Annotated in this window: 54 protein-coding genes (2 of these 54 cut by a window edge); 30 read left to right on the forward strand and 24 right to left on the reverse strand. The window is 67.2% G+C overall.

Annotated elements, in window-relative coordinates; translation table 11 throughout:
• Positions 1-7, forward strand: partial view of a DHA2 family efflux MFS transporter permease subunit gene (locus AC1DMS_RS20720; RefSeq protein ID WP_307595866.1) — the 3' end only. The gene continues 1,487 nt to the left of window position 1, outside the view; 7 of the gene's 1,494 nt are visible here — the last part of the coding sequence; the start codon falls outside the window, past its left edge; its stop codon occupies positions 5-7.
• Between the two features lie 64 nt (positions 8-71).
• Positions 72-431, forward strand: coding sequence for a DUF1428 domain-containing protein (locus AC1DMS_RS20725; protein ID WP_307595865.1), 360 nt, complete (start codon positions 72-74; stop codon positions 429-431).
• A gap of 21 nt (positions 432-452) precedes the next feature.
• Here AC1DMS_RS20725 and AC1DMS_RS20730 read toward each other — a convergent pair whose 3' ends face one another.
• Complete coding sequence (locus tag AC1DMS_RS20730; protein ID WP_478181708.1) at positions 453-1,211, reverse strand: sulfite exporter TauE/SafE family protein; 759 nt, start codon at positions 1,209-1,211, stop codon at positions 453-455.
• 200 nt (positions 1,212-1,411) lie between these two features.
• On the opposite strand from AC1DMS_RS20730, the gene AC1DMS_RS20735 reads away from it, so the two are divergent.
• Positions 1,412-1,885, forward strand: coding sequence for a DoxX family protein (locus tag AC1DMS_RS20735; protein WP_478181709.1), 474 nt, complete (start codon positions 1,412-1,414; stop codon positions 1,883-1,885).
• Positions 1,886-1,897: 12 nt separating this feature from the next.
• Here AC1DMS_RS20735 and AC1DMS_RS20740 read toward each other — a convergent pair whose 3' ends face one another.
• Complete coding sequence (locus tag AC1DMS_RS20740) at positions 1,898-2,644, reverse strand: Crp/Fnr family transcriptional regulator (protein WP_478181710.1); 747 nt, start codon at positions 2,642-2,644, stop codon at positions 1,898-1,900.
• 28 nt (positions 2,645-2,672) lie between these two features.
• On the opposite strand from AC1DMS_RS20740, the gene AC1DMS_RS20745 reads away from it, so the two are divergent.
• Positions 2,673-4,316, forward strand: coding sequence for an adenylate/guanylate cyclase domain-containing protein (locus AC1DMS_RS20745; RefSeq protein ID WP_478181711.1), 1,644 nt, complete (start codon positions 2,673-2,675; stop codon positions 4,314-4,316).
• A 25-nt stretch (positions 4,317-4,341) separates the two neighbouring features.
• Here AC1DMS_RS20745 and rtcA read toward each other — a convergent pair whose 3' ends face one another.
• From rtcA to AC1DMS_RS20760, 3 genes are read right to left on the reverse strand one after another with little or no spacing between them, the layout of a single operon-like run.
• Positions 4,342-5,379: an RNA 3'-terminal phosphate cyclase gene (gene rtcA, locus AC1DMS_RS20750; RefSeq protein ID WP_418146038.1), complete on the reverse strand. Its 1,038-nt coding sequence runs from the start codon at positions 5,377-5,379 to the stop codon at positions 4,342-4,344.
• Positions 5,376-5,759, reverse strand: coding sequence for a zinc-ribbon domain containing protein (locus AC1DMS_RS20755; protein ID WP_436036889.1), 384 nt, complete (start codon positions 5,757-5,759; stop codon positions 5,376-5,378). Before AC1DMS_RS20755 ends, rtcA begins: the two co-directional genes overlap by 4 nt.
• A gap of 3 nt (positions 5,760-5,762) precedes the next feature.
• The gene (locus AC1DMS_RS20760) at positions 5,763-6,986 is read right to left on the reverse strand and encodes an RtcB family protein (protein ID WP_478181712.1); all 1,224 of its coding nucleotides are present in this window, start codon (positions 6,984-6,986) and stop codon (positions 5,763-5,765) included.
• A gap of 239 nt (positions 6,987-7,225) precedes the next feature.
• Here AC1DMS_RS20760 and rtcR point away from each other — a divergent pair, with 239 nt between their 5' ends.
• The 3 genes from rtcR to AC1DMS_RS20775 all read left to right on the forward strand — a co-directional run bounded on the left by rtcR (position 7,226) and on the right by AC1DMS_RS20775 (position 10,204).
• Positions 7,226-8,836, forward strand: a complete 1,611-nt coding sequence (gene rtcR, locus AC1DMS_RS20765; protein ID WP_478181713.1) for an RNA repair transcriptional activator RtcR — start codon at positions 7,226-7,228, stop codon at positions 8,834-8,836.
• Between the two features lie 36 nt (positions 8,837-8,872).
• Positions 8,873-9,820: a bifunctional Delta(1)-pyrroline-2-carboxylate/Delta(1)-piperideine-2-carboxylate reductase gene (gene lhpI, locus AC1DMS_RS20770; RefSeq protein WP_478181714.1), complete on the forward strand. Its 948-nt coding sequence runs from the start codon at positions 8,873-8,875 to the stop codon at positions 9,818-9,820.
• 141 nt (positions 9,821-9,961) lie between these two features.
• Positions 9,962-10,204, forward strand: coding sequence for a hypothetical protein (locus tag AC1DMS_RS20775; RefSeq protein WP_015867195.1), 243 nt, complete (start codon positions 9,962-9,964; stop codon positions 10,202-10,204).
• 45 nt (positions 10,205-10,249) lie between these two features.
• Here the strand turns inward: AC1DMS_RS20775 and AC1DMS_RS20780 are convergent, their stop codons facing one another.
• From AC1DMS_RS20780 to AC1DMS_RS20790, 3 genes are read right to left on the reverse strand one after another with little or no spacing between them, the layout of a single operon-like run.
• Positions 10,250-12,040 (reverse strand): cytochrome c biogenesis protein DipZ, encoded by a 1,791-nt coding sequence (locus AC1DMS_RS20780; RefSeq protein WP_478181715.1) that lies wholly within the window; start codon positions 12,038-12,040, stop codon positions 10,250-10,252.
• Between the two features lie 3 nt (positions 12,041-12,043).
• On the reverse strand, positions 12,044-13,417 hold the full coding sequence (locus tag AC1DMS_RS20785) for an ATP-binding protein (RefSeq protein WP_062365507.1): 1,374 nt from the start codon (positions 13,415-13,417) through the stop codon (positions 12,044-12,046).
• A gap of 51 nt (positions 13,418-13,468) precedes the next feature.
• A complete protein-coding gene (locus AC1DMS_RS20790; RefSeq protein WP_062365506.1) occupies positions 13,469-13,888 on the reverse strand; it encodes an organic hydroperoxide resistance protein in 420 nt (139 codons plus the stop codon).
• A 202-nt stretch (positions 13,889-14,090) separates the two neighbouring features.
• Between AC1DMS_RS20790 and AC1DMS_RS20795 the strand changes: the two genes are divergently transcribed.
• Both AC1DMS_RS20795 and AC1DMS_RS20800 read left to right on the forward strand, forming a co-directional pair.
• The gene (locus tag AC1DMS_RS20795; protein WP_062366004.1) at positions 14,091-14,831 is read left to right on the forward strand and encodes a response regulator; all 741 of its coding nucleotides are present in this window, start codon (positions 14,091-14,093) and stop codon (positions 14,829-14,831) included.
• 59 nt (positions 14,832-14,890) lie between these two features.
• Positions 14,891-15,142 (forward strand): hypothetical protein, encoded by a 252-nt coding sequence (locus tag AC1DMS_RS20800; RefSeq protein ID WP_062365505.1) that lies wholly within the window; start codon positions 14,891-14,893, stop codon positions 15,140-15,142.
• Here AC1DMS_RS20800 and soxR read toward each other — a convergent pair.
• Genes soxR through AC1DMS_RS20825 form a run of 5 tightly spaced genes read right to left on the reverse strand, consistent with a single transcriptional unit; the run spans position 15,123 to position 19,216 of the window.
• A complete protein-coding gene (soxR, locus tag AC1DMS_RS20805; protein WP_015867201.1) occupies positions 15,123-15,605 on the reverse strand; it encodes a redox-sensitive transcriptional activator SoxR in 483 nt (160 codons plus the stop codon). The two genes, AC1DMS_RS20800 and soxR, sit on opposite strands and share 20 nt — an antisense overlap.
• Before the next feature lie 48 nt (positions 15,606-15,653).
• Complete coding sequence (locus tag AC1DMS_RS20810) at positions 15,654-16,628, reverse strand: Bug family tripartite tricarboxylate transporter substrate binding protein (protein WP_062365503.1); 975 nt, start codon at positions 16,626-16,628, stop codon at positions 15,654-15,656.
• A complete protein-coding gene (gene pcaF / locus AC1DMS_RS20815; protein ID WP_015867203.1) occupies positions 16,628-17,833 on the reverse strand; it encodes a 3-oxoadipyl-CoA thiolase in 1,206 nt (401 codons plus the stop codon). The genes AC1DMS_RS20810 and pcaF overlap by 1 nt, the downstream gene beginning before the upstream one ends.
• A 31-nt stretch (positions 17,834-17,864) precedes the next feature.
• The gene (locus AC1DMS_RS20820; RefSeq protein WP_015867204.1) at positions 17,865-18,518 is read right to left on the reverse strand and encodes a 3-oxoacid CoA-transferase subunit B; all 654 of its coding nucleotides are present in this window, start codon (positions 18,516-18,518) and stop codon (positions 17,865-17,867) included.
• Positions 18,515-19,216 carry a 3-oxoacid CoA-transferase subunit A gene (locus tag AC1DMS_RS20825; protein ID WP_015867205.1) on the reverse strand — a complete coding sequence of 234 codons (702 nt, stop codon included), beginning with the start codon at positions 19,214-19,216 and terminating at the stop codon, positions 18,515-18,517. The genes AC1DMS_RS20820 and AC1DMS_RS20825 overlap by 4 nt, the downstream gene beginning before the upstream one ends.
• Positions 19,217-19,381: 165 nt before the next feature.
• Between AC1DMS_RS20825 and AC1DMS_RS20830 the strand changes: the two genes are divergently transcribed.
• Positions 19,382-20,167: an IclR family transcriptional regulator domain-containing protein gene (locus AC1DMS_RS20830; protein WP_062365502.1), complete on the forward strand. Its 786-nt coding sequence runs from the start codon at positions 19,382-19,384 to the stop codon at positions 20,165-20,167.
• Positions 20,168-20,191: 24 nt separating this feature from the next.
• Here AC1DMS_RS20830 and AC1DMS_RS20835 read toward each other — a convergent pair whose 3' ends face one another.
• Positions 20,192-21,208, reverse strand: coding sequence for a Bug family tripartite tricarboxylate transporter substrate binding protein (locus AC1DMS_RS20835; RefSeq protein WP_062365501.1), 1,017 nt, complete (start codon positions 21,206-21,208; stop codon positions 20,192-20,194).
• Positions 21,209-21,351: 143 nt separating this feature from the next.
• Positions 21,352-22,065, reverse strand: a complete 714-nt coding sequence (locus AC1DMS_RS20840) for a helix-turn-helix transcriptional regulator (RefSeq protein ID WP_278880153.1) — start codon at positions 22,063-22,065, stop codon at positions 21,352-21,354.
• Positions 22,066-22,425: 360 nt separating this feature from the next.
• On the opposite strand from AC1DMS_RS20840, the gene AC1DMS_RS20845 reads away from it, so the two are divergent.
• The 16 genes from AC1DMS_RS20845 to AC1DMS_RS20920 all read left to right on the forward strand — a co-directional run bounded on the left by AC1DMS_RS20845 (position 22,426) and on the right by AC1DMS_RS20920 (position 39,132).
• Positions 22,426-23,604 carry a YybH family protein gene (locus tag AC1DMS_RS20845; protein WP_478181716.1) on the forward strand — a complete coding sequence of 393 codons (1,179 nt, stop codon included), beginning with the start codon at positions 22,426-22,428 and terminating at the stop codon, positions 23,602-23,604.
• A complete protein-coding gene (locus AC1DMS_RS20850) occupies positions 23,604-25,052 on the forward strand; it encodes a L,D-transpeptidase family protein (RefSeq protein WP_478181717.1) in 1,449 nt (482 codons plus the stop codon). Before AC1DMS_RS20845 ends, AC1DMS_RS20850 begins: the two co-directional genes overlap by 1 nt.
• 414 nt (positions 25,053-25,466) lie before the next feature.
• Complete coding sequence (locus AC1DMS_RS20855) at positions 25,467-25,655, forward strand: Flp family type IVb pilin (RefSeq protein ID WP_478181718.1); 189 nt, start codon at positions 25,467-25,469, stop codon at positions 25,653-25,655.
• A 7-nt stretch (positions 25,656-25,662) separates the two neighbouring features.
• Positions 25,663-26,178, forward strand: coding sequence for an A24 family peptidase (locus AC1DMS_RS20860; RefSeq protein WP_478181719.1), 516 nt, complete (start codon positions 25,663-25,665; stop codon positions 26,176-26,178).
• A gap of 66 nt (positions 26,179-26,244) precedes the next feature.
• Positions 26,245-27,228 (forward strand): Flp pilus assembly protein CpaB, encoded by a 984-nt coding sequence (cpaB, locus tag AC1DMS_RS20865; protein ID WP_478181720.1) that lies wholly within the window; start codon positions 26,245-26,247, stop codon positions 27,226-27,228.
• 111 nt (positions 27,229-27,339) lie between these two features.
• Positions 27,340-28,644 (forward strand): type II and III secretion system protein family protein, encoded by a 1,305-nt coding sequence (locus AC1DMS_RS20870; protein ID WP_478181770.1) that lies wholly within the window; start codon positions 27,340-27,342, stop codon positions 28,642-28,644.
• A gap of 35 nt (positions 28,645-28,679) precedes the next feature.
• Positions 28,680-29,963, forward strand: a complete 1,284-nt coding sequence (locus AC1DMS_RS20875) for a CpaE/TadZ family protein (protein WP_478181721.1) — start codon at positions 28,680-28,682, stop codon at positions 29,961-29,963.
• A 9-nt stretch (positions 29,964-29,972) separates the two neighbouring features.
• Positions 29,973-31,289: a TadA family conjugal transfer-associated ATPase gene (locus AC1DMS_RS20880; protein ID WP_018906831.1), complete on the forward strand. Its 1,317-nt coding sequence runs from the start codon at positions 29,973-29,975 to the stop codon at positions 31,287-31,289.
• A complete protein-coding gene (locus AC1DMS_RS20885) occupies positions 31,282-32,262 on the forward strand; it encodes a type II secretion system F family protein (RefSeq protein ID WP_028256490.1) in 981 nt (326 codons plus the stop codon). The genes AC1DMS_RS20880 and AC1DMS_RS20885 overlap by 8 nt, the downstream gene beginning before the upstream one ends.
• On the forward strand, positions 32,259-33,224 hold the full coding sequence (locus AC1DMS_RS20890) for a type II secretion system F family protein (RefSeq protein WP_028256491.1): 966 nt from the start codon (positions 32,259-32,261) through the stop codon (positions 33,222-33,224). The genes AC1DMS_RS20885 and AC1DMS_RS20890 overlap by 4 nt, the downstream gene beginning before the upstream one ends.
• Positions 33,221-34,156: a tetratricopeptide repeat protein gene (locus AC1DMS_RS20895; RefSeq protein WP_028256492.1), complete on the forward strand. Its 936-nt coding sequence runs from the start codon at positions 33,221-33,223 to the stop codon at positions 34,154-34,156. Before AC1DMS_RS20890 ends, AC1DMS_RS20895 begins: the two co-directional genes overlap by 4 nt.
• Positions 34,153-34,623 carry a DUF3613 domain-containing protein gene (locus tag AC1DMS_RS20900; RefSeq protein ID WP_478181722.1) on the forward strand — a complete coding sequence of 157 codons (471 nt, stop codon included), beginning with the start codon at positions 34,153-34,155 and terminating at the stop codon, positions 34,621-34,623. Before AC1DMS_RS20895 ends, AC1DMS_RS20900 begins: the two co-directional genes overlap by 4 nt.
• A gap of 37 nt (positions 34,624-34,660) precedes the next feature.
• Positions 34,661-35,146 carry a TadE/TadG family type IV pilus assembly protein gene (locus AC1DMS_RS20905; protein WP_028256493.1) on the forward strand — a complete coding sequence of 162 codons (486 nt, stop codon included), beginning with the start codon at positions 34,661-34,663 and terminating at the stop codon, positions 35,144-35,146.
• The gene (locus AC1DMS_RS20910) at positions 35,143-35,637 is read left to right on the forward strand and encodes a TadE/TadG family type IV pilus assembly protein (RefSeq protein WP_049809434.1); all 495 of its coding nucleotides are present in this window, start codon (positions 35,143-35,145) and stop codon (positions 35,635-35,637) included. Before AC1DMS_RS20905 ends, AC1DMS_RS20910 begins: the two co-directional genes overlap by 4 nt.
• 53 nt (positions 35,638-35,690) lie before the next feature.
• Positions 35,691-37,688, forward strand: coding sequence for a TadG family pilus assembly protein (locus AC1DMS_RS20915; protein WP_478181723.1), 1,998 nt, complete (start codon positions 35,691-35,693; stop codon positions 37,686-37,688).
• A gap of 10 nt (positions 37,689-37,698) precedes the next feature.
• Positions 37,699-39,132, forward strand: coding sequence for a sigma 54-interacting transcriptional regulator (locus AC1DMS_RS20920; RefSeq protein WP_478181724.1), 1,434 nt, complete (start codon positions 37,699-37,701; stop codon positions 39,130-39,132).
• A 16-nt stretch (positions 39,133-39,148) separates the two neighbouring features.
• Here AC1DMS_RS20920 and AC1DMS_RS20925 read toward each other — a convergent pair whose 3' ends face one another.
• From AC1DMS_RS20925 to AC1DMS_RS20955, 7 genes are all read right to left on the reverse strand, one after another.
• The gene (locus AC1DMS_RS20925; protein WP_478181725.1) at positions 39,149-40,705 is read right to left on the reverse strand and encodes a TolC family protein; all 1,557 of its coding nucleotides are present in this window, start codon (positions 40,703-40,705) and stop codon (positions 39,149-39,151) included.
• Positions 40,702-42,018, reverse strand: a complete 1,317-nt coding sequence (locus AC1DMS_RS20930) for an HlyD family type I secretion periplasmic adaptor subunit (RefSeq protein WP_015867226.1) — start codon at positions 42,016-42,018, stop codon at positions 40,702-40,704. The genes AC1DMS_RS20925 and AC1DMS_RS20930 overlap by 4 nt, the downstream gene beginning before the upstream one ends.
• 37 nt (positions 42,019-42,055) lie before the next feature.
• The gene (locus tag AC1DMS_RS20935; RefSeq protein ID WP_307595833.1) at positions 42,056-43,897 is read right to left on the reverse strand and encodes a peptidase domain-containing ABC transporter; all 1,842 of its coding nucleotides are present in this window, start codon (positions 43,895-43,897) and stop codon (positions 42,056-42,058) included.
• A 79-nt stretch (positions 43,898-43,976) separates the two neighbouring features.
• On the reverse strand, positions 43,977-44,273 hold the full coding sequence (locus AC1DMS_RS20940) for a hypothetical protein (protein ID WP_018906842.1): 297 nt from the start codon (positions 44,271-44,273) through the stop codon (positions 43,977-43,979).
• Positions 44,270-47,344, reverse strand: a complete 3,075-nt coding sequence (locus tag AC1DMS_RS20945; RefSeq protein ID WP_478181726.1) for a glutamate ligase domain-containing protein — start codon at positions 47,342-47,344, stop codon at positions 44,270-44,272. Before AC1DMS_RS20945 ends, AC1DMS_RS20940 begins: the two co-directional genes overlap by 4 nt.
• A 78-nt stretch (positions 47,345-47,422) precedes the next feature.
• Positions 47,423-47,932 carry an OmpA family protein gene (locus AC1DMS_RS20950; protein WP_478181727.1) on the reverse strand — a complete coding sequence of 170 codons (510 nt, stop codon included), beginning with the start codon at positions 47,930-47,932 and terminating at the stop codon, positions 47,423-47,425.
• Positions 47,933-48,015: 83 nt separating this feature from the next.
• The gene (locus AC1DMS_RS20955; RefSeq protein WP_478181728.1) at positions 48,016-51,258 is read right to left on the reverse strand and encodes a hypothetical protein; all 3,243 of its coding nucleotides are present in this window, start codon (positions 51,256-51,258) and stop codon (positions 48,016-48,018) included.
• Between the two features lie 286 nt (positions 51,259-51,544).
• Here AC1DMS_RS20955 and AC1DMS_RS20960 point away from each other — a divergent pair, with 286 nt between their 5' ends.
• Complete coding sequence (locus AC1DMS_RS20960) at positions 51,545-51,979, forward strand: DUF1841 family protein (protein ID WP_018906845.1); 435 nt, start codon at positions 51,545-51,547, stop codon at positions 51,977-51,979.
• Here the strand turns inward: AC1DMS_RS20960 and AC1DMS_RS20965 are convergent.
• Positions 51,976-52,962 carry a LysR substrate-binding domain-containing protein gene (locus tag AC1DMS_RS20965; protein ID WP_027730516.1) on the reverse strand — a complete coding sequence of 329 codons (987 nt, stop codon included), beginning with the start codon at positions 52,960-52,962 and terminating at the stop codon, positions 51,976-51,978. The two genes, AC1DMS_RS20960 and AC1DMS_RS20965, sit on opposite strands and share 4 nt — an antisense overlap.
• A 107-nt stretch (positions 52,963-53,069) precedes the next feature.
• Between AC1DMS_RS20965 and pcaH the strand changes: the two genes are divergently transcribed.
• Both pcaH and pcaG read left to right on the forward strand, forming a co-directional pair.
• A complete protein-coding gene (gene pcaH / locus AC1DMS_RS20970; protein ID WP_018906847.1) occupies positions 53,070-53,786 on the forward strand; it encodes a protocatechuate 3,4-dioxygenase subunit beta in 717 nt (238 codons plus the stop codon).
• Positions 53,787-53,806: 20 nt separating this feature from the next.
• Positions 53,807-54,415 (forward strand): protocatechuate 3,4-dioxygenase subunit alpha, encoded by a 609-nt coding sequence (gene pcaG, locus AC1DMS_RS20975; protein WP_027730515.1) that lies wholly within the window; start codon positions 53,807-53,809, stop codon positions 54,413-54,415.
• A 73-nt stretch (positions 54,416-54,488) separates the two neighbouring features.
• On the opposite strand, the gene AC1DMS_RS20980 is transcribed toward pcaG, so the two are convergent.
• Positions 54,489-55,181, reverse strand: a complete 693-nt coding sequence (locus AC1DMS_RS20980) for a c-type cytochrome (RefSeq protein WP_412511852.1) — start codon at positions 55,179-55,181, stop codon at positions 54,489-54,491.
• Positions 55,182-55,343: 162 nt separating this feature from the next.
• On the opposite strand from AC1DMS_RS20980, the gene AC1DMS_RS20985 reads away from it, so the two are divergent.
• Positions 55,344-55,440: the 5' portion of an AAA family ATPase gene (locus AC1DMS_RS20985; protein ID WP_015867237.1), read on the forward strand. The gene runs 758 nt beyond the window's last position; the window shows 97 of its 855 coding nt (coding positions 1-97); it begins with the start codon at positions 55,344-55,346; the stop codon falls past the right edge of the window.

The following is a 55,440-nucleotide window of genomic DNA, read 5'->3' on the forward strand; positions in this document are numbered from 1 at the left end:
GTCCTGAGGGTCCGCCCGCCGGGCGGCCCCTTTTTCTTTCCTTTCTTCCGTTTATCTCAAGGAGACTTCCAATGGCTCGCTATGTCGATGGCTTCATCGTTCCCATTCCCTCGAACAACGTCGAGGCCTACCGCAAGCTGGCGCGCAAGGCCGGCAAGATCTGGATGGAGTACGGCGCGCTCGAATACGTGGAATGCGTGGCGGACGATGTGAAGCCCGGCAAGTTCACGTCTTTTCCGCAGAGCGTGAAGCAGAAGGCCGACGAGACCGTGGCGTTCTCGTGGATCGTCTACAAGTCGCGCAAGCACCGCGACGCGGTCAATGCCAAGGTGATGGCCGACCCGCGCCTTGCCGCGATGGACCCCAAGACCTTGCCGTTCGATGGCAAGCGGATGATCTTCGGCGGGTTCAAGTCGATCGTCGAGTTCTGACCCGAGACCCCGAGACCGGCCTCAGGCGAAGAATCCGTCGTAGACGAGCTTGAGGCCGGTCAGCAGCATGCCCAGATACACGAAGCGATAGAACCACGCCGCGTCGATGCGCCGGGCAATGCGGATGCCCACCCACACGCCGAGCGGCGCCAGCGGCATCAGCGCCGCCGAAGTGGCCAGCGTGCGCAGGTCGATCAGGCCGAGCCATGCGTAGGGAATCCACTTGCTCAAGTTCACCACGAAGAAGAAGTACGCCATGGTGGCGGTGAACACCACCGGCTTGAGCCGCAGCGGAATCACATAGGCATTGATCGGCGGCCCGCCGGCATGCGCGATGAAGCTGGTGAACCCCGAGACCGCGGTGAGCGCTGCACCCACCGCGCGCGAGGGCAGCGGATCGTCCGGCTTGGGCGGAAACACCAGCCGCTGCGCCAGGAACAAGAGCGTGAACACGCCGACGATGCCGGCCACCGTGTGGGCCGAGAGCGTGCGGAAAAGCAGCGTGCCGATCACCGTGCCGAGCAGCCCGAAGGGAATCAGGAACTTGAGCAGCGCGCGGTCGAAGTCGTTGCGGAAGGCGGCCAGGCCGAGCAGGTCCATCAAGAGCAGCAGCGGCATCAGGATGGCCGCGGCCTGCGGCACGGTGACCGCCAGCGCCATCAGCGGCACCGCCAGCGAACCGAAGCCGGCGCCGAAGCCGCTCTTGCTGATGCCCAGCAGCAGCACGGCGGGAACGGCCACCGCATAGAAATGCGGATCGGTGATGAGGGGAAAGACCATGGGGAAGGAAGCGGCGCAGAAAAAAGCCCGCTGAGTACCGGGTAGCGGGCCGCCCGAGCGTAGCAGGATGGCGCCGGCCATGGGTTGCCCTCGGAAATTGTGCGTAAACGCACATACCGGGGTGCGGCAGCTGCGCACACTGGAAGCGCAACCGCCGCACTGCGCGGCGACTCCCTCCCATTTTTTCTCAAGGATTCGCCATGAACACCCGGGCTGCCTCCATCGCCTCCGCCGCTTCGGCGTCTTCTTCCTCGTCGTTCCTTGCCACGCCCGCCGCCCGCGACGACTCCGGCAAGCTGCTGCTGCGCCTGGCGATCGGCGTGCTCGTGCTGCTGCACGGCATCTTCAAGATCTCGGCCGGCGTGGGCTTCGTGAACGCGATGCTGATGAAAGCCGGGCTGCCGGGCGGGCTGGCCTACCTGGTGTACGTGGGCGAGATCGTGGCGCCGCTCCTCATGATCGCCGGCTTCTGGACCCGCGCCGCCGCCGGCGTGGTGGTCATCAACATGCTTGCGGCCTTCGGCCTGGTGCACATGGCCGACCTGTTCGCGCTGACCAAGCAAGGCGGCTGGGCGCTCGAGCTGCAGGGCCTGTACCTGTTCGGCGCGCTCGCCGTGGTGCTGCTGGGCGCGGGCCGCTTCAGCCTGGGCGGGCTGCGCGGCCGCTGGAACTGAGCCTCGGCCGGCTCAGCCGGCGTCGCCCCTGACCTGCGAAACCATCGCCTCGAGCCGGGCGACGTCGGCCACCCGCAAAGCCTTGCCGTCCTTCTGAAGCACGCCGCTGCGCGCCAGCACGTTGAGCTCGCGGGTCACCTGCTCGCGGTTGGTGCTGATCTGGCTCGCCAGCGCCGCGTGCCTGGGCGCCGGCTCCAGCCGGGCCTGGTTGTGCGCCACGCCCGCGGCCCGCGCAAGGCGCAGCAGCTCGGCATGCAGCCGGTTCTGGACCCCCAGCGTGCTCAGGTCGATCACGCGCTCCGACAGCTGGCGCACCAATGACGCCAGCCGCTGCATCACGCGCTCGGCCACCAGCGGCTCCTCGCGCAGCAGGCTCAGGAAGGCGGCGCGGTCGAGGCTGGCCAGCACGCTCGGCAGCAGCGTGACCACGTCGGCCGAACGCGGCCCGCCGTCGATGGCGGCAATGTCGCCGAAATGCTCGCCGGCCTCCGAATCCCTGAAAGTCACCTGCCGACCGTTGGCCGCATAGGTGGTCACGCGGACCCGGCCCGAGACCAGCAGGAACACCTCGCCCTGCTGCTGTTCGGCCCGCAGCAGCAGGGGTTTGCCGGCCTCGACGCTGTGCCACAGGCATTGCTGCGCAAGCAGGTCGAGCCGCTGGTCTGGCAAGCCTTCGAACAGCGCGATGCGGCGCAGCGCGAGGCTGGAACGGGGAATGTCTGGAGTGAGGGCCATGCCGGTGAAGAGGGGCGCGCGCATTATGCTCGGGTGCCCTTCGAAGCCATTCATGGACAGACGCTCCCCACCCATCGCCCGGCTGCCGAAACCGCCAACCCGGCGCAACCTCCGATGGACGAGCGGACTGGTGCTGATGGCCTATGTCACGGCGCACCTGCTGAACCATTCGCTGGGCATCGCGTCCTTTGCGGCGGCCGAGGCGGTGCTGCGCAATGTGCAGCTCTTCTGGCACAGCCTGCCGGGCACGCTGCTGCTGTACGGCGCGGCCGGCGCGCACCTGGCGCTGGCGGTGGCCGCGCTGTGGGAGCGCCGCACGCTGCGCATGCCGCCGCTCGAGGGCCTGCGCGTGCTGTTGGGTTTTGCGCTGCCGCTGCTGCTGGCCACCCACCTGACCGCCATGCGCGGCGCCTACCTGGCCTACGGCATCGAGGGCTCCTATGTGCGCGTGGTCGCCGGCCTGTGGAGCCTGCCGGGTGCCGGCGCGCAGTTCACGATGCTGCTTGCGGCCTGGGCCCATGGCTGCCTCGGCATCCACTTCGCGCTGCGGGCGCGGCCGGCCTACCGCCGTCTTTCCTATCTGCTGCTGGCCATTGCCGTGGTGCTGCCGCTCACGGCAATGATGGGCTTCATCTCGATGGGGCGCGAGTTCCAGTGGACCGGCGTGCCGCCTGCGGTGCTGCCAACTCCGGCCGAGGGCCGTGCGCTCGACACGGCGGAGGGCCGCATCAAGTTCTTCTATGCGCTCGGCCTCGCTGCCCTGCTGGCGGCCTATGCGGCGCGCAACTGGTTTGCGCGCCGCGCGCGGGGGGCGTCGATCGCGCTGCGCTATCCCGGCCGCACGGTGCACGTGCCGCGCGGCTGGAGCGTGCTGGAAGCGAGCCGCTCGCATGGCATCGCCCATCTCTCGGTGTGCGGCGGGCGGGCGCGCTGCTCGACCTGCCGCGTGCGCGTGCTCGGCCCCGCACAGCACACGGACCCGCCCGACCGCGACGAGCAGCGAACGCTCGACCGCGTGCGCGCCCCGGGCGGCGTGCGGCTGGCCTGCCAGCTGCGCCCGCGAGGCGACATCGAGGTCATCCCGCTGTTCGCACCGGCAAGCCACGGAAGGCAGCCGGCGCCGGCCAGCAGCTTCGGCCGCGAGCGCGACGTGGCCATCCTGTTCGTGGACCTGCGGCGCTGGTCGGGGTTGGCGGAGGGGCAATGGCCCTTCGACCTGGCCTATGTGCTCGACCGCTACTTCGCCACCGTGGGCGCCGCGGTGCGCGAATGCGGCGGCGTGCCGAACCAATTCATCGGCGACAGCGTGATGGCGATCTTCGGGCTCGACACCGACCTGCCCACCGCATGCCGGCAGGCGCTGCGCGCGACCGAACTCATCGGCCAACGCATGGACGCGTGGAGCGAGGGCTTCGAAGCCCAGTTCGGCCACCAGCTGGACTTTGGCATGGGCCTGCACGCCGGACGCGCGGCCGTGGGCGAAGTGGGCTACCTCGACACCACCACCTTCACCGCGATCGGCGAGGTGGTCAACACCGCGAGCCGGCTGCAGGACCACGCCAAGACGGCCGCATCGCGCCTGGTGGTCTCGGTGTTTGCCGCGCAGCAGGCCGGCTTCGCGCATGCGGGAGGGCAGGTCGAAATGCTGGCCGTGCGCGGCCGCTCCGAGCCGATTGCGGTGATCTGCTGCGACTAGCAGCCGCTGATTAACGCGGTGCGCTTCAGGCCGGCGCCACCGTCACGGTGGCCGCGCCCGGCGCTTGCGCGATGGCATAGCGCACCGGCAGGAAGCGCTCGATCACCGCGCAGTTGGTGCGCGTGTGCTCGGTCACTTCGCTGCAGGTGAAGGCGCCGCCGCGGCCGCTCTGCCATGCCGCCAGGCCCAGCAGCAGGGCCAGCTGATCGGCCAGGTGCGGGCCCACGGCCGCCTGGCTTTTCTGGAATTCGCGCAGCTCCTTCACCAGGCCGTGCGCCACCTGCTCGGCGCTCAGCGACTTTTCGCCGAAAGCCGTGAAGACCTCGGTGACATGCTCGTGCGCCAGCGTGGCAAGCAGCGCGTTGCCGGGGCCTTCGTTCTGGCGCGCCGCTGCGGTGCGCAGCTGCTCGCCGGACCAGCCCATGGCCTTGCCCAGCGTCTCCAGTTCGCGCACGGCAATGTGGCGCGCAAGCCCCGGCGCCAGGCACTCCGCATGGCTCGACAGCAGCGCGCCGCGGCCCATCAAATCGAAGGGCCGCAGCCCATCGGCCGCCGGCACGATGGCCGCTTCGACCTCCCCGCCGCCGGCCGGATAGAAGCCGCAGCGGCGCAGCACCAGCTGCAGGTCCGCGCCCAGGCGGCGCACCAGCGGTGCGAATGCGCGCTCCAGGAAGTGGAAAGGCGGCGCCATCGGGTTGTGCGTGCCGCCGCTCAGATGCAGATGGCTCGGCGCACCGGCCAGCAGCAGCGGCGGCAGCACCGTCTGCAACACCAGCATGCAGCTGCCCGCGCTGGCAATCGCGAAGCGGTAGTCGCCCGCGCGCACCGGCCCCGGCACGAAGCGCAGCGACTGCGATCCGAGCTCGGCCCCTTCGACCTGCGCGCCACTGATCTGTGCCGCTGCATTCACGCAGGCCAGGTGCTGGCGCATCAGGCCCGGCTTGGCGCGGCCTGCGCGAATCTTCTCGATGGCCACTGGCTGGCCCGTGGCCACCGAAAGCGCCAGGCTGGTGCGCAGGATCTGCCCGCCGCCCTCGCCTTGCGAACCGTCGAGTTCGATCATGGGCGGCCTCCTTGCTGCGCGGCGACCACGGCCGCGCCGGAGCGCGAAAGCGCGCGCCTTGCGAGCCGGCAGGCACGGCAGCGCACCGCCGTGCTGTTGATGTTGCCCAGCGCCACCTCGTACCACCACTTCTGCTGCTTGGCCGTCCACACTTCGTCGGCGCCGCAGTCGCGGCAGGTGAAGGCCTTGTCCACGTAGAACGTGGGCAAGGGTCCGTAGGTATTGTTGTGCGCGGCCAGCAGCGCCGTATCGGCGACCACCAGGCCGGCACCGCTCACGGGCCGCGCGCCGGCGGGCAGCCGCTGCTCGGCCAACCTGCGCGCGGCGCGTTCGAGCCGATGTGCCTTGATTTCGGAGCGGCGTTGCTTGTTGCTTTTCATGGGTTATCCCTTCACGCACACCACCTGCTTGAGCGTGTAGACCACCTCCACCAGGTCCTTCTGCGCCTCCATCACCGCGTCGATGTCCTTGTAGGCCATCGGGATCTCGTCGATCACGTCGGCGTCCTTGCGGCATTCCACGCCTTCGGTCGCGGCGATCTGGTCGGCGATGGTGAAGAGCTTCTTCGCCTTGGTGCGGCTCATCTTTCGACCGGCGCCGTGGCTGCAGCTCATGAAGCTCTCGGGGTTGCCCTTGCCGCGCACGATGTAGCTCTTGGCGCCCATGCTGCCGGGAATGATCCCGAGCTCGCCGGCCTTGGCGCTCACCGCGCCCTTGCGCGTGACGAGCACCTCTTCGCCGAAGTGCGTCTCGCGGCTCACGTAGTTGTGGTGGCAGTTCACCGCTTCCACGTGCGCCTCGAAAGGCTTGGCAATCACCTTGCGCGCGGCCGCGACCACGCGCTGCATCATCACCTCGCGGTTGGCGCGCGCGAACTTCTGGGCCCAGCCCACCGCGCGCACATAGTCGCCGAAGTACTTGGCGCCTTCCTCGAAGTACGCCAGGTCCTGGTCGGGCAGGTTGCGCTGGTGCAGTTCGGCGTCCTTCTTCGCAAGCTCGATGAAGTGCGTACCGATGGCATTGCCCACGCCGCGCGAACCCGAGTGCAGCATGAACCACACGGCGCCCGCCTCGTCGAGGCAGACCTCGATGAAGTGGTTGCCGGTACCCAGCGTTCCCAGGTGCTTGTGGTTGTTGGTGTTCCTGATGCGCGGGTAGTCCTCGCAGATCAGGTCGAACTCATCCACCAGCTGGGCCCAGGCGGCGTCGGTTTCGTCGGGCGGCGTTTCCCACGACCCCTTGTCGCGGCCCATGCGCTTGGGGTTGCTTCCGTGCGGCACGGCCTTTTCGATGGCCGAGCGCAGCGGACCCAGGTTGTCGGGCAGGTCGCGCGCGTTGAGCGTGGTCTTGCACGCCATCATTCCGCAGCCGATGTCCACGCCCACCGCGGCCGGGATGATGGCCTTGAAGGTCGGGATCACCGAACCCACGGTGGCGCCGATGCCGTAGTGCACGTCGGGCATGGCCGCGATGTGCTTGAACACGATGGGCAGGCGCGCCGCGTTCTCGAGCTGCTTCTGCGCCTCGTCTTCCACGGGCACGCCGTTCGTCCACATCTTTACGGGGACGCCGTTGGCTACTTCGTGCTGTTTGTAGTTGTTTGCCATCTTTTTGCCCTCTGATCATCAAATTGTCCGGCGGGGAGGATGCCGATGCACCCTCCCCCGACTCACGCCACAACGGCGCTTGGGACCTCTCCTTGCGAAGAGCGTGCCAATATGGTCCGCGTGCCGCGACTTTCTTCAAGTCGTTGATGTCATTGGATTTTTTCGATATTTCGCGTGAAAAATGATTCTGCTGTCTCTTCATGAAACTAGAATATTGGCTAGTAATTTAGCTTCATCGAATGAAACCCATCGTCGTCATCGGCTTCCTCGGCACCCAGCTCGACGCCGGCCAGGGCGCGGGCCGCTGGAACAAGTGGCGCCCGACGGTCTCGCTCGCGCAGCACGAGGACATGGTCGTCTCGCGCATGGAGCTGCTCTACACGCTCAAGCACAAGGCGCTGGCCGAGGTGGTGAAGGCTGACATCGAGGCCGTGTCGCCCGAGACCGCGGTCAACCTCGTGCCCTTCGACCTCGCGGACCCCTGGGACTTCGGCGAGGTCTACACGCGGCTGTACGACTGGGCGCGCGCCTACACCTTCGACACCGAGCGCGAGCAGTACTGGACGCACATCACCACCGGCACGCATGTGGCGCAGATCTGCATGTTCCTGCTGTCGGAATCGCGCGTGGTGCCGGGCGTGCTCGCGCAGACTTCGCCGCCCCGGAAGCAGCGCGAAGGCGAGGCCGGCAAGTGCACGCTGATCGACCTCGACCTGTCGCGCTACGACGTGATCGCGCGGCGCTTCGACGCGGAGCAGCGCGACGCGGTCGCGTTCCTCAAGAGCGGCATTGCCACGCGCAATGCGCGCTTCAACGCGCTGATCGACGAGATCGAGCGCGTGGCCGTGCGTTCGCGCGCGCCGATCCTGCTGGTGGGGCCGACGGGTGCGGGCAAGTCCTTCCTCGCGCGGCGCATGTTCGAGCTGAAGCAGGCGCGCCACCAGATGAGCGGGCCGTTCGTCGAAGTGAACTGCGCCACGCTGCGCGGCGACGGCGCGGCCTCCACGCTGTTCGGCCACAGGAAGGGCTCCTTCACCGGCGCGGCAAGCGACCGGGCCGGGCTGCTGCGCACGGCGAACCAGGGCGCGCTGTTCCTCGACGAGATCGGCGAACTCGGGCTCGATGAGCAGGCGATGCTGCTCAAGGCCATCGAGGAGAAGCGCTTCTTCCCGGTGGGCGCCGACAAGGAAGTGGAGAGCGATTTCCAGCTGATCGCCGGCACCAACCGCGACCTGCGCAGCGACGTGGCCGAGGGGCGTTTCCGCGAAGACCTGTTCGCGCGCATCAACCTCTGGACCTACGACCTGCCCGGCCTCGCGCAGCGGCCCGAGGACATCGAGCCCAACATCGACCACCTGCTGGCCATCCACGCGGCCGAGAACCACCGCGTGGTGCGCTTCAACGCCGAGGCGCGCGCGGCCTACCTGCGCTTCGCGCAGAGCGGCGAGGCGCTGTGGTGCGGCAACTTCCGCGACCTCTCGGCCAGCGTGACGCGGCTGGCCACGCTGGCGGACGGCGGGCGCATTCCGGTGGCGCTGGTCGAAGCGGAGATCGAGCGGCTGCGCTGGCTCTGGAACCGCGAGGGCCCGGCCAGGCGAAATGCAGGCGCTGCCGACATCGACCTCGGCAGCCTGCTCGGCGATGACCGCGCGGCCGCGCTCGACCTGTTCGACCGGCTGCAGCTCGAAGCGGTGGTGCGTGTGTGCCGCGACTCGCGCAGCCTGTCGGATGCGGGGCGGCAGCTCTTCCAGGCCTCGCGCGCGCAGCGCAGCGTGGTGAACGATGCCGACCGGCTGCGCAAGTACCTGGCCAAGCACGGGCTCGAATGGAGCCGCATCGCGGCGGGCTGAGCTATCCTCCCGGCGCCCCGCAGCCTCCACGCCGACATGAAACATTTCGACCCCACCGCCACCCGCGAGCCGCTGGACTTTGCGCGGCTCGTGCCTGCGCTGCGCGCAGCCTTCGCGGCCGAGGCGCAGGTGCCGCCGCGCCATGTGCACGCCATCGAGACCGCCGGCGCCGACAAGGGCACCGTGCTCATCATGCCGGCGTGGAGCGACGCGGGCTTTCTGGGCATCAAGACCATCAACATCTTTCCGGGCAACAGCGCGCGCGGCCTGCCCGGCCTGCATGCGACCTATGTGCTGTACGACGCGCGCACCGGCGTGCCGCTGGCCATGATGGACGGCAACGAGCTCACCGCGCGCCGCACGGCCGCGGCGTCGGCGCTGGGCGCCTCGTTCCTGGCGCGCACCGATGCACGCCGCCTGCTGGTGCTGGGCACCGGCCGCGTCGCGCGGCTGCTGCCCGCCGCGCATGCGAGCGTGCGGCCCATCGACGGGGTGCTCGTGTGGAACCACCGGCCCGAAGGCGCCCAGGCCCTGGCCGCGCAATGGCGCGCCGAAGGGTTCAACGCCCGGGCCGCCACCGGGCTCGAAGCGGCCGTGCGCCAGGCCGACATCGTGAGCTGCGCCACGCTGGCCACCGCGCCGCTGGTGCGCGGCGAATGGCTGGCGCCGGGTTCGCACCTCGACCTGATCGGCAGCTTCACGCCCGCCATGCGCGAGGCCGACGTGCGCTGCTTCGAGGGTGCGCGCACCTTCGTCGACACCACCGAGGCGCTGCAGAAGGCCGGCGAGCTGCTCGACGCGATCGCGGCCGGCACGCTGCGCGCCGATGAGGTGCAAGGCACGCTGGCCGCACTCTGCCGGGGCGAATGCGCGGGCCGCACGGGCCGCGAAGAGCGCACGGTCTTCAAGGCCGTGGGCAGCGCGCTCGAAGACCTGGCGGCCGCCACGCTGGTCTGGCAGCACGCCGAATCGAAGCCGGCCTAAGGCTTAAGGCCTAGAAAACCGCGGCCGCGGCGCAGCGGGAAGCTCGCTTACCGACAGTCACATACGTCATGCAGCGGATGGCACGCCTCTTGCGCCAACGCTAACCTGATGCCCATACCCAAAGGCCAGGAGGCCCGCCCCATGCTCACCATCTTCCAGAAAGCCACCATCCTCAGCAAAGCCGGTTTCGAGGTGCCCGCCTGTCCGGCCGAGGATGCCTCGGCCGGTGCGGTGTCCCAGAAGATGCACGACTGGGCCAAGGCCATCGAGACGCTGTACGTCAGCTACGTGGCGGCCCGCGCGGCCAAGAGCCTGCGGGATGCCGAGGAATCGCGCCAGACCGACATGCTGCGGCGGCTCTCGCTGAGCGCCTGGGCCGCCTGACACGCAGGCTCGGCCGCCCGGTCCACGCCCGAGCCGCGTCAGCGCTCAACCGAAAGTGAACGCGTAGGCCTGCGCGCCGGCGTCGAAAAACTCGATCTCGAACAGCCGCTCCCGGCTGCCCTCCGCCTGCCGCACCAGCTGGTACAGCTTCTGTGCATCGATCACGCCGTAGCCCTGTGCGTCGGTGTCAAAGCCGTGGTCCGCGAGCGGCGGCTTTCCATCCACCAGCACCCTGAAGCGCACCGGCTTGCCATTGGCCGCCGGGCCCAGCACCAGGTGCAGGTCGCGCGCCTGGAAGCGATAGGCGATCCGGCCGTTGGCGCTGTTCAGCATGGCGCGCTCGGCCTCCACCGTCCAGTCGCCGGCCAGCGACCACTGGTTGGTGCGCAGCGCCGGGCCTGCGGCCTGGTAGACCTTCGCATGGTCCCGCACGATGCCCCCGGGCGAGGCAAAGCCGTGCGCACGCTCGTGGCCCAGGTAGGTTTCGCCGGAGAGCGCCGGCTCGGCGCCGGGCGCGGCCTGGGTACCCTGCCCGAGCGGCGCCACCAGCCCGGCGGCGATGCGGGTCTGGCCCGCCTCGGCCAGCAGCTGCTGGATCACCTGCTCGGCCTTGTCGTAGCGGTTCTCGCCGAACTGGTGGTGGCGGATGCGGCCCTCGGCATCGATGAAATAGAACGCGGGCCAGGCCTGGTTGTCGAAGCCGCGCCAGATCGCGAAGTCGTTGTCCAGCGCCACCGGAAAGCCGATGCCCAGGTCCTTGACGGCCTTGCGCACGTTGGCCGGCTGCTTCTCGAACGCGAACTCCGGCGAATGCACGCCGATGACCACCAGCCCCGCGTCCTTGTACTTCTCGGCCCATGCACGAAGGTAGGGCAGCGTGCGCAGGCAATTGATGCACGAGTAGGTCCAGAAGTCGACCAGCACCACCTTGCCGCGCAGGGCCTCGGGCGCGAGCGGCGCGGAGTTGATCCATTCGGTGGCGCCGGCCAAGGAGGGAAAGCGGCCTTCGACCCTGAGCTCGCGCGCGGGCGGCGGGGCCGTGCGATCGTCCGACACGCGCACGAGGCCCGCGTCTTCGCGCAGCGCGACCGGTTCCGGCTGCGGCTTGCCTGGCTTGATCCTGTCCACCAGCGCCTGCTCCAGCGCCGACGTGGTGCCCACCGACAGGCGGGCGAGCAAGCCGGTGTCCAGCCCGAGCGCAATGGCGCCCACGCCCACCAGCACGGCCGCGCCGGCGGCGCGCCGCACCCATTCGCCGGTATGCAGCGAACGCTTCATGACAGAGAGAAGCCGCCCGCCGAACAGCAGCGCGGCCGCGAGCGAGGTGCAGGCGCCGGCCGCATAGGCCAGCAGCAGCAGCGAGGTGCCGACGCTCGCGCCATTGAGCGCCGCGCCCGTCAGGATCAGGCCGAGGATCGGCCCCGCGCACGGCGCCCAGAGCAGGCCCGTGCCCACGCCCAGCAGCAGCGGCGAGAACCCGGATGCAGGTGCCGCGCCATCGCCGCCGCGCGGCTCGGACATGCGGACGCCCAGCGCCACCAGCGGCCGGCCGAGGCGCTCGGCCACGCCGGGGAACAGCAAAGTCAGGCCGAACAGCGCGAGCAGCGCGATGGCGGCATGGCGGCCGTATTCGTTGAGCGTGACGATCCACCCGCCGCCCACCGCCGCCAGCGTGGCCACGGCGGCAAAGGCCAGCGCCATGCCCAGCAGCATCGGCAGGCCGTGCGAGCGGAACGGTCGGTCGGCGCGCGCAAACACGAAGGGCAGCACCGGCAGGATGCAGGGGCTCAGGATGGTGAGCACCCCGCCCAGGTAGGCAATGAAGAGGATGAGCATGATTCAGTCCTGGAGATTGGTGCGCGCCGGAGCGGCCAGCGCGAGCCGGGCCTCGAGCCCGCCTTCGGTGCGGTTCTTCAGCGTGAGCTCGGCGCCCATGGCCATGGCCAGCTGGTGCGCAATGGCCAGGCCCAGCCCGGTGCCGCCGGTGCTGCGGTTGCGCGAGCTCTCGACGCGGTAGAAAGGCTTGAGCACGGCGTCGAGCTCGTCCGGCGGAATGCCGGGGCCGTTGTCGAGCACGCTCAGCACCAGCCGGCCGTCTTCTTCGGCATGCACGCGCAGGCGCACCTCGCTGCCGAACTTGAGCGCGTTGTCGATCAGGTTCATCAGGATGCGGCGCAGCGCATGCGGGCGGCTCACGATCGGCGCGCCGGCCTTGCCTTCGAGCCGCACCTGCTGGCCCACGTCTTCGTAGTCGGCCACCATGCTCTCGAGCAGCGCGTCGGCATCGATGCGCAGCGGCGGCTCCGCGGCGCCATGGAGCGTGCGCGCGTAGGTCACGCCTTCGCGCACCAGCGAGTGCATGGCGTCGAGGTCCTGGCGGAATTTCTCGCGGTCGTGCTCGTCGTCCATCAGGTCGGTGCGCAGCCGCATCCGCGTGATGGGCGTCTGCAGGTCGTGCGAGATGGCCGCGAGGATCTCGACGCGCTCGGACATGTAGCCCGCAATGCGCTGCTGCATGGCGTTGAAGGCGCGCGCCGCATGCGCCACTTCGGTGGGGCCCTCTTCCGCGAGCGTGCGGCCCTTGAGGTCGGGCCCGAGCCGGTCGGCCGCCTCGGAAAGCTGCGCGAGCGGCCGCGTCACCAGCCGCACCGCATACCAGGCGCACACGGCCAGCACCACCAGTTGGGCCGCAAGCAGCCACATCACCCAGCCCGACACCGGCATGCCCACGCGCACTGCATGGACGACCACGGAAGACCCGTCGCCCAGGCGCACCTGGATCTGCAGGCCCTCCGGCGGCCAGGCCACCTCGCCGACCTTGACGACCTGGAACGGGCGCATTGCATCGACGATGGCCGCGGCAAACTGCCGCGACTGCAGCGAGCCGGGCTCGGTGCCCTCTGCACTGCCGCCCAGCACGAAGCGGTAGTTGCGCCGCTCCAGCCGGTCGAGCCAGCCGGCGCGCTCGGCGGCGGGCAGGCGGTCGAGGATGGCGACCGAGCTCGCGATGTCGCGCTCGATGCCGATCATCATCAGCTCGCGCAGCGCCATGTTCCGCTCGTAGCGGATCGCCGCGAAGGTGAGCAGCTGCGCAATCGCCAGGCCCACCACGATGATCAGCGTCACGCGGGAGAACAGCGAGCCGGGCAGCAGCCGGCGCCAGCCGCGCACAGTGCCGGCCGGGTTCGCGGGAGGATTCGCGGGAGTGGACATGGACACCTTCTTCTTCGTTCATGCGGCGCGGCTCTGCACGCCGCCGCTGGCTCACACCAGGTGGATGGAAACGTCGATATTGCCCCGGGTGGCCTTCGAATAGGGGCAGGTCTGGTGCGCCGCGTCCGTCAGGGCCTGCGCCACTTCGCGGTCCAGGCCCGGCAGGCTCACGTTCAGGCGTGCCTGCAGGAAGTACTCGCCGCCCGCCGTGCCCAGGTCGACCTCGGCATCGACGGCCAGGTCGGGCGGCAATGCGACCTTCATCCTGCCCGCCGCCTTGCCCATGGCGCCGATGAAGCAGGCCGACCAGCCGGCCGCGAACAGCTGCTCCGGGTTGGTGCCGCTGCCGGCGCTGCCGGGCGACGAGAGCTTGATGTCCAGGCGGCCGTCGGAGCTGCGTGCCTCGCCGTCGCGGCCACCCGATGAGGTGTGGGTCTTGCCGGTGTAGAGAACTTTTTCGATGCGGGTCATGGTGGTTTCCTTGGGTGGGTTGGTTCGGGAACGCACGGATTGTTGAGCCGCCTTCCCCCTGCCCGCGCGGATTGCGTATGCCTGTGTACGGCGCCCGCCGCGCCAGATACTTGCGAATACAAAACCGCCGGCCCAGAGCGGGCGGGCGGCTACATTGCGGCTGCGGGGCGCTTTCCGCACCCACCCTTTTTTGCTCACCGCCATGACGCCAAAGACCTCCGACCACATCCTCATCGTCGACGACGACCGGGAAATCCGCGAACTGCTCACCACCTACCTGGTGAAGAACGGCTTGCGCGTGGTCGCGGTGCCCACCGGCCGCCACATGCGCGCCGCGCTCGAAGAGTCGGGTCCGTTCGACCTGATCATCCTCGACCTGATGCTGCCCGGCGAAGACGGGCTCACGCTGTGCCGCGACCTGCGCACCGGCAAGTACAAGGCCACGCCCATCCTGATGCTGACCGCGCGCAGCGAGGAGGCCGACCGCATCCTGGGCCTGGAGATGGGCGCCGACGACTACCTGGCCAAACCTTTTTCCGCACGCGAGCTGCTCGCGCGCCTGCGCGCCGTGATGCGGCGCACGCGCATGCTGCCGCCGAACATGGGTGCGGTCGAACCCTCCCAGAAACTGGCCTTCGGCGAATGGCAGGTCGACACGGTGGCGCGCCACCTGATCGACGACAGCGGCGTCATGGTGGCGCTGAGCGGCGCCGAATACCGGCTGCTGCGCGTGTTCCTGGACCATCCGCAGAAGGTGCTGAGCCGCGACCAATTGCTCAGCCTCACCCAGGGCCGCGAGGCCGAGCTCTTCGAGCGCTCCATCGACCTGCTCGTGAGCCGGCTGCGCCAGCGGCTGCGCGACGATGCGCGCGAGCCCCGCTACATCAAGACCGTGCGCAGCGAAGGCTATGTGCTCGCTTCGGCCGTCGAAGCCATGAACTGACCGGCTCGGTATTCATTCCGCTTGACCTCAAGTTAGGTTGAGGCTGCACATTGCGCAGCATGAACCATGACCCGCAAACCTCCGCCCGCGTCGCAGAGGCGCTCCAGATCCATCGAAGCATTGCCGCATGCCATGCGTACCTTGCGCGCAGTGACGATGCCCACGCGCTGACGGCCACGCTGATGCTGCCCTGCTACCGCGCCGAGTTCGAGCGGCTGGTGCTCGCGATGTCTGCCGCCGAGACGAACGAACTGATGTCGCGGCTTCCCATCGGCGAGGAGCGGCAATCCCTCAGTCTTCCGCGCGCCTGATCACGAGCCGGCGGGCGCCGGGCCCTTCCGACGACAGCTTGTCGGCCGGGTTGCGCAGGCGGCAGCGGTCGATCGACAGGCAGCCGCAGCCGATGCAGTCGTCCAGCGTGTCGCGCAGCTTCTTGAGCTGGGCCATGCGTTCGTCCAGCTCGGCGCGCCAGCCGGCCGAAAGCCGCGCCCAGTCTGCGCGGCTGGGCGCGGCCGAGGTGGGCAGCGTGGCCAGCGCATCGGCGATGTCGGCCAGCGCAATGCCCACGCGCTGCGCGACGCGGATGAACGCCACGCGCCGGAGCACGTCTCGCCCATAGCGGCGATGGTTGCTGGGCGCCCGGTGGCTCGCGATGAGCCCCTTGGATTCGTAGAAATGAAGGGTGGACACCGGCACCCCGCTGCGGTGCGCGACCTCGCCCACAGACAGCGTGGCGGGAAAATCGTGCGGTGGTTCTGCTGGCTTGGATTTCATCGAGACCTCTGGACCTCGACTTTAGTTGAGGTTCCAGAGGCCGCGTGCTCACTCCACAGTAGCGCCCGAAGCCTTGACGATGCCGGCCCAGAGCGCGCTTTCCTTCGCGATGAGGGCGGCGTATTCGGCCGGGCCGCCGAGCAGCGGCACGGCGCCTTCCACGCCCAGGCGCGACTGGAACTCGGCGCTGCCCGCCACCTGGAGCATCTGCGCCGAAAGCTCCTTCACGAAAGCGTCGGGCGTGCCGCGCGGCGCGAGGACGCCGTAGGTCAGCGTGCTCTCGAAGCCCGCGAGTTCGCGCAGGCCCGACTCGGCCACGGTGGGCACCTCGGGCAGCGAAGGCAGGCGCTTGGCGCCCGTGACCGCAACGGCGCGCAGCCGCCCGCCCTTGACCAGCGCGAGCGCGGGCGGAACGACGCTGAACATCATCTGCACCTGCCCGCCCGCCAGGTCGGTGAGGCCGGGGTTGGTGCCCTTGTAGGGAATGTGATTGATCCGCGTGCCGGTGCGCTCTGCGAAGAGCTCGCCGGTCAGGTGGCCGCCGGTGCCGCTGCCGCTCGAGGCGTAGTCGAGCAGGCCCGGCCGGGCCTTGGCCTCGGCGACCAGATCGGCCACGGTGCGGATCTTCGATGCCGCGGGCACCACCAGCACCAGCGCGGACGAAGCGAACATGGCCACCGGCAGCAGGTCCTTGCGCGCGTCGAACTTCAGGTCCTTGTAGAGCGCCGGGTTGATCGACACGGTGCCGGTGTGGCCCAGCAGCAGCGTGCTGCCGTCGGGCGCGCTGCGCACCACCTGCTCAGTGCCGAGGTTGCCGCCCGCGCCGGGCTTGTTGTCGACGATGACGCCCTGCTTGCGCAGCTCGCCCAGGCCCTTGGCCATCTGGCGCGCGAACACGTCGTTGCCGCCGCCGGCCGCAAAGGGCACGACGATGCGGATCGGCCGGGCCTCGCTCTGCGCGTGCGCAGGCAGCCCCGCCGCCGCCAGCAGCCCCAGCAGCAGGCCGCGACGGGCGCGGTCCATCAGACGCGTTCCAGGATCACGGCAATGCCCTGGCCCACGCCGATGCACATGGTGCACAGCGCGTAGCGGCCGCCGCCCTTGTGCAGCTGGTTGACCGCGGTGGTGGCCAGGCGCGCGCCGCTGGCACCCAGCGGGTGGCCGAGCGCAATGGCGCCGCCGTTGATGTTGACGCGCGGGTCGTTGTCCTGCAGGCCCAGCAGGCGCAGCACGGCAAGGCCTTGCGCCGCGAAGGCTTCGTTGAGCTCGATCACGTCGAGCTGGTCGAGCGTGAGGCCGGTGAGCGCCAGCACCTTCTGCGTGGCGGGCGCGGGGCCGATGCCCATCACGCGCGGCGCGACACCGGCGGTGGCCATGCCGACCACGCGGGCGCGCGGCGTGAGGCCATGCTTGGCGGCGCTGGCTTCGTCGGCCAGCAGCAGCGCGCAGGCGCCGTCGTTCACGCCACTGGCATTGCCGGCCGTCACGGTGCCGTCGGGGCGCACCACGCCCTTGAGCTTGGCGAGCGATTCGAGGCTGGTTTCGCGCGGATGCTCGTCCTTGTTGACGATGATGGCGTCGCCCTTTTTCTGCGGCACGGTCACGGGCACGATTTCGGCGTCGAAGAAGCCGGACTTCTGCGAGGCCACGGCGCGCAGCTGCGAGTTGAGCGCCATCAGGTCCTGCGCCTCGCGCTCGATCTTGTAGTCGGTGGCCACGTTCTCGGCCGTCTCGGGCATGGAGTCGACGCCGTACTGCGCCTTCATGAGCTTGTTGACGAAGCGCCAGCCGATGGTGGTGTCGTACACCGCGTTGTTGCGGCTGAAGGCGCTCTCGGCCTTGGGCATGACAAAGGGGGCGCGGCTCATGCTTTCGACGCCGCCGGCAATCATGAGGCCGGCTTCACCGGCGCGGATGGCGCGCGCTGCGGTGCCCAGCGCATCGAGGCCCGAACCGCACAGGCGGTTGATGGTGCCGCCGCCGATTTCGAGCGGCAGGCCCGCGAGCAGCGCCGACATGCGCGCGACGTTGCGGTTGTCTTCGCCGGCCTGGTTGGCGCAGCCGTAGAGCACGTCGCTCACGGCCTGCCAGTCGACGTTCTTGTTGCGTTCCATCAGCGCCTTGAGCGGCACGGCGCCCAGGTCGTCGGTGCGCACGCTGCTGAGCGAACCGCCGTAGCGGCCGAAGGGGGTGCGAACGGCGTCGCAGATGAAGGCTTGGTTGGTCATGTGAGTTGTCTCCGTAATGGAAGTGAACGGGTCAGGCAGCGATCGGCAGGCCGACCAGCTTTTCGAGCTCTTCGCGGCTGAGGCCCTCGACCAGGTCGACGAGCTTCAGGCCCTCGGGCGTGCATTCGAGCGTGGCGAGGTCGGAGTACACGCGCTTGACGCAGGCGATGCCGGTCAGCGGATAGCTGCATTCCTGCACCAGCTTGCTCGCGCCCTGCTTGGTCAGCAGGTCCATCATGACCCAGGTCTGCTTGGCGCCGATGGCCAGGTCCATGGCACCGCCGACTGCGGGAATCGCGTCTTTCTCTCCCGTGTGCCAGTTGGCCAGGTCGCCCGTGGCCGACACCTGGAATGCGCCGAGCACGCAGATGTCGAGGTGGCCGCCGCGCATCATCGCGAAGCTGTCGGCATGGTGGAAGAACGAGCCGCCCGGCAGCAGCGTGACGGGCTGCTTGCCGGCGTTGATGAGGTCGTAGTCCTCTTCGCCGGCCTCGGGCGCGGGGCCCATGCCGAGGATGCCGTTCTCGCTCTGCAGGATGACCTCGCGGCCCTTGGGCAGGTGGTTGGCCACCAGCGTGGGCTGGCCGATGCCCAGGTTGACGACGGCGCCGTCGAAGATGTCCTGCGCCACGCGGGCGGCGAGCTGGTCCTTGGTGCGACGTGTGTAAGTGGTGCTCATGGTCATGCTGCCTTCTTGAAACCGCCGGCCTGGGTGGCCACGCGTTCGATGCGCACCACCTGGTGCACGAAGATGCCCGGGGTCACGACGGTCTCGGGGTCGAGGGTGCCGAGCTCGGCGATGTCGTGCACGGTGGCAATGGTCTTCTTCGCGGCCATGGCCATCACCGGGCCGAAGTTGCGCGCGGCCTTGCGGTAGACCAGGTTGCCCCAGCGGTCGCCGCGCTCGGCCTTGATGAGGGCCACGTCGCCGTGGATCGGGTATTCGAGCACGTACTGCTTGCCGTCGATCTCGCGGGTTTCGCGGTTGCCCGCGAGCTGCGTGCCGTAGCCCGTGGGGCAGAAGAAGGCGCCAATGCCGGCGCCCGCGGCGCGGATGCGCTCGGCCAGGTTGCCCTGGGGCACCAGTTCGAGTTCGATCTTGCCGCTGCGGTAGAGCCCGTCGAACACTTGGCTGTCGGCCTGGCGCGGAAAGCTGCAGATGATCTTGCGCACGCGGCCGGCCTTGAGCAGCGCGGCCAGGCCGGTTTCGCCGTTGCCGGCATTGTTGTTGACGACGGTGAGGTCCTTGGCGCCCTGCTCGACGAGGCCGTCGATGAGTTCGCCGGGAATGCCGGCGGTGCCGAAACCGCCGATGAGAACCGTGGCGCCGTCTGGGATGCCTGCCAGGGCATCGGCGACCGAGCGCGCGATCTTGTTGATCATGAAGCCTGTCTCCGGGAGTGAGGAAAGAAAGAGAAATCGAACCGTGCGAACGACCTGCCCCAGCCATCCGACCAGACCGGGCCGATTCCGTGTCTTGCGAATCGCCGATTTGTTCGTATAAAGAACATTTGTTCGTATAATGAATTCTAAAGAGGATCGTTCCACATGGCAACCCATACCCCGCAAGCAGAGACGCCCGCCCCCGGCGACAGCTACGTGCAGTCGTTCGCGCGCGGGCTCCAGGTGATCCGCTCGTTCAGAGAAAGCGCGCCGCGCCAGACGCTCAGCGAGGTGGCGGCCGCCAGCGGCCTCACGCGGGCGGGCGCGCGGCGCATCCTGCTCACGCTGCAGACGCTGGGCTATGTGGTGAGCGACGGCAAGCTCTTCACGCTCACGCCGCGCATCCTCGACCTGGGCTTTGCGTATCTTTCTTCGATGCCGATCTGGAACCGCGCCGAGCCCGTGATGGAAGCGCTGGTGCAGCAGGTGCAGGAGTCCTGCTCGGCCGCGGTGCTGGACGCCACCGACATCGTCTACGTGATGCGCGTGCCCACCAAGAAGATCATGCACATCAGCCTGGGCGTGGGCTCGCGCCTGCCGGCCTACTGCACCTCGCTTGGCCGGCTGCTGCTGGCCGACCTGGACGACGAAGAGGTGCGCGCGCGGCTCGAGGCCTCCGATCGCCAGGCGCTCACCAAGCACACGGTGACCGACGTGGACGCGCTCATGGCCAAGGTGGCGCAGGCGCGCAGGCAGCAGTGGTGCCTGGTGAACCAGGAGCTGGAAGAAGGCCTGATCTCCGTGGCCGCGCCCATCGTCAACCGCCAGGGCCGCATGGTGGCCGCGCTGAACATCAGCGGGCAGGCCAACCGCACCAGCGCCAAGGTGATGCAGGAGACGATATTGCCGGCGCTGATGGATGCCGCGAAGAAGGTTTCGCGGCTGCTGTAACGAGAAGGCGCTTCGGGGGGCGTCCTAAGCTTCGGAGTGGATGCCCTTCATGATGATGACCCCGCCCAGGCGCGTGGTGTCGGCGCGCATGCGCTTGGCCAGCGCGTCGGGCGAACCGGGCTGCGCCTGCCAGCCGGTCTTCAAGAGCGCCTGGCTCACCTCGGGCGAGCCGAGCACCTCGGCCAGCGCGGCATTCAGCTTGGCGATGGCGGCGGGCTTCATGCCCGCGGGCGCGGCCAGGGCGGTCCAGATCTCGAGGTCGGCGCCGCGCACGTCGGCGTCGCGGATCGTGGGCAGTTCGCTGGCCAGCGGGCTGCGCTCGGGCGAGGTCACGCCAATGGCCTTGAGCTTGCCCGACTTCAGATGCGGCAGGGCCAGGCCCGGCGGCAGCAGCGCCAGCTGGATCTCGCCCGCCAGCAAGCCGGCAATGACCTGCGGATTGCCGGTGTAGGGCTTGTGCTGCGCGGTGATGGCGGCGCGGCTCTTGAGCAGTTCCATGCCCAGGTGGCCCACGGTGCCCACGCCCGGGGTGCCGTACTTGCCGCCGCTGCCGAGGTTGCGCACCCACAGCAGTTGCTCGGCCGCCGTCTTGCCGGTGGCGTTGCCCGACACCGCCAGCACCAGCGGCGCGGTGCCGATCATGCCGACCGGCGCAAAGTCTTTCTCGGGATCGAAGCTCAGCTTGGGATTGAGCAGCCTGGCAATGGTGAGATTGCCGTTGATCAGCGCGCCGATGGTGTGGTCGTCGGTCGCCTTGGCCACCTGGTCGGCCACCAGGTTGCCGCTGGCGCCGGGCTTGTTCTCGACCGTGACCGGCTGGCGCAGGATCTTCGACAGCGGCTCGGCAATGGCGCGCGCCGCCAGGTCGGGCGATGCGCCCGCGGGAAACCCCACGAGGATGCGAACGGGCTTGGTCGGCCAGGCGGCGTCGCCGCCGGCAGCGGCGGTACCGGCGCGCTGGGCCCACGATCCGGGTGCAAAAAGCGATGCGGCAACTGCTGCTGCGCCGCTTTCGAGCAAGCGGCGTTTGGTGATCTTCAAGATGGCTCCAGAAAGAGTGGGAGAGAGTCCGGCAACGTTGCTGACGTCGCACTTACAGAACGTTACAGGATCGTGCTGCATTGCGCAACCGTTGACCCTGTTGCGGGCACGCCCCGCGCCCCGCCTCCGCGCCTCCGTTCGCGTCAGTTGAAGAGGCCCTGCTGCGTGGCCTGGTGCACCGCCTGGGTCCGCGACTTGACGGACAGCTTGCGGTAGATGTTCTTCGCGTGAAACTCGATGGTGTTGACCGAAAGCGACACGGCCTCGGCGATCTGCTGGTTGCTCCAGCCCTGGGCGATGAGGCGCAGCACCTTCAGCTCGCGCGGAGACAGCAGCGGCTTGCCTTCCGCCAGGCTCGCGGGCACGGGGTGGATGGCAATCGGCTTGGGCTGGGCGGAAGCAGCGAACAGGCCGAGGATGCGGCGCGCAATGCGTGAATCCACCGGCGCGCCGCCGCGTTCGATGGAGCGCAGCAGGAACGCGAGTTCGGCGTCGTCGGCCTCGGTCAGCACGTAGCCCACCGCACCCGCGGCAATGGCGGCGCCCACCAGGCCGTCATCGTCGGTTTCCGACATGGCGATGGCGTCGATGTGCGGATAGGCCATGCGCACGTGGCGGATCAATGCCGCGCCATCGCCATCCGGCCCGTCCATGCCCACGAGCACGAGGCTGAAGGCCTGCGTGGCCAGCATGAAGCGGGCCTCGGCCTGCGTCGACGCGGCCGCCAGCTCCAGGCCGGGCGCCACCGTGGCAAGGATGCGCCGCATGCGCTCCGACACGCCCCGGCTGCCCTCGACAACGAGGGCGCCACCACGCATGCCGGCAGCAGGGCTGCCGGCGGATATCTGATTGGCCACGCGCACTTCCTTTCGGCCGCACAAGGCGTGCCGAGATTGATCTTTGGCTTGAACATTGCATGAACGATGCCCGGCCAAGGAGGCCGGCGTGGCGCCCGGCGCTTCGACGCATGCAGGCACTCCGATCTTCATTGGCGAAGCGGCTGCGGACCCGCTTTTCAGAGGCTTGAAAAGGGCGGCTGGAACGGTCGTTTTGGGGCCCTGCGTTACGTATTTGCCACAGTGCCTGTTACGTAACACACCCCTCGGCCACACAGGTTGGAAGCGGTCAATTCGAGTGTCCGCACTGTGTCCGAAGGTTACTCCCCCACTTACAATCCCTGCCGCATCATTCCTTCCCCCTACCAGGTCTCGTCCGCAATGCCCAAGAGCCCCCTGCCGCGCACGCGCTTTCGCTTTTCTCCCACCGTGCGTGCCTTGCTCCTGGCCACCGCCTGTGGCATGGCATTGCCGGTGCTCGCCGCCATTGAGCACGACGAGGTCGACCGGCTCATGCAGGCCGGCAAGCTCGACGAGGCCATGACGCGCGCCGATGCCTTCCTGAAGGACAAGCCCAAGGACCCGCAGATGCGCTTCCTCAAGGGCGTGATCCAGCTCGACACCGGCAAGCGCGCCGAAGCCATTGCCGCCTTCACCCAGCTCACGCAGGACGCGCCCGAACTGCCCGAGCCCTACAACAACCTCGCCGTCATCTACGCGAGCCAGAACCAGTTTGACAAGGCGCGCAGCGCGCTCGAGAGCGCGATTCGCACCAACCCGAGCTATGCCACCGCGCAAGAGAACCTCGGCGACGTGTATGCGCGGCTGGCCAGCCAGGCCTACAGCAAGGCGCTGCAGCTCGACCAGAACAACACCGCCGTGCAGCCCAAGCTCGCGGTGATCCGCACCCTGTTCACGCCTGCGCCGGTCGGCGGCAAGCCATCCGCCGTTGTCGCGGCGGCAGCGCCCGAGGCCACGCTCCGCGCGGCGCCGGCTGCGAAGGCTGCGGCACCTGCTGCGGCACCCGCGCCCGTCGCCAAGGCGCCCGCCGCTCCGGCGCCCGCGCCGGTGCCGACGCCGGCTCCCGTCAAGGCAGCAGCGCCCCCCGCACCTGCGCCCGCAGCACCGCCGCCGCCGCCCACCGTGGTGGCCAAGGCACCCGAGGCTGCGCCGGTGCCGGCGGCGCCCGCGCCAGCACCGGCTGCGGCGCCCTCTTCCACCTCCACCGCCGAAGTCGAATCGGCCGTGCGCGGATGGGCTGCCGCATGGGCCGGCCAGGACATGGACCGCTACCTTGCCGCCTACGGCCCCGACTTCAACCCCGGCGGCGGACAAAGCCGCAAGAGCTGGGAAGAAGAACGCCGCGCGCGCATCGTCGGCAAGTCGAGCATCAGCGTGAACATCGAGAACCTCGTGATCAGCGTCAACGGGCAGGCCGCTACCGCCAAGTTCCGCCAGATCTACCGCGCCGACAACCTCAACATCTCGAGCCGCAAGACGCTCGAGCTGCAACGCGCCGGCAACCAGTGGCACATCCGCAAGGAAAGCGTCGGCGGCTAGTGGCAGACATCGTCCGGCGCGGCCGGCTTCGGAAGCCTGCGCTGCGGCGCGGCGCGAACATGCTTGCCGCGCTCATGGCGGCATCGGCCCTGCTGCTGGCAGCGCACGGCACGGCAGCGGCCGCATCGACCAAGTCCGCGAGCGCCAAGACCAGCGGCACCAAGACCAACAAGGCTTCCGCCAGCCGCCCGGCCGCCAGGGAAGCCAAGGCCAGGACGGCACGAAAAGCTTCCGCCGCAGAGGCAAGAACCGCTGCCGCCGCCGCAGCCAAAGGCGCCCCGCGCAGCAAGGCGGCAGCCGCTTCTGCTTCTTCTTCTGCAGCCTTGCAGCAGGCCAGCAGCGCCGAAGCCCGCCTGATCGCCGTCTATGAACTGTTCGGACGCGGCCAGCCGCGCCCCGCGCTGGCCAAGGCCCGCGACCTGGTGCGGGACTATCCCAACTTCCAGCTCGCGCAGCTCGTCTATGCCGACCTGCTCGCCACGCAGGTGCCGCCCGCGCACGCCTTTTCAGACGCCACCGGCATCGGGCGGCTGCGCAGCGATCCGGCCATGGCCGACCTGCGCGAAGAGTCCCGCCGGCGCCTGCAGGCCCTGCGCGACAGGCCGCCGGCCGGGACCGTGCCTTCGCAGTTTTTGGCGCTGTCCACGCGCAGCCGCTATGCGATTGCGGTCGACGCCTCGCGCTCACGGCTCTACCTGCTCGAGAACTCCGACAAGGGCCTGCAGCTGGTGGCCGACTACTACGTGTCCGTCGGCAAGTCGGGCATCGGCAAGGCCACCGAGGGCGACGCGCGCACGCCGCTGGGCGTTTACTACGTCACCAGCAGCCTCGACCCCAAGTCGCTGCGCGATTTCTACGGCGCCGGCGCACTGCCCATCAACTACCCCAACCCCTACGACGTGCGGCGCGGCAAGACCGGCAGCGGCATCTGGCTGCACGGCACCCCGCCCCAGCAGTTCTCGCGCGCGCCGCTCGCGAGCGACGGCTGCGTCGTCATGGCCAACCCCGACCTCAAGCAGCTGTTGCGCAAGGTGCAGATCGGCGCCACTCCCGTGGTCACCGCGCCCAGCCTGCAATGGATTCCGCGCCCGCAGGCCGAAAAGGAAGCCCAGACCTTCACCAGCGCAATTTCTGCCTGGAAAGATGCCAGGGCCAATGGCAATGAAGCGCAATTGAAGAAATTCTATTTGCCCGATTTCCAGCGCAGCAGCAACAACAAGAAAAACACCGACGGCTTTTCGGTGCTCCACGACGAAGTGGAATATGCCCAGGGCAAACGCGTGCAGTTCAAGGACATGTCTTTCCTGCATTGGCGCGACGGCGACGACACCATGGTCGCCACCTTCGGCGAAGTCTTCGAAGGCGAGAAAAGCGGGCGCACCCGGCGCCAGTACTGGCTGCGCCAAGGCAGCGAGTGGAAGCTTTTCCACGAAGAAATCCTGGGCTGAGACCCTCCCGGTAGAGGGGTAGGTACCCCAAAGGTGTGACTTTTTGCACGCCCAACGCACCTATCTTGGGCGTTACAACTACCGTTACATCCCCCGTGCTACGTAACACGTAACGACTTTGTTCCCGTAACAAACGCCGTTTGAATGTTCCCAAGGAACGTAACGTTGTTCACCCATTCATGGGATGCGCACACACCGTGTCAGAGGGAAAAATGTGTCTCAGGATTGTTACTCCTGCTCCCGAGCGGAGTGCTTCCTGGGGCGGCAAAGGGCTGGCCGCCTTCCTGCTTAGACCGTAAGGCCTAGCACAGGAAGGCCTTGAACCCACGGGTTACTGTTGTTGATACACGGAGTTACGCTGTATAACATCCACCTGGCCAGCCTCACTTGTTAACACTTTTTTAAGGGGAAATCATGCTTCGCTCTATTACTCGTTTTCTGCGCGATGAAGAAGGTGCTACTGCAATTGAATACGGAATTATTGCGGGGTTGATTTCGGTTGTGATGATTACAGCGATCACAAGCACGGGCGGAATCGGCGATAGCCTGGAAACCATTTGGGGCAACGTTAAAACGTCCCTTAAAACGGCCGCTACTCCCTAATGGGCAAGTGCAAGTGCAAGCAATGACATCGGCGTATTTGATGTGGTTGCTTTCGATTGCCGTCTATGACTTCAGGCAACGTCGCGTTCCCAATTGGCTGGTGCTCGCAGGGGCTTTTTTGGCCCTCGCAGCACTGGCATTCGGAATGAAGCCGGTCGAACACGACTGGCTTGCCGCGCTGCTCGGCGCAGGAGCGGGCTTTGGCTTTCTGTTGCTTTTCTACGCCCTCGGGCTTATGGGGGCCGGTGACGTGAAGTTCGCCGGAGCACTCGGACTCTGGCTAGGCCTTTCAGCATTGCCCCCAGTCTGGATCATCGGCAGCCTTCTCGCCAGCCTGCATGCCGCACTCTGGCTGATTCTTCAGCGTTGGCCAGTTTTTCCTCGGCTGTCCCTCGTACTTTTCGGACCATCGTCGTCGGCAAGTGGCCGCCCATCGCCGACCCGAGTTCGTTTTATTCCTTATGCGGCCTATCTCGCATTGGCTGCCGCGGTGTGGATGGTTTGGGGTCGACAGGGTAGCTAGTCGCTCCGCCGCCACGAGCTGTTCATCGATAGCTCCCGAATTGCCTCCCTCCTAGTCACGCCGCCCATGATCAATCTCACCAAAGTCATCGCCGCCATCCTCGTGCTCCTGGCGTTCGCGCTGGGCGGCTATGCATGGATGCTCAGCCGCCAGCCCCCACCGCCGGTCGCCGTCGGTCCCTCTGCAGCCGCTCCGGGCAAGACGGTCCAAGCCCAGACCTTCGCCGTGGTGGTCGCTGCCAAGCCGCTGCCTGCGGGCCAAGCGATTCCGGCCGACGCACTTCGCATCGAGCGCCTGACGATCAATCCCGTGGGCGCGTTCCAGGAGACTGCGCCGCTCGCAGGACGTGTGCCCGTGATCGACCTGGGCGAAGGTTCGCCGCTTCTCCAAAGCCAGCTCGTTTCGGGTCTGGCCCTGCGCGTTGCCGAAGGCGAGCGTGCGATTGCCATCAAGGCCGACGAGACCATGGGTGTGGGCAACAAGGTCCAGCCCGGCGACTTTGTCGACGTATTCCTGATGCTCAAGTCCGACGGCAAGGACATCGACCGCAGCCAGGCGCGCCTGCTCCTGTCGCGCAAGCGCGTGCTGGCCTACGGCACTGCTTCCGTCGATGGCCTGTCTTCGAAAATGGACAAGAACGGTGCCGCGCAGCAGCAGCGCGTCGAGGCTGCTCGTACCGCGGTGCTCGCGGTGCCGGTGGACGAGATCAACCGGCTCACGCTCGCCGAAAACAGTGGCCGTTTGCTGCTGGCGCTACGCAACCCGACCGACATGTCGGAACCCGATCCAAAGCTTTTTGCCGAACTGCCCACCGCCCTGCAGCCGCCTCCGCTGAAAGCCGGCGAACCGCGCCGCCCACCGCTCGAAGGGCTGGATCGCGCGCAGGCCGGCGTCACCACGGCCGACTTCGTGACCGGCGGCAAGCCGGGCACCGTGCGCGCCCCAGCCGTCGCTTCTGCACGGGCTCCAGCGACTGGCACCGGCGAGTCCCGCGGCGGACTCAAGGTCGAAGTCATTCGCGGCGACCGCAGCGAAACCATCAATTACTGATCAGCAACAAGTGGCACGCCCATGCACGCCACGCAGGAATCGAACACCATGACGATCGCCCTTCGCGCGAAAACAGCCGGTCCGGCACGTCCTCTGCATCCCACAGTCGCTGTGCTGTGCTTGCTGGCATTGGGCGTCTGGCCTGGGGTATCCGCCGCCGCGGATGCGGCAGAGGCAGCATCTGCCCGCCCCGCACTGCAACTGCGGATCGACGCGGGCACGCAAAAGGAACTGCTAATCAGCAAGGGTATCGAGCGCATGGCCATTGCCGACGAGACGGTCGCCGGTGTCGCGCTCACGCGCCAATCGCCCAACTCGCCAGCTGCACGCCTTATCGTCACCGGCAAGGCCGCGGGCCGGACCACGCTGATGATCTGGGAAAAAGGCCAGTCGGCCGCCACGGTCTACGCGCTCGAAGTGCGGCGCCGCGCCTCCACGCTCTCCGGCTCGCTCAACAGCATGGACGCGCACCAGGAAGCCCGTGACGCAGCCATGGCCGCCGGCGGAGAAAAGACGGCCTTGGTCGACCGCTCCGTTGTCAATGTGCGAAGCAGCACGGTGCAGGTCGAAGTCAAGATTGTCGAGTTCAACCGCAGCGTGCTCAAGCAGGCCGGCCTGAACATCTTCAGCACGCGCGCCAATTCCAATGGCTTCAGTTTCGGCGTTTTCACGCCGTCATCGCTGCGTTCCACAACGTTCAATAGTGACGGCTCGATCACCGGCGAATACAACAACCCGCTTGCACAAGCCTTCAGCCTGCTCTTCAATTTCGGCAAGGCCGGCCTCGGCCTGAACGTCGGTTTCCTCGAAGGCAACGGCATGGCCCGCGTGCTTGCCGAGCCCACACTGGTGGCGCTCTCGGGACAGAGCGCAAGCTTCCTGGCCGGCGGCGAACTGCCCGTGCCCGCGCCCCAGGGCCTGGGCACCACGAGCATCGAATACAAGCCCTTCGGCATCGGCCTCACGCTCACGCCCACGGTGCTGTCGAACGAGCGCATCGTGCTCAAGGTGGCGCCCGAGGCTAGCGACCTGGACTACACCAATTCGCTCAGCATAGGCGGTGTCGCGGTGCCCGCGATCAGCACGCGCCGCGCCGACACCACGGTGGAACTCGGCGACGGCGAGAGCTTCATCATCGGCGGCCTCGTGAGCCGCACCACGACCTCCAACGCCGACAAGGTTCCGCTGCTCGGCGACATTCCGGTGCTCGGAGCCTTCTTCAAGCAGAACAAGTACCAGATGAGCGAGAAGGAGCTGGTGATCCTTGTCACGCCACACCTGGTGAAGCCCATTGCGCGTGGCACGGATCTGAGTCCGTACCTGCCGGGTGGCGCCGAACAGCGCGATGGCCCCGTGTGGCGCGCGCATCTGCTGGGGCCAGCTTCGGGCACGACGGTGCCGGGCTTCTCGCGTTGACAGAACCGAACCACGCAAAGCCTTTGGCCGACGCCATGAACGCCCCACGCGACAGCCTTCCTGAAATTGGTGCGGAGACCTATCTCTTCGCATCGCCAAACAGCAGCCACATCACATGGCTGAGCGACGCGCTCAACCAGTTGGGTGCCGTGGTGATCCTTCCCTCCGAGGCCAAGTCGATCGACGAGCGGATCGCCATGCTCAGTCCGGCGGCGGTCTTTCTCGATTTCTCGGGTGACCACGCCGCTGCAGCAGGCGAACTCCACCAGCGCCTCAAGCGTGAATGGCCGACGCTGCCGGTGCTGGCGACGGGCATTTCGGCCGAGCCGGCGTCCATGCTTGCTGCACTGCGTGCCGGCGTGGACGATTTCGTCGACATGAGCGCACCGCCGACCGATGCAATCAACACGCTGCGCAAGCTGGTCGATCGTCAAGTCAGCCTGCAAAGCCATGCCCGCGGATGCACGCTTGCGCTGCTTGGCGCGAGGCCCGGCATTGGCGTGACCACGCTCGCAGCGAGCCTGGCGCTGATGCTCAACGACCAGCCGTCCCAAACGGCCGCACCTTCGCAGAGCCGCAACACGCGTCGCGGCGTGGCGTTGCTCGACCTCGGGCTGCCGGCCCGCGACGGTCTTCTGTATCTGGACACCCAGAGCGGCTTCAGCTTTGTCGATGGCGTGCGCAGCCTGCGCCGCCTCGACCAGACGCTGCTGCACACCGCATTGGCCCATCACACGAGCGGCGTGGCCGTGCTGCCGCTGCCCACGAGCCTTGCGCAAGTACGCGAGATCTCGCATGCCGATTCGATGGCGCTGATCAAGCGGCTTGGCGATTTCTTCGATTTCCAGATTGCCGACCTTGGCGGTTTTTCCACGCTTGATTTCGTCGCACAGACCGTGAAGGTTGCCCAGCACAGCTGGGTGGTGTGCGACCAAAGCATCGGCGCGATCGTCTCCACCGCGAACATGCTCAAGGAACTGCGCACCCGCGGCATCGACACCGATCGGCTGTCGCTCGTGGTCAACAAATTCGACAGCCACGTCGGCCTGCCGGCCAAGGACATTGCCGATCGTCTGGAACTGCCGCTGCACCATGTGCTGCCGGCACGCAGCACGCAACTGTTGGCGGCCGCAAGCCGCGGCGAAATGCTGGTGCGCACCGCGCGCAGCGACGCGTATTCACAAGCCGTGGCCGGCCTCGCACGCGGGCTGAACCAGCAATACACGTCCGACGCAGGCGAGCCGCCGGCCAAGGAATCCAGTTGGGTGGCTCGAATGTCGCAAATTGCCGGCTTCTGGAAAAGCTCTAGTCAAGGTTGAAACGCCTCTATGTCCAACGATCTCGAATTCGCCGACGACGACCAGGCGTTCGTCAATTCCCAGCAGTTCCAGGACATCAAGAGCTGGACGCATGACCATCTCTTGAGCCGCATCGAAGAGCTGGGGGCGGAGTTCGGCCGCTGGTCGCGCGCCTCGATCCAGCAATTTGTCGAACTGGAAGTCGACAGCTTCGTTCGGCTGCGCCGCGTACCGATCAACAACCGCGAGATGCAGCTCATCTCCGACGCATTGACCAAGGAGCTTGCAGGCTTCGGACCGCTGGAAGACTTGCTCAACGACCCGGCCGTCGAAGATATTTTGATCAACGGCTACCAGAACGTGTACGTGTCACGCCATGGCATGCTGGAGCGCGAGACCGTGCGCTTTGCGGATGCGGAGCACGTGATGCGCATCGTGCGCCGCATCCTCGCGCCGCTCGGCCGCCGGCTCGACGAATCCAACCCGATGGTCGATGCGCGCCTGCCCGATGGCGGACGCATCAACGTGATCATCGAGCCGCTGGCCATCGACGGGCTCTCCGTTTCGATCCGCAAATTCCGCAAGGAGCCGCTCACGCCGGCCGACCTGGTGAAGCTCGGCACCTTCGACGCGGGCATGGCGCAGTTGCTGGAGATTGCCGTGCGTGCGCGCTGCAACATCCTTGTGAGCGGCGGCACCAGTTCGGGCAAGACATCGCTGCTCAATGCGCTTGCCACCTTCATTCCTGCGCGCGAGCGCGTCATCACCATCGAGGACACGGCGGAACTGTCGCTGGGCACGAGCCACGTCGTCCGCCTCGAAAGCCGCCCTGGCGGCTTCGATGGCACGGGCGTGGTGTCGATCCGCGACCTGCTGCGCAACAGCCTGCGCATGCGGCCCGACCGGATCATCGTGGGCGAAGTGCGCGGCGCCGAAGTGATCGAGATGATGCAGGCGATGAACACGGGCCATGAAGGTTCGATGGGCACCATCCACGCAAGCTCGCCGCGCGAATGCCTTTACCGCCTTGAAATGCTCGCGGGTTTTGCGGGCTACCAGGGCAGCGAAGTGAGTCTGCGCCGGCAGATTGCCAATGCCATCGATTTCATCGTGCAGATCGGGCGCCTTTCCAATGGGCAGCGCCGCATCCTTTCCTTGAGCGAAGTCACTGGCGTCAACGACAACGTGGTCGCGATGCAGGAGCTCTACCGCTTCGAGCCGATCACGTCGCCCGACGGCGAGGAGCGCGATCGCTGGGTGTCGCTGGGCATTGCACCGCATTCACCCAAGATCACGCGCTTCCGCCAGTCGCTGGCGCGAGGCCAGCAGGGAGACAACCGTGGCTAAGGTCCTGCTGACCGTGGCTTGCATCGCGCTGCTGCTTGCAGCCGCAGGGCTGCTGCTGTGGCAATGGGCAAAGGGGCGCCAGGCACGGCAGGCGGCGGCACGCCACTTGGACCAACAGATCCTGGCCAGCACGGCGGCAGCAGTGCAAACGCCGATGCCCTTGCGGGATCTGCCGAGCGATGCGCTCATGACCGACCCGTGGCTCGAAACCGAGGCAAGTGCCGCGGCTTCTGAACCTGCGGGGCTTCTTGAGAAAGCCATGCCCGATTGGCTGATTGGCGTGATCGAGCCGCGCATGGTCGTGTTGGGCTTCGTCGCCATCGTGGTGCTGGCGGCTCTTGCGGGTCTCTTCGGCGGTTGGATTGCTGCATTGAGTGCGCTCACTCTGTTGGCACTGCTCGCCGTTTTCGCGATCTGGCTGCGGCTTCAGAAATCCCGACGCAAGCTGGTCAGCCAGTTGCCTGGCTACATTGACGCGATGGTGCGGCTGATCACCATCGGTAATTCCACGCAAGCGGCTTTCCAGCTGGCGATTGCCACCACGGAAGCTCCGTTGCGTGGTCACCTGGAACGCTCGGCCTCGCTGGTGCGCGCGGGCATGGACCTGGATCGCGCGCTGCATCAAACAGCCAGCAGTGTCCGCGTCGAAGAGATGTTCCTATTGGCCTCCATCCTCGGTCTGGGCGTGCGCTATGGCGGACGCTCCGACCTGCTGCTGGAGCGCGTCGGCAACTTCATGCGTGACCGGGAGCAGGCGGAGCACGAACTGCTTGCCATGTCTTCGGAAACCCGGCTTTCCGCTTGGATCCTCGGACTGTTGCCTGTAAGCGTAGGCGCCTTCTTCATTCTGACCAATCCCAGCTATTTCCTGGGAATGTGGAATGACGGGACCGGCCGCATGATGGTCCTTTCTGCCGCAGGTTTTCAGTTGTTCGGTGCGGCACTCCTTTATCGGTTGGCGAAACTGGCATGACCGTCACCTCCAATCAACTGGCGATCTTCAGCCTGGCATTGCTGGCCCTGGGCTTGATGGCCGGCGCCGGCGCACTCATTGCGACCGAGTTGCGACGCGCGCGCAGCGGAAAGGCCATTGACCGCGCCATCCAGCAGGTGGTGACGGCTCCGCACGAATCCAGAACCTCTGTCGACTCGGCCGAAGAGTTGGACACCGCGGCAAAGCCGGACATCGAGCTGCCGCTCCATTGGCTCGATTCACGGATCGGTCGCGCACTCGTGGCAGACGAAGATCGCAACCTCATCGACCAGTGCGGCCTTCCCTCGAAACGGGCGCAGTTGATCTTCTTGGTGGCGCGTGTCTTTCTTGCATTCCTTCTTCCATTTCTCGCCTATGTTCTGTGGAGCGCGGGCCATCCACAGCGCACCGTGATCACGGTTTTGGCGGCCGCATTCGTCATTGGCTTCATGGCGCCGAAATGGACACTCGGCCGCTTTGCGGCCAAACGGCGCGAGCGAGTGAATCAGGAGCTTCCGCTGTTCATCGATTTGCTGCGCCTTCTCCAAGGCGTTGGGCTGAGCCTGGACCAGAGTCTGCAGATCATGGCCAGCGACTTCTCGCATGTGCTGCGCGTGCTCGGCTACGAACTGACCTTTGCCAACAACCAGTACAGCCGTGGCCGCAGCCGCGAGCATTCGTTGCAGCGCCTCGCGACCCTGCACAAGAACGAAAACCTCCGCGGGCTCGTGTCCTTGCTGGTGCAGGTCGACAAACATGGCGGCGCGGTACAGGAACCCTTGCGCATCTTCAGCGACCGACTTCGTGAACACCGGCGCTCCGAGATGAAAGAAAAAATCGGAAAAATCACTGTGAAGATGACTGCTGTCATGGTGACCACGCTGCTGCCAGCGCTAGTCATCGTCACGGCGGGACCGGCCTTCCTGGCGATCTTCCGTTCACTGGGAGCCGCCGCCAAATGAAATCATCTGAATCCTTGACGAGCTCGTGCCGTGCTCGATACATGCTGGCTTTGGTCTCCGCGACGGTCGCGGTCTTTGCCGTCACTGGCTGCGCCAGCCTCAAGGACCAGTACGCCGCCAGTGCCGATGCGCAACAGCGCATGGCCGCTGAAGCAGCCGCAGAGACCAAGGCGGGAGCGTCGGTGGATTCCCAGGCTACCTACCTCAAGCTGGTCGAGCAGATGCAAAAGGAGGACCTGTGGTTTGCATCGCTCGCGCACATCGACGCACTTGAACAGCGTTGGGGCGTTTCGCCCGAATCCACGCGCATGCGTGCCGAAGCGCTTCGCCAGACCGGCCAGGCTGCACCCGCCGAAACTGCATACAAGCGCCTTCTGGGTACACCACTGGCAAGCGCCGGCTACCGCGGACTCGGACTGCTGGCAGGTACGCGTGGCAACTACAGCGAGGCGGTGCAACTGCTCACGCAGGCGCAACGCCGAACACCAACCGATGCGATTTTGCTGAGCGACCTGGGCTACGCGCAGTTGCGCGCTGGCCAGATCGAAGAGGCGCGACTGCCGCTGATGCAGGCCCTGCAACTGCGCCCCGACAGCACGCAGGCACAAGCCAACCTCGCGCTCTATCTGGAAGTAACCAATCAGCGGGATCAAGCAACAGCGCTGATGGATGCAAACCGCATGTCCGAACCAACACGCCGGGCCGTGCGCGAAGCGGCGCTGCAGTTACGCGCACCAGGCGGACTCGCCGCACCTGTCGCCGCTACGGCGACAGCATCAACTCGCGGAGAGCTCACTGTTGCGCCGCTCGCCCTCAAACCATCACGCTGGTCAGGCGTTGGGGGAATGAGAACTGCGATCCAGACGAATCCGCCGGCATCGAACGCCGAAGCGCCCTTTTCTCCGAACTCGACCTCACGAGGTACACCATGAACAACGAATCCACCGAGCGGACTCCCTCTCTGCCCGCTCGTGCGGCCTTGGCAGCCGCACTTCTCTTCATGGCAACGTGCGCGATCGCACAAACGAACGCAACCAAATCAGATGCAAAGGCTGTCGCGACGCCAGTGACCGCGTCGACAGACAAGGTCGCAGCCACAGCCGCACCCGCTGGTCAGCCCGCACCGAATCAGACAGCGCCGGAGCCTCAGCAGCCGCAGGTGGCCGAGTCCGAAGAGTTCGACCCGCCGCCACTATTGCTTGGCGATGCAACGCAAAACCTGCTTGCCTGGCAACGCAGCGGAGAGATTGCATCACCTACACCTCGCCCCATTGCCGGAAGTGTCGCAAGCCGAAGCTACGAGCGCTACATCAAGAGCTTCGAGCACTCGATTCCCGAGCACCTTAGCTCAACGGTGACGAAGTCCAATGGTGGCGGTTCTTCTTCCGGGTCTCGGTAAGCGTCTGGTTGGTCCTCGCCGCGCAATGAGAAGCACGATGGAAATATGCAAACACGCAAAGCCCTGGCGCGCGCAGCGCGGCGTGTATGCGATCGAGTTTGCATTTGTGTTCCTGATCATCTTTGCGATGCTTTATGCCGTCATCTGCTATGGCTTCTTGTTGACGATGCGCATGAGCCTGCAGAACGCAGCGGAAGACGGTGCCCGCGCTGGCCTGCGGTATCAGAAGATTCTGGTTGATAGGACAACGAAAGCACATGACGTTGCGGTGCAACGCACCGACTGGTTGCCCGCTGGTCTTAGAGTGAACCGAAATGTTGAGGCAGTCATCTGCGTAGCAGGAGCGGACACCTGCCCACCAGGGACGCCGCCTTGTGGTGCGGAATGGAACAACCGATGCCAGATGGTTGTGACGGTTACCGTCGGGGGAATAGAAACAGTATTTCCTGCAATTCCCAGTTTCGCCATACCCGATCGTATTGCAGGCAAGGCCAGCATGTTGCTTGATGGAAGGGCGTTGTGAGATCCGACCATTTGAGACTGAAGCAGAATATCCTTCGCCAACAGCGAGGCGTTGCTGCAATCGAGTTTGCACTGGTCTTCAGCGTTTTGTTCCTGGGCATCTATGGCCTCGTCACGTTCTGCGGTGTTCTCTACGTTCAGCAAGTAGTCTCTCGAGCAGCGGAAGATGGTGTGAGAGCCGCCCAGTTTTTCCGTAGCGACACGCCTACAGCGGAGCTGCAAGCGAACGTTCGAACGGCGATCTATCGCTCGCTGGCGCTCTCGATGATCACGCCGGCATCCGAAGGAAGTGCTCCCTCCTCAAAAGAGACATGGCTTCGGGCAAAGATGGTGGCCACGCCTCCTGAAGTGAACCTCCCACCTGGCGAGATCGTCGTGAAGGTGACTTACCCATACCGCGCGCATCCGCTATTGCCGCCCCTCCCTCTTACCGGGAGCTGGATGCCTGACCTCTTGTTCGGCAAAGCCACGGCTGCCAGACCCTCTTCCTAGGGGCATCGATGCACCCAACCAATCGAATAATTCCTCGAGGGCAACGCGGCTCGGTGGTCATCAATGCGGTGATCGCTCTAAGCCTTTTAGTCATCGTTCTCGCAGGCACCGAACTCGGCTACTTGTTCTTTCTGAAGCGCGAACTTCAAAAGACAGTGGATCTCGCTGCATTGGCAGGCACTCAGGCACTAAAGCCTTTCGGATGCCCCGCCGCGCAGCAGGCCGCACGGGGCAATGCGGCGAAGAACTTTCCGGCTGGTATCGATTCACTAACCGATGCTGAGGTGGAATGCGGCAATTGGGATCCTGTCTCAAATGCACCACCGCTTCATTTCAATTCAGCAACTTCGGGTGAGAAGTTGAATGCAGTACGCATCTCCATTACGCGCAATCCCGCGATCCTTCCGTTCTCGTTCACCGGCATCACGGAACGTTCCATTGCCGTTACAGCTCTCGCCTACCAATCCGCTCCTCAAGCTCAACTCAGCATTCGGAGCACATTGGTCGTTTTCGACTCGACGAAGTCTCCGCTGTTGGATGCCGCCTTTGGAAAACTTCTTGGTGGCAATGTCGCACTCACTGCAGTGGGCTGGGAGGGTTTGATCAACGCGCAAATCAATCTGCTTTCGTTCCTGGATGCAATTGCGCTTCAGGTCGGGGTTGGGGCCGGTCAATATGAACAGGTGCTCAACTCGAAAGTCACGGCGGGCAAGCTCCTGCAGGCGCTGGCAACGGTTCTTCAGAAAAATGGATCCTTGGCAGGTTTGGCGCTCACCGGTTTCAACGATATGGCGAGCTTGACCACTCAAGCCTCCAATGTCCAACTCAGCGTTGCCGAAATCCTTGGTATTGCCACAGGCACCCCCAGTAGCGCATTGGACCTCAATCTGCAGGCCTTCCAGCTCACCCAGGCATTCGTACAGCTTGCGAACAGCCAACATGCAGCCACCATCAGCGCACCTTCCAATCTGCTGGGCTTAGCCAATGTTGTCACCACGATCAAGGTCATCGAGCCGCCGCAGACTTCGGCCATCGGAAATCCTGAGTTGGCCGTTCTGGATCCGTTGGGGCCAAATGGGATTCGCGTCCGGACGGCCCAGGTGCGGGCGTTGGTATCCGTGGATTTCACGACCGCGCTGACCGGCGTCACCAACCTGCTCAATGAGGTCCTCGCGCTGACGCAGCCCGTGACTGATCTGCTCAACAGCCTGCTCCACCTCGACCTAGTCGGTGTGTTGAGCAATGTGCTGTGCATCGGATGCGAGAACAAGGTGACGGACCTGCGTCTGGTGTCGTCGCCGTTTCGCATCGATGTCAACCTCGACGTCGCTGCGGGCAGCGCTCGCGTCGACAAATACAGTTGCCCTGCGGATGGCAGCAAGACGCTTTCCGTCATAGCCGACACCTCGGCCGCCACTCTGCGCGTGGGGAAGATCGGCAACAGCGCCGCAGAGGCGGCCACACAAGCCTTTGCCAGCAAGGATCCGCCGAACGTAGGGCCTATTCCACTCGTCGACATTGGCGCCATGACTGTCAGGAAGACTTGCGTTCTTCTGATCTGCGACTACTCCTGGAAAAAAGGAAGCTCCTGGGTCCCCGACAGCCAAAAGAGCACTGCGGACCGTGAAGCCTTCGCGGGAGGTGGCATCGGTCTGATGACCAATGCCCCGGTCCTCGGTTCGACCGACACGTTGGACTTCGCAGCGCCGGTGGATGCCAACCTACCGGACATCTCCGCAACTCAGATACCCACGCCTTACCAAACCGTTGTCGCCAGCAACCTCATTGGTGGCTTGAGCCAAACCTTGGCGCACCTAGACATTCACATGTACAAGCCTTCAGTAGACAGCGCCCTGGGCGACCTCCTTACGGGCGTCGGCACCACTATCGATACAGTAGTCGGATTGCTACGCGGAGCGATCTCCGGCGCACTTTCACCTCTTTTGGATCCGCTGGTGAATACATTGGTCACGGCGCTTGGCATCGACCTCGCGAAGACCGAGGTCGGCGCAAGACTTTCATGCCAAGGCGGCGCGCAGCTGGTTTATTGAATCGATTCTTATGACCGCCCCCAACTTCGACGAACTCGACCTCTTTGTCTGGGAAGGCAAGGCCGACATCCTCGACCGCATCGCGCGGTGCATGGCGAGCTTCGACGTGGAGGTGATCCGGGCCGATGGCTTGCCGCCTCCGCAGCAGGATCGCGGCACTGCGCTTCGGCCTTCGGTGGCCATCCTCAGCGTCACGGTCATCGACAGCGGCGGCCTGGCGCATGCCACCGAGCTGCTGCAGGGCATGCCGGTGATCTGGGTGGCTGCCGCCTCGCGGGAGCGGGACTCGCGCACCTATCCGCCCGAGTACCTGCACGTGCTGCCCTACGACTTCACCTGCGCCGAGCTGCGCACGATGGTGGCCAAGCTGGTGCGGCAGCTGCGCGCGCGCGATGTGGCGCCGCAGGCGCCCGATGTGCTGGTGGCGCATTCGGATGCGATGAAGTCGCTGCTGGCCGAAGTGGGTGCCTTTGCCGATTGCAACCACAGCGTGCTGGTGCGCGGCGAAACGGGCGTGGGCAAGGAGCGCATCGCGCAGCAGCTGCACCTGGGGCACCAGCACTACAGCAAGGGCGCGTTTGTGGCGGTGAACTGCGGTGCGATTCCTGACGGGCTCTTCGAATCGCTCTTCTTCGGCCACACCAAGGGCTCGTTCACGGGCGCCGTGCATGCGCACCGCGGCTATTTCGAGCAGGCCACGGGCGGCACGCTGTTCCTCGACGAGATCGGCGATCTGCCGCGCTACCAGCAGGTAAAACTGCTGCGCGTGCTGGAAGACAACGCGGTCACGCGGCTGGGTGCCACGGCGCCGATCCGGGTCGACTTCCGGCTGGTGGCGGCCACCAACCGCAACCTGCGCGAGATGGTGGCGAGCGGCGAGTTCCGCGCCGACCTGTTCTACCGGCTCGCGGTGATCGAGCTGCATGTGCCCAGCCTGGAGGAGCGCGGGGAGATCGACAAGATTGCGATCTTCAAGGCGCTCTTGGCCAATGTGCTGGGCGACGAGCTCGAGACGCTCGGAGAAACGCCGCACTGGCTCAGCGATGCGGTGGCCGAGACCTACTTTCCCGGCAATGTGCGGCAGCTGCGCAACTTGGCCGAGCGGGTGGGCGTGATCGCGCGGCAGCTGCACAGCTGGGACCAGAACCTGATCCAGCGCGCCATTGCGCTCACACGCGGCACGCCGACGCTGGCAGCGGGCGCTGCTGCAGAGCGCAACGGCCACGGCGGCGGCGCGATGAACGGCGTGGCGCTCGACAGCAATGGCGATCGCAAGGGATGGAACAGCAGCGAGCGCAACCGCATCATCGCGGCGCTGGAGATCAACGACTGGAAGCGCCAGGACACCGCGCAGCACCTGGGCATCAGCCGCAAGGTGCTGTGGGAAAAGATGCGCAAGTACCAGATCCTCGACGGCGAGCCCGGCATCCCCGAAGACGCCTGAGCCCGCTGCGGTTCGCTTAGCGGCTCGCCAGCCGCGCGGCCCGGCGCAGCGGCGGGTTCGCCGCGGTTGCGGTGGCACCGCGCTCGGCCACAACAGGCTCGCTGGCGCAGCTTGCGTTGCTCGAGATGCACAGCGCGGTGAGCAGGCCGTCTTCGCTCAGCGCGGGGCGGTTCGGCGGGCCGAAGATGCGGTCGATCCAGGAATTGCTCGCGTCGGCGTCGATGCGCAGTTCGCCGGTGGTGCGCGCCAGGCGCAGCTCGGTGATGCGCAGGTCGAACACGGCGTCGACGTAGTCGAACAGCAGGTTGTAGTAGTCGAGCTGCGCGTCGAGCACGGCGGGCAGTGTTTCGCGGCCGAACTCCATCAGCCGGCGGCGCCCGCGAAAGGCCTGGCCCGATGTGCTGACGGCCTCCGCCAGCTGCCGCTCGCGCTCGCGTCCGGAGACGGTGCGCGACCATGAGGCCGAGGTGAGCTCCAGCAGGTTGAGCTTCACGCCTTCGAGCTTGGCTTCCTGGTTGGCGACTTCGGCCAGGGCCGACTTCAGGCGCAGCTGGCGGTCGAAGCCGTTGCCGAAGTTCCAGTTGAGCTCGAAGGCCGCGCGCGTCGGGTCTTGCGGCGACACGCCGCGCGGGTCCTTGCTCTTGACGACCACCGCATCCACGGTCGGCCAGATGCTGGCCTCCTGCTGGTCGACCAGGGCCTGGGCGCGCGCCACGCGGCCCTTGGCTTCGGAGATTTCGGTGCTGCGCTCCTCGGCGCGGCGCAGGGCCTCTTCGTGCGAAGCGATGCGCCAGTACGCGGGCGCGGCCAGCACGGGCAGCGAATCGGTGTTGGGCGTGAACTTGAAGTAGGTATTGAACTTGGCCAGCGCCTCGTCGCGCTGCGCCTGGAAGTCGGACTCGCGCGCGGCCACGCTGGCGCGGCGCGCGGCCGCCATGTTCAGGTCGTTCTCGCCGGCGGCGCCGAGCGCCACGCGGCGGGCCTCGGCCTTGGAGAGCTCGGCCACCACCTCGGTGGACTTGCGCGCGATCTGCTTCTTGAGGTCGAAGCGCTGCACCTGCAGGTAGGCGGTCAGCGCATCGAGCACCACCTTCTGCGAAGTGGTGACGACGGCCTCGTCGTCGGCCTGGTTGCCGGCCTCGGCGGCGCGAATCGCGGCGTTCATGGCGCCGCCGTCGATCAGGCTCAGGCGCGCCTCGGCGGTGAGCACGGTGTAGTTCTCGGTCTTCGCGTTGTCCGCGCCGCTGTTGTAGGTGCCGGAGGCGGTGCCCATCTTGAAGCGCGGGTAGCGGGCCTTCTTGGCGGCGTCCACGCCAAAGCTGCTGGTGTTGGCGGCGGCTTGCGCGGTCTGCACTTCAGGGTAGTCCTGCGACAGCGCAATGAGCGCCTGCTTCACGCGCTGCGCATAGCTGGCGGCGCCGATCGATGGCGCGGAAAGGCGGCGCGCCGGCATCAGCTGCGCGGGCGCCTCCTGCGCCAGGGCGCCCGGAGGAAGCGCAAAGCTCGCGCACAGCACTGCACAAAGAACACCGGTGCCCGCTGGGCGCCGGCCGGCCACGTTGCTGCCCATCATGGTTCGCGGAAGGCTTCGCGCCGCAGCTTGAGCACGGGCCGAAGGATGTACCAGATGAACGGATCGGTGCCCACCTTCAGGTCGACCTCGGACTCCATGCCGGCGGTGATGCGGTTCTCCTCGCGGCCCACGTGGGCCTGCTCGGTGCTCACGAGGATGCGGTAGTACGGCGCCGCGTTGGCAATGGCCGGGTCGCGGTCGGCATCGGCGGCCACCAGGGTGACCTTGCCTTCGACCGCGCCATAGCGCAGGTAGTCGTAGGCGGTGATCTTGACGCGCGCCGCCTGGCCGACCTCGACGAAGCCGCGGTCGTTGGGATTGAGGCGCGCCTCGATCATGATCTCGTCCTTGTCGGGCACCACTTCCATGATGGCCTCGCCGGGCTTGATGACCCAGCCCGGGCTGGCGCTGCGCAGCCCCTTGACGATGCCGTCGGCGGGCGCCTTCACCATGGTGCGGGAGCGCTGCGTGCGCGCGCGCGCCAGGTCTTCGTTGAGGCTGGCGAACTGGCGCTCCACGGTGGCCAGCTCGTCGGACGCGCGGCGCCGGAAGCGCCCTTCGGCCTCGGCCATCTTGGCCTGCGCCTCGGTGATGGCAGCGCTCGCGGAGATGGCGCCCTGGCGCGCCACGGCCAGCTCGCTTCGCACGCTTTCGACCTGCCGCCGCTTCTCGAGCACTTCGACCTGGCCGACCAGCTTTTCATTGAGCAGCTGCTCGGAGATCTCGAGTTCCTTCTGCATCAGTGCGAGGCGGTCGTTCAGGCCCTTGACCTTGGCCTGCTGCTCGAGCAGCCGGCTGCGCGCGCCCTCCAGGCCCGACACCGCACCGGCCATCACGCCGCGCTGCTCGAGCGCGCGCGCCTCGTAGGCGCCGGTCTCGCCGTCGAGCACGCTCTCGTCGATGTCGGCGGCAAAGCTCTCGCGCCTGAGCGGCTGGCCGCGGCTCTCGGCCATGAGCCGGATGCGGGTGGCCTGCGTGGCGGCGTAGCGCGCGGTGAGTTCCTCGAAATTGAGCCCGCTGCCGCCCAGGTCGATCTCCACCAGCGGCTGGCCCTGCGTGACCTTGTCGCCTTCCTTGACCAGCACGCTGCTGACGATGCCGCCTTCCAGATGCTGGATCGACTTGACGCGGTCCGACGGGATCACGCGGCCCGGTGCCACCACCACGGTTTCCATGGGAAAGCCCAGCCCGACAGCGGCCAGCAGCGCGACCGCACCGCCAATGACCCACTTGCGGCGCCGGCCCTTGGGCGATGTCTGCGCCGCGCGCTTGTGATCCTCGTCCTGCAGTATCTGCGGCAAATCTGATTTCAAGTCGCGGTCCCCAATTACTCTTCGATCGATCGGCCGCTCAGGCCATGGAACGGTTGGCGGCGGCTTGCTGCGAGTGCACGTCGGCATCGTCCTCGCCTGCGGTGGAATCGGGGAGCGCCACCAGCGCCTTCTTCACGCCGAAGAGCTTGGGCACCATGACGGCGGCCGTGCCCTGTTCGACGTTGCCCTGCCCCGTCACGTGGTAGACCACGCTGGCTGCGGACACGATGCGAAGCGAATGCGTGACCACCACCACCGTGCGCACCTTGGCCACCGCGAGCAGCGTGGCCAGCAGGGTGCGCTCGCTCTGGAAGTCCAGGTCGTTGCTGGGCTCGTCGAGCACCAGCACCGAGGGCTTGCGCAGGAAGCTCATGGCCAGCGCGAGCTTGCGCCGCTCGCCCACCGACAGGCCCGTGCCGCCCTCGCCCACCACGGTGCGGTAGCCGTCGGGCATGCGCGAAATGAACTCGTGCGCGCCCGAGAGCTTGCAGGCCGCCACCACCTGCTCGTCGCTCTGGCCCGGGGCCGTGCGGCGCATGGTGTCGATCAGCGGTCCGCCGAACCAGTACACCTCCTGCGAGAGGTAGCTGATCCAGCGCGAAAGCTCTTCGCGGCCGAATTGCGAAAGGTCGTACTCGCCGATGCTGATGACGCCGCGCGTGGGCGTGTACAGGCCCGAGAGCAGCTTGACCAGCGTCGACTTGCCGGCGCCGTTGCGCCCGACGATCACGTGCAGCCCGCCCGGCCCGATGTCCAGGTCGACGTTCTCCAGCACCGGCCGGTGCGCGTCTTCCGTGAAGCTGAAGCTCACGTCCTTCAAGGTGACGCGGCCCAGCGGCTGCGGCAGCGCCATGCCGGTGGGCGCTTTTTCCACCGGCTCGCCAAGCACCGTCTCGAGCCGCTTGGCCGCTTCCTTGGCCGCGGCCAGCGAGCGCCAGCTCGACACCAGGCCCGCCACCGGCTGCAGCGCCTTGAGGGCCAGCATGTTGGAGGCGACCAGGCCGCCCACCGTCATCCATTGCTCCATCACCGAGATGGCGCCCACCGTGACCACGATGACCGAGAACACCGTCATCAGCACGGTGGTGCCGTCGCGCGCGGTTTCGATCTGCCCGTTCTTGCTGAAGCTTTCGCTCAGCCAGGAGTTGTACGACTGGCGCCACATCTCGATGGTGGGACCGTCGTTGGCCTGCGTCTTGAGCGTTTCGCGCGCGTTGCAGATCTCCGAGGTCATGCGCTCGAGGCCGCGGCCGCGCTGCACTTCCTCGACCCGCCCGCTGCGCACCTCGTCGGCCCACCACCAGGCCAGGAAGACCATGATGGCAAGGAACAGCACCACCACCGGCAATACCGGCAAGGCCACGATGCCGATCACGGCCAGTGCGAAGACCGCCATCGGCAGATCGAAGATCGATTGCGCCAGGCCGCCGGTGACGGTGCCGCGCACCGAGGCCACGTCGCGGAAGAACTGGTGCCAGATCGAGGCCGGCCGCGCTTCGAGCGCTCGCAGCGGACGGTTCAGCATCGAATGCAGCAGCGCGCCCGACACGCCGTGGTCGATGATGGCGCCCGCATTGCGCAACAGGCGCGAACGCCCCGAGCGCAGCCAGAACTCGATGCAAAGAAAGAACAGGATGCCGCACACCAGCGCGGCCAGCGTGGAGACGCCGCTGCGCGACAGCACGCGGTCATACACCTGGAGCAGGAAGATCGATGGCAGCAGGCCGAACAGGCTGATGGGCAGCGAGCGCCAGGCCGCGCTCTTGACCAGTGGGTAGGCGGCGCGGAACGCCGTATGCAGGGCACCCGCGTACGGGCTCGCACCTGCTTTTTCGGGCACCTCGGCCACCAGTTGGCTGGGCAAGAGAAACTTGATCATGGGAAGGGCCGATCCGTCAGGCAATGACGCCTGCGCCATTATCGACTGTTACCCAGTTGTTACAAGACAAAATCAATACTTACGAAGCGCTGCAGCGTGACATACGTCTCAGCGTGTGCGACACCGTTTCCGCATTCGCAGCCGCGGCGTCCTTGGCGGCCTCGACAGACAGGCTGCAGTCCGCCGCTTTTCTAGCCACGACCGGCGCCGCCTCGTCTTTCGGCAGGCCCTGCGCCAGCACCAGCGCAACGTTGGCGCACAGCAACATGCAAAGCAGCCAGGCGCAAAGCAGCTGCAGCCAGCCCAGCCACCACCGGCGCTGCGGCGCGGCTTGGCGTTGATAGGGCAAGGACGCCTGAGCGTTCAGTTTGATCATGGCAATGCTTTCAGAACCCGGGCCAGCCGGGACAGGCCGACACCGGCAGAACTCTTGGCCAGCACCCAGTCGCCCGGCTGCAGCAGGCCGCCCAGCGCGGTCGACAGGTCGGACACATCGACGAACCAGTGCGAGCGGACCTTGGTGCGGATGCGCGCATGCAGCGCCCGCATCAGCGGGCCGCACAGCAGCACGCGGTCGGGCTGCGATGCGAGCAGCTCGGGCTCCAGGTCCAGGTGGTGCCGCTGCGCGGCGGGGCCGAGCTCCTGCATGTCGCCGAGGATCGCCACGCGGCGGGCCGGCTCGCAGGGCGCCTGCGACAGCAGCTCGAGCGCGGCGCGCATCGAGCTCGGGTTGGCGTCGTAGGTCTCGTCGATCAGCTTGAAGCTGCCGCCGCCGATGTGGATGGTGTGCAGCGCGCCGCGTCCGCCCGGCGGCTCGAACTGCGCGAAGGGCTCGACCGCGGCGGCCAGTTTCAGGCGCATCGCCTGCAGGGCCGCCAGCGCGGCCACGGCGCTCACGCCCATGTGGCGCCCCGGCGCATTGAGGCGAAGCTGGAACGGCTCGCCGAGCACCTGGGCCTGCACCTCGCCATGGTCGAACGAGAGCAGCCGCACGTCGGCGTCCTTGTGCTCGCCATAGGTCACGATCTGCAGCTGGTGCGCCATGGCGGCTTCGGCAAAGGTCGCGAACTCGGGGAGGTCGCGGTTCAGCACCGCGCTGTCGCCGGGCGCCATGCCCTCGAAGATGCGGCTGTCCATGTGCGCGGCGGCTTCCGAAGGCCCGCGATGCTTTTGCGACGCGGCCGACAGCCCCGCCACCACGGCCAGCATCGGGCGCACCAGCTGGGCCGTGGCCAGCATGTGCGGCGAGCCCATCTCCAGCACCCAGTAGGCCGCATGCCGCGGCATGCAGGTCAGGTTCCAGGCCATGCCCGAGGGCAGGCTGACGTTGCCTTCGGGCCGGCCGACCTCGCCCCACACGGCCAGGGCGTCGGCCAGCATCGCGGCCACGGTGCTGCCGGCGGTGCCGCTGCCCAGCACGCCGCAGACGCGCCCCGTGAACTCGGTGCGCGCATGCGCGCCCAGCGCAAGCACGGCCTGCGGCACGTCGTCCACCTGGAGCACCGGCACCCGCTTGTCGAGGTGCGGTGCGGGATCGGTGCACAGCACGGCGGCGGCCGGCTGCAGCACGCCCTTGAGCGCCACCGCGGCCAGCGGCGTCTTCGAGGGCCGCGCCTGGTGCTCGAACACCACGCGGCCCTTGCGCAGGAAGGAGCGCTGCGTCACGCCGCTGGCGCGCCAGCCGTCTTCCGGGCGCACCACCCATTCGCCGCCGGTCACGCGCGCCATTTCGCCTGCGGTCCAGGCGGCGGCACCGTCGTCCCTCGCGCTGCCGGCGCCGGGCACGGCGGGGCGCTCCAGCAGGTAGCGGCGATAGGCCACGAAGCCCGACACGTATTGCGCCACGTCGTCGATGCGCACCCGGAACGCGTGGTGCCGGATGAAGAAGGAGCCGACGATGGTGGAGGGCCGGCGAAAGTACATCGCCATCTCGGGCCAGAAGAAGCCGTTCTGCAGGTAGTGGGCGCGGTACTCCAGCGCGCGGTAGAACTTTTCGGTGTCGAGCTCGTCGAGCAGGTGCCGCATGGCGGGCGTGGCCTCGAGCCGCTGCAGCATCTGCTGGGCCGCAAGCATGAGTTCGAGCAGCGTCGGAAAGGTGGTCTTTCGGTCGAGCACGAAGTCCAGGTAGCCGGCCACGTTCTGCAGGCCGAAGCGAAAGTACTTTTCCTGCGGGCTCCAGCGCGTGAGCTCGTTGACGCAGCAGCTCAGCCAGTGGTCGTGCGCCTGCCAGTGCTGGCTTGCAATGAAGTGGTCGAAGGCCTTCTCGACCACGGCGAGCCACCTTGCGTCGCGCGTGAGGCCGTACAGGCGCATGAGGCCATAGGCCGCCTCGCCGTCGTAGTAGATGACGCGCGAGGCCTGCTTCACGCGCAGGTCGCCGGCATGCAGCACGTGGCTGAAGCTGCCGGTGGCGCCATCCTGCAGCGACGCGATGCCCAGCGCCAGCTTTTCCAAAAGCGGCAGCCAGTCGCGCGTGTCCATCGCCTCGCAGTACTTCACCAGGGCCAGCACGCAGGCGGCATTGCCGCCCAGCCGGATCTCTTCGCCGGTGTCGACGAGGAAGGCGACCTCGGTGCCGTCGGCAAGCGTGTAGCTGCGGATGAGCGTGTTCGCGAGATGGTCGAGCGCGCGGTCGATGGCCAGGCGCAGCTTGTCGTCGCGCACGAGCTCCCACGCCTCGATCATGGCGCTGAGCACGCTCGCATGGCGCATCGCGTCGTAGGTTGGAATGCGGCGGTCGAAGCACGGAAAGTAGCCGTACACGAAGAGCCCGTCGTCCTGCACCTGGCGCGCAAGGTACGAGGCGCCGCTGCGCACCAGGTCGAGCGCCGATTGCGGCGCGAGCGCCGGTGCCTGGCGCCGTCCGGCATCGAGCCCCGTGCCCACGAGCTTGTGCACCACGCAGTCGGCCTGGCAGAACACGCCCACGGTCGCGAGCAGGTAGACGCGCTGGTCGGCCGGCAGCTCGAGCGGCAGCGCGCGTGCGAAGCGCGCCTGGGCATAGGCCTCGAAGTTGCGCGCATTCACCACTGCATGCGCAATGGTCGAATCGCCGCTCAGCATGGCGTTGGCGTTGAGCTCCTGCTCGGTGAACGCGGTCTCGAAGTCCTGGTCGAAGGCCAGGCCCAGGCGGAAGTAGTTGCGCTTGACGCCGGCGAGCTGGGCCTTGAACTGCGCCCAGTCGATCGGGCTTGCGCCCTCGACCCAGTCGATGCGCAGCCATGGCGAGACGATGCCGCAGTCGCGCACCCAGCGCTCCACGGCGGCGGCGCCTTCGTGCCACGCGGTTTCGAAATCGGCCGCGCGCGCGTGCACCACGTGCGCGCGCTGCGACCCGTCGCTCACCGAGAAGAAAAGCGTGAAGGCCGGATAAGGCGCCGGCAGCGCCGCGCACACCGAGGCCAGGCGCTCGTGGCAGGCATGGAGCTGGTCGGAGAAGGACATCATTCGGCCCCAGTCGAATGCGGGAGGCCGGTCGCACCCGGACCGGGAACTCCCATCGAAGGCATCGCGTTTCTCCGTGTTTCAGCGGTAGCTGAATTCGGCTCGGCGATTGAGCTGATGGCCCTCCTCGGTGGTTTCGAGCGACGCGGGTTTTTCAATACCCCAGCTGACGGCCTCGATGCGTTCGCCCGGCACGCCAAGCTGCGTGAGCGCGCGCTGCACGGATTCGGCCCGGCGCTGGCCCAGCGCAAGGTTGTATTCGCGGCCGCCGCGCAAGTCGGTGTGGCCCTCGATCACCACCTTGCTGGCGGGACGATTGCGCAGGTAGCTCGCATGCGCTTCCACCACGTTGCGGTATTGCGGCTTGACGTCGTATTTGTCGAAGTCGAAGTACACGATCTTCAGTGCGGGGCCGTTCTGCACCGGCGCGGGCGGGGGTGGTTCCACCTTCGCCACCGGGGCTGCCTTGTTCGAGTAGTAGTAGGTGGCGTCCTCGCGTCCGCTCGTGGCGGCGGTTCCGCAAGCGGCAAGGCTTGCTGCGAGGGCGACGATGGCCAGTATCCGGTAGCTGCTGCTGCTGCTGTTCTTCATATCGATTCCTTTCGCGGGCCAGGCCGCGGCGGCCTGGCCCTGGTGCGTTGTTTTTCTTCCTTCTCCTCTACTGCTCTTGTTCCTTAACCCAGCAGGCCGTGCAGGATGTTCGCCACCGGGGTCAGAACGCTGCCGGTGCCGGCGGCCTGGTCCACCAGGCTGGTGATCGGGGTGACCACGTCGGTCACGATCGGCGCGGCATGCTCCACCGTGTCGACCACGCTGGCGACGGTATCGACCACCGGAGCGACCGTCGGGGCTGCGCCGGCCAGGATGTCGGTCACCGGCGCTGCCACCGTGGATGCCGTGGCAACCACCGGTTCGAGCGCCGCACCGGCCGTGCTTGCCGTCTCGAGCACCGGCTCCAGGATGTTGGCCACCGGGCTGTTGCCGCCGCCCAGCACGCCGCCCAGCAGGCCATCGCTGCCGAGCACGCTGCCGACCAGGCCGTCGTTGCCAAGCAGATCGCCGCCGAGCAGGCCGCCGACGATGCCGTCTTCGCCGAGCACGCCGCCCAGCAGGTCACCACCAAGCAAGTCGCCACCCAGGAGGTCGCCGCCGAGCACGCTGCCGACAACACCGTCCTGGCCGAGCACGCCGCCCAGGAGGTCGCCGCCGAGCACGCTGCCGACAACGCCGTCCTGGCCGAGCACGCCGCCCAGCAGGTCACCGCCGAGCAAGTCGCCACCCAGGAGGTCACCACCAAGCAGGTTGCCGACCAGGCCGTCTTCGCCGAGCACACCGCCGAGCAGGTCGCCACCGAGCAAGTCACCACCCAAGAGGTCACCGCCGAGCAGGTTGTCGACAAGGCCGTTGTCGCCGAGGACGCCGCTGAGCAGGTCACCGCCGAGCAGATCGCCGCCCAGGAGGTCACCACCGAGCAGGTTGCCGACGAGGCCGTCTTCACCCAGCACGCCACCGAGCAGGTCGCCGCCGAGCAGATCACCGCCCAGGAGGTCACCGCCGAGCAGGTTGCCGACGAGGCCGTCCTCGCCCAGCACGCCGCCCAGCAGGTCACCACCGAGCAGATCGCCACCCAAGAGGTCGCCACCGAGCAGATTGCCGACAAGGCCGTCTTCACCGAGAACGCCGCCGAGCAGGTCGCCGCCGAGCAAGTCACCGCCCAGGAGATCGCCGCCGAGCAGGTTGCCGACAAGGCCGTCCTCGCCCAGCACGCCGCCGAGCAGGTCGCCGCCGAGCAAGTCACCACCCAGGAGATCACCACCGAGGAGGTTGCCGACCAGGCCGTCTTCGCCGAGCACACCGCCCAGCAGGCCGCCGTCGCCCAGCAGGTTGTCGACCAGGCCGTCCTCGCCGAGCACGCCGCCGAGCAGGCCGTCTTCTGCGAGGAGGCTGCCGATGGCGCCGCCGCTGCCGAGCAAGCCGTCTTCGCCGAGCAGGCCGCCGACCACGCCGTCATCGCCGAGCACGCCGCCCAGCAGGCCGCCCTCACCCAGCACGCCATCGGTCACGCCGCCGAGCAGGCCGTCTTCGCCGCCGAGCAAGCCACCCAGCGGGCTGTCTTCGAGCAGGCCGCTCACGGCGCCGCCGTCGCCCAGGAGGTTGTCGACCACGCCGTCCTGGCCCAGCAGGCCGCCGGTGAGGCCTTCGCTGCCCAGCAGGCTGGACAGCGCGCCGTCACCGCCAAGCAGGCCGCCCACCACGCCGTCGCCGCCGAGCAGGCTGCCCACGGGGCTGCCCGCGCCGATCAGGCCGCCCAGCAGGCCCTCTTCGCCCAGTACGCCGCCGACCACGCCGCCAAGGGCGCCGTCCTCGCCCAGCAGGCCGCCGACGATGCCGTCGTCGCCGATCACGTTGTCCAGCAGGCTGCCGACGGCACTGCCTTCTCCGATCAGGCCGCCAAGCGTGCCGTTCTCGCCGAGCAGGCCGCCCACCAGGCCGTCTTCGCCGACGAGCTCGCCGAGGAGGCTGTCCTGGCCGAGCAGGCCGTCCACCACGTTGCCGACCACGCCATCCTCGCCCACGAGGCCGTCGAGCGCGCCGTCCAGGCCGAGGCTGCCGGTGAGGCCGCTCAGGATGCCTTCATCGCCCACCAGGTTGTCCAGGCCGTTCTGCAGCGCGTCGGTGACGTAGTCGACCTGCTTGACCAGCTGGTCGACCAGCGCACCCGTGGCGCCTTCGCCGAGCAGGCCGTCGACGATCGGGCTGGCCACGCCGCCCACGCCATCGGCCACGGTCTCGACGAAATCGTCCGCCGGATCGAGCTGGTTGGGATCGTTCTGGGAGAACTCGGAACCGAGCACCGGGGCCAGCACGTCGTCGACCACGTCGCTCACGCCGTCGACCACGCCCAGCACCGGGTCGAGCGAGTCGCCGAGACCCGCGGTGTCGCCGATCGAACCGACCAGGCCGCCGGCTGCGCCGTCGCCCGGATCGAGCAGGCTGTCGCCGTCTGCGTCTGCATCGGCGTCGGCGTCGGCGTCGGCATCCGCGTCGGCATCGGCATCGGCATCGGCATCGGCATCAGCGTCAGCGTCAGCGTCTGCATCGGCGTCGGCGTCGGCGTCGGCGTCGGCATCCGCGTCAGCGTCAGCGTCAGCGTCAGCGTCCGCATCGGCATCGGCATCGGCATCGGCATCGGCATCGGCATCAGCATCAGCATCAGCATCCGCGTCGGCATCCGCATCGCCGTCGGCATCCGCGTCAGCATCCGCATCGGAATCAGCATCCGCATCGCTCTCACCGCCACCACCACCGCCGCTGCCGGCGAAGAACGGGATCGTTCCACCGTCGTCACCGCCACCGCCGCCCAGCGCGGCACCGAGCGCAACGGCGCCCAGCGCGCCGAGCGCGAATTCGCCGAGGCCCAGGCCGCTGCCGGCCGCGACCTTCTTGGTGACGGCCAGTGCGGCCGCGTCGGCGTCGCTGTCGGGCGGGGTCACCTGCAGGTCGCCCGAGGCGACGTCCACATTCACTTGTTCGAGGCCGCCGGGCAGCTTGGTCGAGCCGATGGTGGCGTCGGTGCCGCCGGTGAAGACGCCGGCCAGCGGCGCCTTGTTGGTGGCCGAGCCGGGGAACAGGACGTTGGCCTGCCCGCCTTCGGGAACGATCACGCGGTCACCCGCGATCAGGGTCTGGTTGCCGTCCACCGGAATGCGGACACCCTCGCGCATCACCGCGACGCCCGGCGTAGCATTGGACAATGTGCCAATGCTCGAGGGCGCCGCGGCAGCGGCAGGTGCCGACGAGCTCATCGCGGCGGGAGCGCCGAGCGGTGTGCTGGTGGCTTGGGCGATGACCACAGGAGCAACGCCACTGGCGGCAAGTCCTTCGGTCGAATGGGTCGGTGCTTGTGGTGCGTTCATGACAGCCTCTGTGACAAAAGATGCATCTACAGGGGCAACTAGCGTGCCGTGCTGCCAACTCTTTTGAGCCACCGGTTCACCAAGAACGCAAGTTATTGATTCTTATGGATATTTTTCTGAAAACGGGTGCCCGCGCTGTCGGCCGGAACAGCGCTTTTGACGCTGTTTTGACCATTCGTTACGTTACGGCGTAACGTCCCGCTACCGGAACATCGGGCGCATTCCGGGCTGCCGGCGCGCGGTTTTCCCCTTCCCTCTTTTTCCTTTCCAGCTTCTCCATACAGATATGTTCAATCCCTCCCAGGAAGACGTGCGCCGCTTCTTTTGCGACGTGTACGCCAAGCACCGCCAAGGCTTGCCGATGGAAGCGCTCGAGACGATTGCCGCGGGATGGATCGACGCCCACCCCGAATACCACGAGGACCTGGCCGACGCCGATGCGGCCGTGGCGCGCGTGTACGACGGCTCGAACGGCCGCGAGAACCCGTTCCTGCACCTGTCGATGCACCTTTCGATCAGCGAGCAATGCTCCATCGACCAGCCGCGCGGCATCCGCCAGGCCGTCGAACTGCTGGCCGCCCGCCGCGGCTCGCTGCTCGATGCGCATCACGAGGCCATGGAATGCCTCGGCCAGATGATGTGGGAGAGCCAGCGCGCCGGCCGGCCGCCCGACGGCGATGGCTACGTCGCCTGCGTGCAGCGCCGCGCAACCAAGGACTAGCCGGCCTTCCGGGAAGGCAGCGCGCCCTGCTGCTTCGCTCCCTCGCGCAGCAGCGCGGCCATGGCGCTGCGCAGCGCCGAGGGCTCGGCGTCGCTGCGCAGCAGCAGGCCCACGGGCTCATCGGTGCCGGCGGTTTCGATGCGCAGGCGCACCAGCCGCTGGTCGGCCAGCTCGCCGCGCGCGGCGCCCAGCGGGGTGATCCAGACCGCGTCGGACACCGCCACCAGGCCGCGCGCCACCGCAACGTCGAGCGTCTGCAGCGCGTGGGGCGGAAGCGCCAGGCCGCGCGCCGACAGGAAGCTTTCGGTGTTGTGGCGCGGGATGGTGCCCTCGCCATACACCACGAGCGGAAAGCCGAGCACCGCCTGCACCGACACCGCCCGGGTCGACCGGCCCGCCAGCGGATGGCCGGGGCGCACGGCAAACACCAGCGGCTCGGTGTAGAGCAGCTCGAAGCTGAGCCCGCCCATCAGACGCGGATCGCTCATGCGGCCGGCCACCAGGTCGAGCTCGCCGGCGCGCAGCTCGTCGAGCAGCACCGGGTTGGCCGCGCTCTTCACCACCACCTGCACCGACGGCCAGCGCTCGCGAAAGCGCGCGAGCGCCGCCGGCAGCAGCGCCGGCGCCACGCTCGGCAGCGCGCCGATGCGCAGCCGCTCCACGCGCTCGCCCGAGGCCGGCGCCACCGCCTGCGCGCTGGCGTCGATGGCCTCGAGCACGCGCAGCGCATGGGCCAGCAGCTGCTCGCCGGCCGGCGCGAGCCCCTGCACCCCGCGCCGCCCGGCATTGCCGCGCTCGACCAGGCGCGCCCCGACGATGGCCTCCAGCTCGGACAGCGTCTTGGACACCGCCGGCTGGCTCAGCGACAGCCGCTCGGCGGCGCGCGCGAGATGGCGCTCCTGCGCCACCGCGACAAGGCAGCGCAGGTGGCGCAGCTGCACGTTGCGCACAAAGTCCTGGCGAAGATCGGCGGGAGTTTTCAATTACTTATGGTTATGTAAAACAGACCAATCTTCAATTTACATCATCGAACGCGGCTTCTAAAGTTCAGCTTCCAAATTCGATTCGTCCCACGACAGGAGACAACGGCATGTTGACGAAAACCCCGGCCACCCTCACCCCCCGCGATTGGGAAGCCCACCCCTCGTACATCTACCCCGGCTACAAGTCGACCGCGAAGCGCGGCCCGCAGAAGCCCCTGGTGCCGCTGAAGGCCTCGCTCGGCGAGCTGCAGCAGCCGGTGTACGGCCACGACAGCATCGGCGAGCTCGACCACGACCTGACGCGCAATGCGCGCAAGAACGGCGAGCCGCTGGGCGAACGCATGATCCTCACCGGCCAGGTGCTCGACGAGCGCCGCCGCCCCGTGGCCAACACGCTGGTCGAGCTCTGGCAGGCCAACGCCTCCGGCCGCTACGTGCACAAGGTCGACCAGCACGACGCGCCGCTCGACCCCAACTTCCTGGGCGCGGGCCGCTGCCTGACCGACAGCGAGGGCCGCTACCGCTTCCTCACCATCAAGCCCGGCGCCTATCCCTGGGGCAACCACCCCAACGCCTGGCGCCCGCAGCACATCCATATGTCGCTGTTCGGCCAGAGCTTTGCGAGCCGCCTGGTCACGCAGATGTACTTCCCCGGCGATCCGCTGCTGCAGTACGACCCCATGGTCACCGGCACGCCCGAGCGCTACCGCAACCGGCTGATCGCCGACTTCAGCCTCGACATCACCGAGGAAGGCTACGCGCTGGGCTACCAGTTCGACATCGTGCTGCGCGGCGCCGACGAAACGCCGTTCGAAAACCGCTGAGCAAGAAGGAGACACACACCATGTTGATGACCGCACAGGAAGCCGACTTCGGCCAGACCCCCTCCCAGACCGTGGGCCCCTACTTCGCCTACGGCCTCACCGCCGCGCAGTACGGCTACGACTTCGACCAGCCCTTCGACGCCGTGGTGGCCCTGGACAACGCCAGCGGCGAGCGCATCCGCCTCGAAGGCCGCGTGATCGACGGCGACGGCAACCCCATCGGCGATGCGCTGGTCGAGATCAGCCAGCCCGACGGCGAAGGCCGCTATCCGCAGACGCCCGAAGAGGCGCGCGAAATCGGCTTTCGCGCCTTCGGCCGCGCCGGCACGGGCACCGATGCGCAGAACCGCTTCGTGTTCCACACCGTGAAGCCGGGCGCCGAATCGCCGGGTGAAGCCCCGCATATCAACGTGATCGTGCTGATGCGCGGCCTGCTGCTGCATGCGTTCACGCGCGTGTATTTCAGCGACGAGGCCGAAGCCAACGCCAAGGACGCCGTGCTGGCCAGCGTGCCGGCCGAGCGCCGCCACACGCTGATTGCCGAGCGCGTGGAGCAAGGCGGCGCGGTGAGCTACCGCTTCGACATCCGCATGCAGGGCCCCCAGGAGACGGTGTTCTTCGACGTCTGACACCAGCAGCCGGCCCCGCAAACAAGAAAGCCCGCGCGATGCGGGCTTTCTTCTTGATGGGACGGGAGGGCGCTTACTCGGCGGCGCGGTGGATGCGCGATTCCGGCACCGTCTTGAGGTCGCCGGGCAGCGAACTGATGTAGCTCGCGAGCGTCTTGAGTTCGGCGTTGGTGAACTTCTTGGGTTCGACCTGTTGCGCCATCACCGCATTCGAGCGGCCCAGGTGCAGGTTGTTCTTCACGCGGTACGACTTGAGCGCCACGAAGAGGTAGTCGGCATGCTGGCCGGCCAGCTTGGGCACCGTGCCGTCATTGGGCGTGCTGAAGTTGGCGCCGTGGCACTTGGTGCAGCTGTTGTCCTTGTCGCGCGACACCAGGGCCTGCACGTTCTCGGGCATGGGCTTGGCCAGCGCGGCCGGGGGCGCGTCGCCTTCCTTCAGGCCCAGCTGGCTGTAGTAGGCGGCCAGGTCGGCGATGTCCTGTTCCTTCAGGGTGTCGGCAATCGCGCGCATGGTGGGGTGCTTGCGGTCGCCGCCCTTGTAGGCGGTAAGGGCCGAGGTGATGTAGCTGGCGCTCTGGCCTGCGATCATCGGGACCTTGTGGATCTCCGGAAAGCTGGCCTGGTAGCCGATGATGCCGTGGCAGCCCACGCACATGGCAACCTTCTTGGCACCCTCCTGGGCATTGCCCGTGACTTGCTGGGCTTGCGCCGAGACCGTCACGCAAGCGACAGCGAAGGCAAACATCGTGGTCAACAACTTGTTCATTTTGCGCGCACAATCTCGTGGAGATACAGTTTTTCGAATCAACATTCGATTATATGCAAGGGTCCTCCGGGAACCCCTTCAAGCCGTCCAAGTGGCTGCACGAAGCGAATCGAGTGTGTTCTTTTCTCCACCCCGCCTCCTCCACCCTGCTCGCGTTCACTCATGAAATTCAAGGGCTCAGACAACTACGTCGCCACTCAGGACCTGATGCTGGCCGTCAATGCCGCCATCACGCTCACGCGCCCGCTGCTCGTCAAGG

The sequence above is a fragment of the Variovorax sp. 05T418 genome, assembly GCF_056396385.1.

Excerpts from the sequence above, each read along its gene's own strand:
- AC1DMS_RS20725 (WP_307595865.1), top strand. The coding sequence starts at position 72 with ATGGCTCGCTATGTCGATGGCTTCATCGTTCCCATTCCCTCGAACAAC.
- AC1DMS_RS20730 (WP_478181708.1), bottom strand. The coding sequence starts at position 1,211 with ATGGTCTTTCCCCTCATCACCGATCCGCATTTCTATGCGGTGGCCGTT.
- AC1DMS_RS20735 (WP_478181709.1), top strand. The coding sequence starts at position 1,412 with ATGAACACCCGGGCTGCCTCCATCGCCTCCGCCGCTTCGGCGTCTTCT.
- AC1DMS_RS20740 (WP_478181710.1), bottom strand. The coding sequence starts at position 2,644 with ATGCGCGCGCCCCTCTTCACCGGCATGGCCCTCACTCCAGACATTCCC.
- AC1DMS_RS20745 (WP_478181711.1), top strand. The coding sequence starts at position 2,673 with ATGGACAGACGCTCCCCACCCATCGCCCGGCTGCCGAAACCGCCAACC.
- rtcA (WP_418146038.1), bottom strand. The coding sequence starts at position 5,379 with ATGATCGAACTCGACGGTTCGCAAGGCGAGGGCGGCGGGCAGATCCTG.
- AC1DMS_RS20755 (WP_436036889.1), bottom strand. The coding sequence starts at position 5,759 with ATGAAAAGCAACAAGCAACGCCGCTCCGAAATCAAGGCACATCGGCTC.
- AC1DMS_RS20760 (WP_478181712.1), bottom strand. The coding sequence starts at position 6,986 with ATGGCAAACAACTACAAACAGCACGAAGTAGCCAACGGCGTCCCCGTA.
- rtcR (WP_478181713.1), top strand. The coding sequence starts at position 7,226 with ATGAAACCCATCGTCGTCATCGGCTTCCTCGGCACCCAGCTCGACGCC.
- lhpI (WP_478181714.1), top strand. The coding sequence starts at position 8,873 with ATGAAACATTTCGACCCCACCGCCACCCGCGAGCCGCTGGACTTTGCG.
- AC1DMS_RS20775 (WP_015867195.1), top strand. The coding sequence starts at position 9,962 with ATGCTCACCATCTTCCAGAAAGCCACCATCCTCAGCAAAGCCGGTTTC.
- AC1DMS_RS20780 (WP_478181715.1), bottom strand. The coding sequence starts at position 12,040 with ATGCTCATCCTCTTCATTGCCTACCTGGGCGGGGTGCTCACCATCCTG.
- AC1DMS_RS20785 (WP_062365507.1), bottom strand. The coding sequence starts at position 13,417 with ATGTCCACTCCCGCGAATCCTCCCGCGAACCCGGCCGGCACTGTGCGC.
- AC1DMS_RS20790 (WP_062365506.1), bottom strand. The coding sequence starts at position 13,888 with ATGACCCGCATCGAAAAAGTTCTCTACACCGGCAAGACCCACACCTCA.
- AC1DMS_RS20795 (WP_062366004.1), top strand. The coding sequence starts at position 14,091 with ATGACGCCAAAGACCTCCGACCACATCCTCATCGTCGACGACGACCGG.
- AC1DMS_RS20800 (WP_062365505.1), top strand. The coding sequence starts at position 14,891 with ATGAACCATGACCCGCAAACCTCCGCCCGCGTCGCAGAGGCGCTCCAG.
- soxR (WP_015867201.1), bottom strand. The coding sequence starts at position 15,605 with ATGAAATCCAAGCCAGCAGAACCACCGCACGATTTTCCCGCCACGCTG.
- AC1DMS_RS20810 (WP_062365503.1), bottom strand. The coding sequence starts at position 16,628 with ATGGACCGCGCCCGTCGCGGCCTGCTGCTGGGGCTGCTGGCGGCGGCG.
- pcaF (WP_015867203.1), bottom strand. The coding sequence starts at position 17,833 with ATGACCAACCAAGCCTTCATCTGCGACGCCGTTCGCACCCCCTTCGGC.
- AC1DMS_RS20820 (WP_015867204.1), bottom strand. The coding sequence starts at position 18,518 with ATGACCATGAGCACCACTTACACACGTCGCACCAAGGACCAGCTCGCC.
- AC1DMS_RS20825 (WP_015867205.1), bottom strand. The coding sequence starts at position 19,216 with ATGATCAACAAGATCGCGCGCTCGGTCGCCGATGCCCTGGCAGGCATC.
- AC1DMS_RS20830 (WP_062365502.1), top strand. The coding sequence starts at position 19,382 with ATGGCAACCCATACCCCGCAAGCAGAGACGCCCGCCCCCGGCGACAGC.
- AC1DMS_RS20845 (WP_478181716.1), top strand. The coding sequence starts at position 22,426 with ATGCCCAAGAGCCCCCTGCCGCGCACGCGCTTTCGCTTTTCTCCCACC.
- AC1DMS_RS20855 (WP_478181718.1), top strand. The coding sequence starts at position 25,467 with ATGCTTCGCTCTATTACTCGTTTTCTGCGCGATGAAGAAGGTGCTACT.
- cpaB (WP_478181720.1), top strand. The coding sequence starts at position 26,245 with ATGATCAATCTCACCAAAGTCATCGCCGCCATCCTCGTGCTCCTGGCG.
- AC1DMS_RS20875 (WP_478181721.1), top strand. The coding sequence starts at position 28,680 with ATGAACGCCCCACGCGACAGCCTTCCTGAAATTGGTGCGGAGACCTAT.
- AC1DMS_RS20880 (WP_018906831.1), top strand. The coding sequence starts at position 29,973 with ATGTCCAACGATCTCGAATTCGCCGACGACGACCAGGCGTTCGTCAAT.
- AC1DMS_RS20890 (WP_028256491.1), top strand. The coding sequence starts at position 32,259 with ATGACCGTCACCTCCAATCAACTGGCGATCTTCAGCCTGGCATTGCTG.
- AC1DMS_RS20895 (WP_028256492.1), top strand. The coding sequence starts at position 33,221 with ATGAAATCATCTGAATCCTTGACGAGCTCGTGCCGTGCTCGATACATG.
- AC1DMS_RS20900 (WP_478181722.1), top strand. The coding sequence starts at position 34,153 with ATGAACAACGAATCCACCGAGCGGACTCCCTCTCTGCCCGCTCGTGCG.
- AC1DMS_RS20905 (WP_028256493.1), top strand. The coding sequence starts at position 34,661 with ATGGAAATATGCAAACACGCAAAGCCCTGGCGCGCGCAGCGCGGCGTG.
- AC1DMS_RS20920 (WP_478181724.1), top strand. The coding sequence starts at position 37,699 with ATGACCGCCCCCAACTTCGACGAACTCGACCTCTTTGTCTGGGAAGGC.
- AC1DMS_RS20925 (WP_478181725.1), bottom strand. The coding sequence starts at position 40,705 with ATGATGGGCAGCAACGTGGCCGGCCGGCGCCCAGCGGGCACCGGTGTT.
- AC1DMS_RS20935 (WP_307595833.1), bottom strand. The coding sequence starts at position 43,897 with ATGATCAAGTTTCTCTTGCCCAGCCAACTGGTGGCCGAGGTGCCCGAA.
- AC1DMS_RS20940 (WP_018906842.1), bottom strand. The coding sequence starts at position 44,273 with ATGATCAAACTGAACGCTCAGGCGTCCTTGCCCTATCAACGCCAAGCC.
- AC1DMS_RS20945 (WP_478181726.1), bottom strand. The coding sequence starts at position 47,344 with ATGATGTCCTTCTCCGACCAGCTCCATGCCTGCCACGAGCGCCTGGCC.
- AC1DMS_RS20950 (WP_478181727.1), bottom strand. The coding sequence starts at position 47,932 with ATGAAGAACAGCAGCAGCAGCAGCTACCGGATACTGGCCATCGTCGCC.
- AC1DMS_RS20955 (WP_478181728.1), bottom strand. The coding sequence starts at position 51,258 with ATGAACGCACCACAAGCACCGACCCATTCGACCGAAGGACTTGCCGCC.
- AC1DMS_RS20960 (WP_018906845.1), top strand. The coding sequence starts at position 51,545 with ATGTTCAATCCCTCCCAGGAAGACGTGCGCCGCTTCTTTTGCGACGTG.
- pcaH (WP_018906847.1), top strand. The coding sequence starts at position 53,070 with ATGTTGACGAAAACCCCGGCCACCCTCACCCCCCGCGATTGGGAAGCC.
- pcaG (WP_027730515.1), top strand. The coding sequence starts at position 53,807 with ATGTTGATGACCGCACAGGAAGCCGACTTCGGCCAGACCCCCTCCCAG.
- AC1DMS_RS20980 (WP_412511852.1), bottom strand. The coding sequence starts at position 55,181 with ATGAACAAGTTGTTGACCACGATGTTTGCCTTCGCTGTCGCTTGCGTG.